Below are 57671 nucleotides of genomic sequence, written 5' to 3'. Positions count from 1 at the left end.
GCAACCTGTTTCTCGGCATTCAGTAGCACATCCAGTTGAAGATTAGATAATTCATTCTTCCTATTCTCTCTCTTCACTGGTTCACCTCTTGGGTGGCTGCCAAATACTCGCTTGTTAAAAGAAGCCAGGCAATTATGATAAAAAGAAAATAAAGACATACAGATAAATCACCTATCATTTAAAACATAAAACAAAAACAGTAGAAATAAAATAAAATCACTTAAACCCATAAATGATAATACCGAAAATTATAACACAGACCAATGTGTCAGTGTAGATCTACACTGATGGCGCGTCCTATTGGATAAGTAATGACATTCAACTTGATAAAATCATTACCAATCCCACCAAGAAAACTGAGGCTGTAACTCGCTATTATCACAGAGAATTTCTATTGAACAATGGGAGCGAGAATGAAGACGTCACTCATGATTTGTCTGTCTGCAGTATTACTATTAAATGCTGTCACCAGCTATGCTGAACAACCTATTAATAAACAGAATGTTAATAAAGAAAGCATTGATAAAAATCCAGCTAATAAAGACATTCAAAAGCCCTCTGGCGAGACCTGCAAACGACCTCCGGAGCCACCAAAAGATAAAAACGGCCGCCCCTTGCCGTCGCCAAAAGAGCATAAAGAGGATCATCCACCAAAGGGGGAGCCTCCTCATGACGGTAAACACCGCTGCCCACCCCCTGCCGATAAAAAATATTAATAGTGAAATAATTTATTTATCAGCATAGATAATTGATTTATAAACGCAGATAGATTTAGCCAAGAATGGTTTTATTTATCTGCTTTTTATTATCAAAGTAATAATGATGTAATTTAGTGAGTGATAATTAAATAGGGTCATTAGTAAACCACTCTAATTAGTTAGCCTTAAATAACAGAATCAACTTCCATTTCTTATGATAAAAAACAGACACATAATCATTACAAACTAAAGAATGGTAATAAACCTCATTTAGTTCACCCAATTAATTTTCCATTCCATCTGGCAAGATATGATTTTATAACCCATGCTAAATAAGGAAATAATCTTCTGCTGACACATCAACTTTATCCGACTCAAGGTAATAGACAAATAAGGATATAATTATGCTTTATAAATCACTAGCTAATATTATGATTGCCACAGCCTTACTCACCACAATGAGTCCTGTATTTGCCGCACCCTCTCCTACAACGCCGAAGGATATGACTTGTAAAGAGTTTCTTGATCTTAATCCCAAAAGCATGACGCCCGTTGCTTTCTGGATTCTCAATGAGGATACCCAGTATAAGAAAGGGGATAATGTTGATTTTCAGGAAATAGATACCGTGTATACGCCCAAAATAATTGATATCTGTAAGAAGTCACCGGATAAAAAATTATCAGAGATAAAAAAGACGTTGTAACGGCGGCTAAATGGCCTCTGTAATATAATTATTGGCCTCATCTTAGTTAGATGAGGCTATTATTATTTCTTAGCTATTATTTTTAGGGATAAGTATGTTAAAGAAAATTATGTTGGCATCACTGCTGATACTCCCTGTCAGCCAGGCTTTAGCGGTTGACTGTAAAAATGCAGTCACTCAACTGGACATGAACCAGTGTGCAAATTCCGACTATAAAAAGGCTGATGCTGAACTCAATCGTACTTATAAAGAGGTTCTTGCCAAAACATCGGTAGCTCAGCGGGCATTACTGAAAAGTGCGCAACTGACCTGGATAAAATACCGAGATGCCGACTGTACCTTCCAGGCATCAGCCACCGAAGGGGGCTCAGTCCATCCTATGATTATTTCGGCTTGTTTGACCCACAAAACAGAAGAGCGCACCGCACAGCTGAAATCCTATCTTAATTGCCCTGAAGGCGATTTAAGCTGCCCGCTCTAGTCTTGGTGGCGACATTCGCATCGGCAGAGGCTCCTGCTAGAGTTGCCTTTGCCGCATTAGAGACGGGGTTAGGCCATAAGCCGCTTTAAAACAGTTGCTAAAATGACTGGCCGAGCTAAAACCACACTCCAATGCAATATGAATAAGCGGCATCATACTGTGCCTTAATAATTGCTCAGCACGCGCCAAACGTATCTTTAGCACAAATTGATGTGGCGCCTGCCCGGTACTTTGTTTAAACATCCGGGCGAAATGGAACTCACTCAAGCCGGCCTGCCCGGCCAGATCTGATAATAACAGCGGCTGAGACAAGTGAGCGTCGATATATTCTTTGACCCGTTTTAATACCACTGGCGCTAAACCACCGCGAATGGTGGGTATTGCCCACTGCAACTGAGTGTAGTTTTTCAGCAGATGGGTCATCAGCAAAGTCGCTGCACTGCTGAGTGCCAAATGGTTTGCCTGTTCTTGCCAGTGATAATTCAATAAAAACTGGCGATACAGCAAAGTTATGTGGGGATCTTCGGCGAAAGTACGTTCATCCACCTGAATCGATTGAGGGCTTCGCTCCCAAATTTGCTCCGCTAATTGGCGCAAATGCTCATCGGTGCAATACAGATGTACAAAGGATAAGTCATCGCGCACATCCCAACTGGATAAACTGCCCTTTGGCATAATGCAAAAATGGTCCGGCCCACCGCCGTTTTTCCACCCCGCCTGCGTTTTGTGGTAACACTCATAGCCATCCGCAACATACAGGCTCAGCGTGTGATGGTCTGGGCTTTCTTGAGTAACGCAATCATCGCGATTAGACCAAGCCGCCAATTGAATACCCGAGCCGAGCTGCACACAATCATGCAAACGAGCTTTATGTTCTCTTAGGGTTTCAAAGGCTTGATACCGTTCCAACATCGCACTGACTTCCTGTGGTAAAGCGGATGAAACCAGTTTAATGACTTGCTGTGCGACAGACCATATTTTCCCGTTATTTATCGCAAAAATGCGCAAGATTTTGCAATTTTTAGCAAACCACTGAAAGCGCCCCTCGCCCACATCTCTGATACTGAGGTTTTCCAGAAGTCGTGAGAAATACTATGAACGCGCTGCTTTATTTTTTAGTTGTATTGATTTGGGGAACAACATGGATTGCCATCACCCTACAGCAACAAGGGGATGTCGCCATTACGGTATCAATATTCTACCGGTTTGCTTTGGCAGCCGGCGTCATGATGTTGGTGTTATTACTCGCTCGCCGCTTGCGCCCTCTCGCAATGCGCGACCATCTTTTTTGCGTAGCACAGGGCTTCTGTGTTTTCGCTTTTAACTTTTACTGTTTTTATCATGCGGCGGCTTATATCAGCAGTGGTTTGGAGTCGGTTATTTTCTCGATGGCGGTTCTGTTTAATGCCATCAATGGCATGATTTTCTTCCGCCAGCGCCTCAGCCCGAATCTACTGCCCGCCAGTATTCTTGGGATGATTGGTATTGTTGCTTTGTTTTGGCAAGATTTAACCGCAGCACAGATCGCACCAGAGCTGCTGAAAGGTATTGGTCTAAGCCTGTTGGGTACCTACGGTTTTTCTCTGGGGAATATGATTAGCAGCCGTCATCAACGTCGTGGATTAGATATTCTGTCAACCAACGCCTATGCGATGACTTATGGCGCAATACTAATGGGGGTTTTCAGCCTGATTCAGCATCAACCTTTCACTATTGAACTTACCTCACGTTACCTTGGCTCATTATTGTATCTGGCAATTTTCGGCTCAGTCATTGCCTTTGCCGCCTACTTCAGCTTAATTGGTCGCATCGGAGCCAGTGGCGCAGCTTACAGTACATTATTATTCCCTTTGGTGGCACTGAGCATTTCCACCCTCTATGAAGACTATCACTGGCATCTGAATGCCATTATCGGTTTACTCCTTATTCTATTGGGCAACTTGGTGATGTTCTCTCGACCGGGCATGGTGCAATCTTGGTTTAAGCGGCCATCACTGGGATAATGCCGCAACTCGCAATCACCTGTGTCTGTAGGTGTAATTTGTTCTGAAGGTATTTATTATTTTAATAGATACCTTTCAGTGATTTTTTTGAAAATAGCGCAGCCGCTCGAAATTATCATGACACACTGAATAGTTATCATTTTATTCATATTTAAATTTATCTAATGAAATGTCATTCTAGGTATAACTTGTCATTTATTGTAAATAAAAGCCTACTATTTACAGAGTAAACCCCGCAATAACCCGCCCCGATGTTAATTTAATGATAACACTTTCCTAATAAGTGAATAATTTAATGATTTAGTTTGTTATAGATGTCAGACCATTAACTCAATTGATTGTAATATAAGGATAAATAAATAATAAAAATAAAGAATATTCCTACAAAATTTACTCCACGCTCTTATTTCAATTCATCCCCCATCTGTTATTGTCCACAATAAGTATTATTTACAACACCATTTTTTATTCATTAAAAATATTAACCGAATATTAATCGGACAATTAACCCTCATCTGCCACCCTTTTAGGCATGTGCTAGCACATGAATTGATAATTACTTAAGATTTGTTTAATAAGGTATCGTAAGATAATGATTCATAAAAAAACACTCACACTCAGCATATATTTAGTTCTGGCGGGCACCGTAAGTGCTGCGCCAGCCACCACAACTGTAAAAGATATTAATACATTAACAATTAATGGCGGTGCTGTTAACGTTAATAATCAGTTTGGTATTGCAGCACTTGACGAAAATGCTTTTACATATATGGGAGATATCAGTGTAATTCAAAATCTTACTGCACCATTCTCTAATAACCCGGTGGCTATTAGCGTTTTTAACAGTATTGCAAACTTTGGCAAAACTGATGTTGTTGTCAATATTGATAACGGCGTCACGGGCAGCTATGTTACTGGACTACGGCTAAAAAATGGCAGCGCTGCAACGCCAGAGTTGGCTGCAACAATTACCGCAGAGCTCGGTGCCAATTCAACAATTACACTTAATGGTAATGATGCCATTACATTATATGGCGTTAATCTTGAGGGCGGGCCATATACCAATGCTCTATTAATTCCTGATATGAGAGCTTATCTCAACGAAGATACCACTATCACGTTGAATAATGCCGGGAATAGCTCCGCAGGTATCCATGCTTATATCGCGGGCACGCAGGTTAATACTAAAGACGGATTAACTGTCAATGTGAATACCGGGAGTAATGCGACAATTTATGGTGTTCGTGCTGAAGGTGGAACCGCGTCGGCCCCGTTAGGAGGAACTGTAGCACTTAACGGAACGTCGGTTATCAATTTGGTTAATGGGGGTTCAGGTTCAACCGGGATTCTGGCGAATACATCAGGTTCTACCGTCACGAGTTTAGAAGAAGTTACCGTCAATAACACCAGCTCTAATAGTGCAGCAACCCTCTATGGAGCCTGGGCTAACGGCGGCAACATTAATTTTCAAGGCCCGACTAACGTAACACTGGCGGGAGGTAATGCCACATCTTCAGCTATCTTGGCATCCCGAGAAGGGGAATTAACCCTCACTGGCGGCACGATTAATGCGCTAGATGCCAGGGCATTTTATGTCACCGGGCAAAACAGCAGCATCACCGGTAATGCCGCCCAATATGATATTACCGGGTCACTGTTATCCGCTTCTGGCGGGGTTTTGAATTTATCAATGACGGATGGCTCAAGATTTACTGGAATATCAGAGCTTGGTGCCGTACCAGGAACAACTAACCTGAATATCTCTGGGGTAAATAGCCGGTGGAATATGACGGGCGACTCTACCGTAACCTCATTAAATTTGTCGGATGGGGCAACTGTTAACTATTTGAATAACGGTGCGATGTTTAAAAATCTTACTGTTACTGGCGATTATCATGGCGATGGCGGTTATCTCTCTTTAAATACTGTTCTGGGAGATGATTCCTCCCCGACGGATAAACTGATTATTGAAGGTAATACTTCAGGTAATACCCTTGTGAAAGTCAATAATGCCGGTGGTAGTGGCGCACAAACTCTCAATGGGATTGAGCTCATTACAGTGGCGGGCCTATCAGGGGGCGAATTTACTCAGGACGGGCGTATTGTCGCTGGAGCCTACGACTATTATCTGAACCGGGGAGAAGGTAGTCAGTCTGGCAATTGGTATTTGAATAGTTGGTATCTCCCGCTATCCGCTAGCCCAGACTTACCGGATACGGCCACCTCCGCGCCGATGCCTGGCATCATGGTCGAACGTCCAGAGGCCAGCGGATATAGTGCTAACTTGGCAGCAGCCAACAACATGTTCGTCACTCGTTTACATGACCGCCTGGGGGAAACGCAGTATATCGACGCACTGACCGGAGAGCAGAAAGTCACTAGCTTGTGGTTACGTAACGAAGGTGGTCATAACCGTTCTCGCGATACGCAAGACCAACTGAGCACACAAAGCAATCGTTACGTCGTGCAGTTAGGTGGGGACATTGCGCAGTGGAGCAATAATGGATTGGATCGTTTCCATTTGGGCGTGATGGCGGGTTACGGTAATAGCAAAAGTAGAACAGAGTCGCAATTATCCGGTTATAGCGCCCGGGCATCGGTGGACGGTTATAGCACCGGGATATATGGCACCTGGTATGCTAATGACGCAGACAAAACCGGCCTGTATGTGGATAGCTGGGCACAATATAGCTGGTTTAATAACACCGTAAATGGCCAAGGTTTGGTCACGGAAGAGTACAAATCCAAGGGCGTAACGGCATCAGTAGAAAGCGGCTATACCTTTAAAGTCGGCGAAAATACGGCAAAAAATGCCTCTTACTTTATTCAGCCAAAAGCGCAGGTCACTTGGATGGGCGTCAAGGCAGACCAGCATACCGAAGCGAATGGGACGAAAGTATCAGGTGAAGGTGAGGGTAATATCCAGACCCGTCTGGGGGTAAAAGCCTTTATGAACGGATATGCCGATCAGGATAAAGACAAGGATCGTATGTTCCAGCCTTTTGTTGAGACCAACTGGATCCACAATACTAAAGACTTTGGCACCACCATGAATGGCATCAGTGTGAAACAAGACGGTGCCGTAAATATTGCCGAATTGAAGCTCGGCGTAGAAGGCCAGTTAAGTAAGAAAGTGAATGTGTGGGGCAATGTGGGCCAGCAAGTAGGCAATAAAGGTTATAGTGACACAGCGGTGATGTTCGGAGTGAAATACAACTTCTGATTATTTAACCGCATCGCAATAAGGCCACTGGGTTAATCATGCCCAGTGGCTATTTTTTTCAATGCGATTTTTTTTTAACGCTATTTTTCAACAAATGAATATATAAACCCTTATCTCTCACTCAACGATCATTCAAGAGATTGAGAAATTGCCGGGTACGGGCATGGCGCGGGGTAACCAAAATATCCTGTGACACACCGTCATCCACTATTTTGCCTTGCTCCATAAAAATCACCCTGTCCGCGACATCCCGGGCAAAATTCATTTCATGGGTCACTAATAGCATGGTCATCTGTTGCTCATGGGCAATGTGGCGGATAACCCCTAAAACCTCACTGACCAACTCCGGATCCAGCGCGGAGGTTACCTCGTCAAATAACATCACTTTGGGGCGCATTGCCAGGGCGCGAGCTATCGCGACCCGCTGCTGTTGCCCTCCCGATAAGGTGGCTGGCCATACATTAGCTTTATGAGACAGCCCCACTAATTGCAAATAATGATGAGCACGCGCCCGTGCTTCTTCAACACTCACTTTCAACACTCGCAGTGGAGCTTCGGTAATATTTTGCTCAACAGTCAGATGAGGGAATAAATTAAAATGCTGAAATACCATGCCGACCACATGGCTGGTGGCGGGACGACGACGGAACAGTGAACCCGCGCTACCATTGGCATTAACTGCTTGCCCTGCAATACTAATCTGCCCAGAGCTAAAAGTTTCCAGCCCTTTTATCAGCCGCAATATGGTTGATTTTCCTGAACCACTGGGGCCAATTAACGCCACTTTTTGCCCAGCAGGGATCGATAAATCAAGGTGGTCTAACACCCGGGTGTCACCATAGTTTTTCACCACCTGCGACAGAGTAATCTGCACCGGTTGCGGGGAAGTAACAGAGGAATCAAGCATGTGCACGCCGCCTTTCCAAATAGCTGAACAGTAATGATGTCGGCAAACTAATAAGCAGAAACAGTAATGCCATTAAGGTGTATGGCTCGTTATAACGATATGTCAGGCCCGCAATCTGTTTTGCTGCCTGAAACAGCTCGGGGATGGTAATCACCGCCAATAAAGGCGTTTCTTTAAACATCCCAATCAGATAATTCCCCAGCACCGGTAACATCGGCTTCAATGCTTGGGGTAGAATGATGCGCGTCCACTGCGTTAAGGGAGAGAAATCTAGCGCACGCGCGGCTTCCCACTGCCCTTGCGGCACTCCATTGATAGCTCCGCGGAATGCTTCCGCAATATAGGCACCGTAATACAACCCCATACCCAGCACACCGGTGACCATCGCGGGCAATGTTAATCCACTGAGTGGTAAGGCAAAAAACAAAAAATAGAGTTGCACCAGTAGCGGTGTATTACGAAAGAAAGCGACATATGCCTGGCACAACTTGGTCATGAGCCGCGAGGGCAATTGCAGTAAGACTGCGACCACCATTCCCAACAAGGTTGCCAGCACGAACCCCGCCACCACGACTTCGAAAGTCACCAGCAAACCGGGTAATAAATCCGGCAATATTGACCAGGCAAACGCGAAATCAAAATCCATAGCTTTTCCCCACAAAACGCATCACCAGCCCTAATAACATTAACGATTCCCAACCTGACGATAGCGGGTATGATGCCGCTCGTAATAGGCCACCAGACTGGTCAGTGGCCACGCCATCGCAAAATAGCACAGCAGCACGATGCTCCAGATTAGCGTCTGATCGCCCAGCGTCGTAATCAGTGAGGCTCCGGCGAACGTCAGGTCACTCAGTGTAATTAAGGAAACCAGCGAGGTAGATTTCAGCAGTTCCACCAGCAGGTTACCCAACGGCGGCAGCATAAAAGGCAGTGCCTGCGGCAGAATAATGCGGCGAAATGCCGTCAGTGGCGGGAAGTCTAGCGCCTGCAAAGCATCGCGCTGCCCCTGACTGACATTGACGATGGCACTGCGCACAATTTCGGCACCAAAAGATGAAAAATTAAGCCCGAGACCAATCACCGCCGTGGTCATCGGGCTAATACTGATGCCAAACAGGGGCAAAATAAAAAACAGATAAAACAGTTGTACCAGTGCCGAAGTACCACGTAAAAACTCAATGCAAGCTCCGCTAATCACTCTCACCGGTCGCAAGGGTGACAAGCGCAATAGAGCAAAAACAAACGACAACACCAAAGCCAATGCAGCCGATAGTAAGGTTATTTGCACGGTGACCCATGCGCCATGGGCCAGCTCACCGGCAACAAACGGCAGATTACTCAATTCCATAATGTTAACTCAATGTGCAGATAGCCTATTGCTGTCGCCCGGAAGGTGTCGGGGCCAGACTTATCAACCATTCGCCCTGATTGACGATGTTATGATTCACTAGCATCAATATCAGGCCAGAAAAAGGCGCTATCACATCGGCTACCCATTCACCGTACAAATTCTTAATCACGCCAAGACATTGCCCCCGGCTCACCTGCTCTCCGGCGACAATCTCCAGATACCAGCGGCCACTAAAAGGCGCTTCAACTTTGGCAAAGTTATCGACCACAATATTGCGCCGCGTCTGCGTCACACTAGGGTCCGATGTTAACCCCAACTGACGGGCAATATTAGCGACCCCATTAAAATGGAATTGCGTATTTTCCTCATCAAGAATGCCATTCGCCCCACCCTCTGACATCACGGCATGACGGCCTAGCCATGGCAGTTCATTGGTTGCCCGCCCCCGATTATTGGTTTGATCAACCGCAAACTCCACAATGGCATCAGCATCAAATTGATGAGCCAATAAGCTGGTAATATTGTCGAACTCTTCATCACCCACCCACTGGCACATAACAAATTTGGCGACATCTTCGCGCAAATCACCGCCATGCAGATCAATAAACACCGCCGCCTCTTGCGCCCAGCTATTAAGTACTGCATCAATCAATACTTCGCTGAAACTCCCTTGCGGGGAGCCGGGAGAAAGGAAGTTAATGTTTTTATTGTCTTCCGGACAGACGAATTCAGAATGCAAATATAAGCCGGGCATATTAAGCACCGGCAGAATGCTGACCGAGCCGCTCACCAGATGCTCAGCAAAATAATCTTTTAAGCGCAGAGCCGCTTCCATGGCTGAAACTTCATTCGGATGCATACCGGCAATAATGGCAAGTGCAGGCCCCGCTTGAGGAGCCTTAATATCAAAATAGGGTAACTCAAGCCCGGCCAGAGTTGGGTGGGTGAAAGATAACACTCCCCAACTCAGTTGCCCGCTCTGCCCTATGGCGTGTTTTGAATATGATGAACTGACTGAATTTTTTGACATAAATAACCTATCAATCGCAGCAAAACCATTTACGAAAACTATGCCTGTGGCTCGCATATCTGGCTGGCCTTAACCTCTACTGGCGGCAGCTCATTCTCGGTATAACCATATTTTTGCAGGATTTTCAGTAACTCACCGGAGGCGCGTAATTTTGCTAACTCAGCATTAAATGCTTGGGTAAATGCCGGATCATTGTGCGGTAAGCCAAAAGCATGGAAGTTGTAGCTAGGGTTGCCGTGTGCATCAGCAATTTGCTGGAAAGGCAGAGCACGCTCGACTGCCGGGTCATTTGATTTTTTCAATAAACTGATGATTTCAGCGTCAGGAAAATAAACCGCATCAACGCGATTAGCTTTCAGCGCAGCCAATGCTTCAGTGTCTTTATCAAACAGCACCACATTGCCTGCTGCAATTCCGCTATCTTTGGCTTCGGTTATCTGATTAGTGCCATTCTGGGTGCCAAGGCGAGCTTTATTATTGGCGGCAACATCTTTCAGACTGTGCAAATTCAGTGGATTGCCTTTCTTCACAATAAAAGCACCGCCGGAACGGGTGACTGGATTAGAGAAACCGATCACTTTGCAGCGCGCTGGATTAATAAACAGCCCCGCACCAATGACATCAAAACGCTTGGCCGCCAAACCGGGGACTAAGGCACCAAAATCAACTATCGGGGTTTCTATCCGAGTTATTCCTAATGGCTTCAACACCGCGCGTAAAACTTCTACATTAGCCCCGGTCACTTTACCGTCGGTGCCGATATAGCCATAAGGCTGTTCATTGGCAATACCTGCAATCAATACCTCATTATTCTTGGCTTTATCCAATAAACTTGCGGCAGCCGCATTAAATGACAGGGCCGCATTTAACAATAACGATGCACTCAATATCCCGCTCAGGGATAAAGTTTTTGTCAGTTTCATTTGTCTTTACCTGGTAATTAATAAATTAGAATTTTCAATCAGAAGATTATCTGTCTTATTAGTGATATTTTTTAAATGCTATTTTTCTATAACTAACTTTTTAATAATGAATAAATTCAATGCCATATAGTCCACCAATGGCGTTTATTGTTTCCAATAGATGCGCGCCGTCAGCATGCAATAATGCTGTGTCAGCCTCTGCGATAGGGGCTGATTGCCACAGAGGAAGTCCGGTAAACCATGCCGTAATCTTAGCCATTCTCGCCTCTGCTTATTTATCCAATGCTGAACTGATGAATAAAGAGTAAACGCTGAACTGCGCAATAAATGAAATAAGCATTATTGCTTTTCATATGCGAAATTTAGCTATCTCGACCCAGTCTTGAGATAGAGACAAAAAATTTAGTATTTTTAGGATGCCAGTGGTGGCTCAAGGCGCTATCTTGAAAGCACCCAAATAGACACCCAAAATCATTGGTGTTGCAGGCAGTAAATACGCCTGCGGCGGCGAGGATGAAAGGTGAAACCTTAGAGGAATAACTCATGTTCGTCGTCACCCTAACTTATCATCAGCCTATTGACGTTGTTGAACCCCTCACTGAGAGCCATAAAAAGTGGCTCAAAAAGTATTATGAGCAAGGCGCTTTTATTGCGTCAGGCCGTAAAGTGCCGCGCACCGGTGGCATTATTTTGGCAAAAAGTATTGCGCGTGAGGAGCTGGATAAAATATTGGCAGAAGATCCGTTTAATGCAGTGGCTCATTATGATGTGATCGAGTTTATTCCCTCCATGGCGATTGAGTCAGTTGCCGCATTAAAAACGCTGTAATGCTGTACTTACCAGCAATAATAACGGCCATGGTCGATACCATGGCCCGCCGTTGTCCGGTAAATTATACTTCGGCAGATGGGGTGCCCGCAGAAGATGATGCTAGCCGCTGCTGCCGTTGTTCCATAATGCGATGCAGATTTTCCTCCAGCCACAGCGCTAACCCTTCTACCTGCTCTTGCACTTCTTTCCCCAGTGGCGTCAGCTTATATTCCACATGAGGCGGAACTACCGGGTAAGCAATTCGATCAATAAAACCATCTTCTTCAAGGTGTTGTAGCGTCTGAGCCAGCATTTTTTCACTGACCCCACCAATCTTGCGCCTTAAAGCACTAAAGCGCAGGGTTTCATTGCTCAAAGCAATCAGCACCAACACCCCCCAACGGCTGGTGACACGCTTAAGTACCTCTCTTGAAGGACAATCGACATTAAGCAGTTCACCGCGCCGGACCTGTTCAGGAAACGAGATATTGCCCGTCAAATTTTGCGACTTCATTATTTTCATACTAACCTTTTGGTACGTACTTACTTAAAGTTAGTATATTGCATATGATGATCATAAGGGCAGCTTTTTTGACGAATAATCGGATGTTAATTCTTAAAAACAGCGCGCCACCTTTCCCATAATATAAAGTTTGGAGCCTTACTATGATCGCAGTAACCGGAGCCACAGGCCAACTGGGCCGTCTTGTTATCAATGCATTGCTTAAAAAAGTCCCTGCCAGTGAAATCATTGCCGCCGTGCGTCATCCTGAGAAAGCCAGTGATTTGGCCGCATTAGGGCTTCAGGTACGTAAAGCCGATTATAGCCAACCCACCACATTAGATGCCGCCTTCCAAGGGGTGGACAAATTGCTGTTAATCTCATCAAGTGAAGTGGGACAGCGGGTCGCCCAACATACCGCGGTGATCAATGCCGCCAAGCACGCCGGAGTCAAACTGCTGGCCTATACCAGCTTATTGCATGCCGATAAAAGTATTCTGGGATTAGGCGAAGAGCATCGCGCCACCGAAGCATTGCTACGTGAATCTGGCTTGCCGGTGGTGTTGCTGCGTAATGGCTGGTACACCGAGAACTATGCCGCCAGTATCGCCCCGGCGCTGGCTCATGGTGCCTTTATTGGTGCGGTGGGGAATGGGCGTATCGCCTCTGCCGCGCGTGAAGATTATGCCCAAGCCGCCGCCGCAGTGCTGACCCAAGAAGGTCAGGCTGGCAAGGTGTATGAATTAGCGGGTGATGATAGCTACACACTGGCTGAGTTCTCGGCTGAAATTGCCCGTCAATCAGGTAAGCCGGTGGTATACCAAGATTTATCGGAGGCGGACTTCAAACAAGCACTGATCAGCGCCGGTTTACCCGAAGGTTTCGCTAGCATGCTGGCAGATTCTGATGCGGGTGCGGCTCAAGGTGGGCTATTTGATGACAGCCATACATTGAGCAAACTTATTGGTCGCCCAACCACACCTTATGCCAAGGTGATTGCCGCGACTCTTGCGACACTTTAACACTCGGGCTGCACTCTAAATATTGTCTCTATCCTGATGACCGGTAACCCTCGGCTACCGGTCACTCTTAGCTGTGATATTAACGTTTTGCCGCATCCAGTGCTTGAGCAAGGTCATTGAGAATGTCGTCGATATGCTCAATACCAATTGATAACCGCACCATATCCCGTGGCACGCCCGCCTTGACCAGTTCTTCATCATTAAGCTGGCGGTGTGTAGTGGACGCCGGATGGCAAGCCAGTGATTTGGCATCACCAATATTCACCAGCCGCACCACCAAATTCAGCGCGTCAATAAAACGCCCCCCCGCTTCCTGACCACCATGAATACCAAATGACAGTATCGCCGCAGGTTTGCCGCCAAAATAGCGCTGAGCCAATTCATGTTCTGGATGGTCTGGTAGACCGGCATATTTAACCCAACTGACTTGCGGATGATTTTTTAAGTAATGGGCAACTTTCAGCGCGTTTTCAGTATGGCGCTCCATGCGCAACGCCAAGGTCTCCAGCCCCTGTAAAATCAAAAATGCATTAAACGGCGATAGCGCCGCGCCAGTATTACGCAGTGGCACAACCCGGCAGCGACCAATATAAGCGGCGGCACCGAATTGCTCGGTATAAGTCACGCCATGGTATGACGGATCCGGAGTGTTGAGCTGTGCAAAGCGCTCAGGATATTGTGCCCAAGGGAATTTTCCGGAATCCACCACGATACCGCCAATGCTCGAACCATGGCCGCCGATGTATTTAGTCAATGAATGAACCACAATATCGGCACCATGCTCAAATGGCCGACAAAGAATCGGCGTCGCGACGGTATTATCGACAATCAGCGGTACACCGTGGCGATGAGCAGCATCAGCCAATTTCTTCAAATCAACAATATTGCCCGCTGGGTTACCGATAGATTCACAGAAAACTGCCTTGGTCCGGTCATCAATTAACGCTTCCAATGCTTCAATGTCATCATGGTCGGCAAAACGGGTCTCTACGCCATAACGCGGTAAAGTGTGGGCCAGTAAGTTGTAAGTTCCGCCGTATAACTTGGCTACCGAGACAATGTTATCCCCAGCTTCAGCAATGGTTTGGATAGCATAGGTAATGGCCGCCATTCCTGATGCCACTGCCAGCGCCGCAACCCCACCCTCCAGTGCTGCAACGCGTTGTTCTAAAACATCATTGGTTGGGTTCATGATGCGAGAGTAAATATTGCCCGCCACTTTTAAATCAAATAAATCAGCCCCATGCTGGGTATCATCAAAAGCAAAAGAAGAAGTTTGATAAATAGGCACCGCAACAGCTTTGGTGGTTGGATCTGGCGAATAACCTGCATGAATAGATAATGTTTCTAATTTCATTCTTTATCCTTTGTATAGATGACAATACCGAGAGTTATGGCGTGATAAACCCTGCTGCGGCCCCCTGATTAGCCAGAGAATTGACTGGTAACAGAGGTATTAGACCCAGTTTCAATAGTGCGATTAACAATAGTGGAATTAATGAACGACACCTACCGCCAAAAAGAAATTATTTAGCTATTAATTATAATTAAATGTTATCGACATCATGCTCGGACGAAAGAGTGAGTCACTCAGACTGTGATCCTCGTGCGCGATCAAGCAAAATTACCTGCAACTGAACACCAAACTGCCATCTTTCAAGCCGAGTGAGAAAAGGCGGTGGTGAATCTTCTGCCCCACGAACCTCATCATTGATAGCGCAATTAGATGGCACCGGCTGGTGTCACGGTGTAGCCTCTGGTGAATGAAAAACGTCAAAACTCACATCGAAGCTCGGTTTAACGGGGGCATAGAAAAGGAATATTATGAGTGAATTTACCGGTTTTACTCAGGATGGTCTGACATTCTTACAACAAATTAGTCAGAACAATAACAAGGAGTGGTTCGAAGAGCACCGCGCTATTTATGATAGTCACCTGCTGCAACCGATGCGAAAACTGGTGACTGACTTAAGCTCTGATATGCTGATGATTGATGAATTGTTTGAGACGCGCCCGGCGATTGGCAAGACCATCTCCCGCATGAACCGGGATACTCGTTTTTCTCATGACAAATCTCTTTATCGCAATAACTTGTGGCTGACATTCAAACGCTCGCGTAAAAACTGGACTGATGCGCCAACCTACTTTTTTGAGTTTGGCCCAGATTGGTGGCGCTATGGGCTGGGTTATTACAGTGCCTCGCGTATCACCATGGATCTTTTCCGGCAACAACTGCTCCGCGCCCCGGCTGACTTCCTCAAGATAGCTGAATGTATTCATCCAAACTTCTCTATTGAAGGTGAAAGTTATAAACGGCCACTGATTAAAGACCAGCAGCCAGAGTTGGCGGCCTGGTACAACAAGAAATCCTGGGCACTCATTAGCCAGCATAGAGATATGGATGCATTATTTTCTGCGCAATTAGTTGATATATTGAGCAAAGATTTCAAACGAATTGCACCTATCTATAACTTTCTGATGAAAATCGAGGGAATGAAGAAAAGCCACAATACTTTCGATTTCCAGTAAATTTTTATTCGCTACTTTCTTAATGTTTTAAATTCTCTATCCCTGCAACCGCAGGGATCTCTTTATTCTTAATTAATATTGTTTAGATTAATCTCTGCCAGGGTTGTAACAAATAATTATTATAAAAATCATAATTAACAATCGTAGCGAACCAAACCCTCAATGAACATCATGTTATGTAACTTTTAAGTAAAACTTACCCATGTTTTATCAAAGTTGTAGATAAACAGTTCAGCAAATGAACATCCATTTATAACCCTCATCAGTTTATCATTAAGCCCTTGGGGTGAATATAATGTAATTTATTGTTTTTAAACGATTTAAATTGATTTCATATTATTTAAAACACTAGCACACAGTTAAATATAAATAATAAATTCAACCTATCTAATCATTAAATAATTAAGAAAAATGCTCTAAATAAGTGCAACGAGACTAATATTTAGCACTTTTATGGGGAATTAATAATTTAATAAATAAAAGTATAAAGTTTTATCTAAGGATGCCGATTACCGTCAGTAATTATTGTATCTACCTGTGCTCAGGGAACTCCCCCATTTACTGAGGTTATTATGCGAGTCAACAAGCCTGTCAGTCGGCAGGAGTATCCCATTGGAAGCGATACCACCCTGCAATCAACTACCGATATTCACGGAAATATCGCCTATGCCAATGCCGCCTTTGTGCGCGCCAGTGGTTTTGAATATCAGGACTTGCTGGGGCAACCTCATAATGTGGTGCGACACCCAGAGATGCCACCCGCCGCGTTTGCCGATATGTGGCAAACCTTAAATGACGGGCTTTCTTGGTCATCATTGGTAAAAAACCGCCGCAAAAATGGTGACTATTACTGGGTGCGCGCCAATGCCACCCCACTGCGCCACAATGGCCGATTGACGGGGTATATCTCGGTGCGAATTGCACCAACCCGCGAAGAGGTTAAACAAGCCGAGGCACTGTATGCCGATTTTAACTCTGGCAAGGCAAAGCAGCGCCGTATTGCGCTCTATCGCGGCTTGATTGTCCGCACCGGTTGGCTCTCTTTATTCTCGCTATTTCAAACACTACCACTGCGTTGGCGTTTGCGCGGTGCACTCTTGGCCGCTGCCTTGCTGCCCACTGTCGCCGCAGGCGTAATGGGGATGACGGCCTTGCCGCTGTTGATTATGGGAGGGGTTACCCTTGCCAGCAGCATAATCACCTCATTTTGGCTGGAACGTCAGGTCGCCCGCCCGATCGCGGCTATTTTACAACAGGCGCAAGATGTCTCTTCCGGGCAAGCCGGTGATTATGTTCAGCTAAACCGTGTTGATGAAATTGGCTATTTAATGCGTAGCGTCAATCAGTTAGGTTTGAATCTTCGCTCTTTAACCGATGATGTCAGTGGTCAGGTTGATGGCATTAATACCGCCAGCAGTGAGATTGCCGCCGGAAATCGTGAGTTAAAGGTCCGGACGGAACAGGCTACCGCTAACTTACAACATATTGTCAGTGCGACTGAACAACTGGTCGCCACCGTACAAAACAGCGCCAACACCGCGAACGAGACAACTTCACTGGCAGAGATGAGCAGTCATGCAGCTGAGCAAGGCAGCGAGTTAATGCATCAGGTTATTGAAACCATGGGGACGATTAATGACTCCAGCCATCGTATCGTCGATATTATCAGTGTGATTGAAGGTATTGCCTTCCAGACCAATATTTTGGCGCTCAACGCGGCGGTTGAAGCTGCCAGAGCCGGTGAACAAGGCCGAGGTTTTGCCGTTGTTGCCAGTGAAGTACGCCATTTGGCGCAGCGCTCCTCCACTGCGGCGAAAGAGATTAAACACTTGATCGAAACCAGCGTAGAGCGGGTGCGCGACGGCAGCACGCTGGTGCAAAATGCCGGGGCGACCATGGATAATATCGTCAAGCAGGCGGGTCAGGTTTCTACCCTGATCAGTGAAATTAGCACCTCAACCCATGAACAGACCCAAGCTCTGGGTCAAATTAGCCAATCAATTAGTCAGTTAGATCAAATGACCCATCAGAATGCCGCCATGGTGGAGCAATATGCTGGCGCTGCGGAAGAGTTGGCTCACCGCACCTTGCGCCTGACTGCCGCGGTCCGAATTTATCGGCCAGTGAAGTGAAGAAAATAAAGTGGCGTCATTATTAAATGATATCTAAGTGAGATAACCCAATAAACGTAGGAGACAAACTCAACCACCCGCATATCTGTTATGGTCACTATGGTAGACTATTCATCTGTCATAGCAATAAACAGAAACCCCGCTATAGTGGGTATGTGGTTATTCAATTATTAAATAAGGAGTTTTATGTCATCAATTAACCCAGCATCTGTTCGCGCTCAGCAAGGTGAAACCGATGCAAACTTACCTGGTGAAGATCATTTGATCGCCCATGAAGCTTTGCTTGTCGCATTAATGGTTGAATGTGCTAATGAGTCGGACAACGATCAATTTCTGTTCAGTGTCCGAGAGACCCTTAATGGGATCTTGAACTCCTCACGTTATCTTGACGCCAGCAAGATAGCCAACGGCCTGCTTGATGAGGCTGATGACAAAGCCAACCGTTAGCCCTCAGCCCTCTCCATTGAGGGCTTTTTACTGATCGCGCCCTAATAATTTTGAGCAGTTGATCAACGCCAACAAGCAAACGATAATCAATCAAAGAAAGCGGCAATATAACCATTGAGGAATGTAATGGCTTCGCTGAAAGAAGTGGCACATCTGGCGTCAGTTTCATTAATGACCGTCTCTCGGGCAATCAATAACCCGGAACAACTGCGCCCGGAAACTTATCAGCGAGTGATGCAGGCCATTGAAGCGCTCAATTATGTCCCTGATTTCTCTGCCCGAAAAATGCGCGGCAATACCACCAAAACCTCGACTCTCGCCGTGCTCGCTTGGGATACCGCCACCACCCCTTTTTCAGTTGAGATATTACTCTCCATTGAGTTAACTGCGCGCGAATTTGGCTGGAATAGCTTTCTGGTTAATCTGACGTCACAAGAAGATAGCGAACGCGCAGTTAATCAACTGCTCGCCCAGCGCCCTGATGGCATTATTTTTACGTCGATGGGGCTACGGCAAGTCACCATCCCCGACCGCCTGCGAGATAAAAATATTGTGCTGGCAAATTGCGTCAGTGAAATCCATTCAATCCCTAGCTATATTCCTGATGATTTTGATGGCCAATATCAAGCGATGAAATTAGTGTTGCGCCGAGGATATCAGCGGCCACTGTGTATTTATCTCCCCGAGTGTACTTTGGCAGGTAAGACGCGGCGGGCCGGTGCGGAAAAAGCGTGGCAAGAGTCTGGGTTGCCAATGGCGCAATTACGTCAATGTCATTTAGCGTGGGGGGATGAACATTATCAGGATGTTATTTCCCTGTTAGACCGCCATTGCCCAGAGAATCAACCTGAGTTTGATGTGCTGATATGCGGCAATGATCGCATCGCTTTTTTGGCTTATCAGGTGCTGTTGGCTAAAGGTATTGCCATTCCACAGCAAGTGGCTGTCGTGGGTTATGACAATATGGTCGGTATTGGCGAACTGTTCCTCCCCCCGCTCACGACGGTTCAACTTCCTCATTATGATATTGGCCGAGAAGCCGCCCTTCACTTAATTGAAGGGCGTGAATCGCGCTTAACCCACCGGTTACCTTGCCCACTGCTGGAGCGGGCCTCAATCTGATTTTCCCGGCGATTTAATAGTGAACACCCGTATTTAAGCGCCAAAATTTACCTGCCAGCAATTGCGCCTGACCATTTTCAGCAAACAGCGATAAACAGCGCTCATGCTGTGCGGGGTAGATACGGCTGCTCATGCAAGCCTGTCCACCATTGATAAATACCTCTAGCGAGGAACTATCAATAAATACACGTAAGGATAGTAATCCTGACACCGGTAATGACACACTGCGATACCCCGTCAAGCCATGCTGCGGATAGTATCGTTCCAATATCAGGCGATTGGCCTGATTATCCACATAGACAGCAACTCTGCCGCCGTTTCCTTGATTATCCCCCAGTTGAAAACCATATTTTTCGGCATCGCTAGTGGCACAATCCCATTTCAGTTGCAGCTCCAGGCTGTGGCAGTTTTCAGCCAAAAATTGCCGCTGCTGCAACCTTGCCGGGGCGATTAGCTGCTCAGTTTGTCTTAATGCCGCCACCTCACGCAGCGGTTGCATCAATAGCTGCCCTTGAGGGTCAAGACTTAGCTCCCGTGGCAAACTTAAGCATCCACACCAGTTATCGGCTTTTGTCGGCATCGGGGATTGCCACATATCCAGCCAGCCAATAATTACTCGCCGACCATCAGGAGTGAGCAGAGATTGTGGTGCATAGAAATCATGGCCATGATCGAGCTCAGCAAAAGGTTGAGAGGGCGTAAAATCTGCCCCTGGTTGCCACTTGCCGCGCAGCACCCCACTCTGGAACAGATTACGATGGCGATAACCGGTTGCCACCAAACCCTGCGGCGAAAACATCAAAATCCGTTCATTACCCAATGGGAAGAAATCAGGGCACTCCCACATATACCCCATGCCATCATCTGCTCGGGCTAATACCTGCATAAATTGCCACTGTCGCAATGAACTGGCGCGATATAACAACACCTGCCCGTGATCCTGTGAATCGCGGGCACCGACCACCATCCACCAATAGTCATCCTCGAACCATACTTTGGGATCACGAAAGTGCATGATGCCCTCAGGGGGCGTCAGCACTACACCTTGCTTAGCAAAATGTATCCCATCTTCACTGGTGGCCAGGCACTGTACCTCGCGAATTGCACTGTCATCACCCTCACCTTTTAACCACACATGCCCGGTGTAGATCAGACTTAAAACACCATTATCATCCACGGCACAGCCGGAAAAACAGCCGTCTTTATCCCATGAATCCTCAGGGGCCAGAGCAATGGGCTGATGCTGCCAACTGAGCATATCCTGACTGGTTGCGTGCCCCCAATGCATCGGCCCCCAATTTTCATCATAAGGATGGTGTTGATAAAATGCATGATACAGCCCGTGGTAAAAAATCAGCCCATTTGGGTCATTCATCCATCCCGCCGGAGGGGCCAAATGAAAATGTGGATAGAAGCTCAGCTCCACCTGAGAAGCCAAGGTTAGCAGCGCATCATTTGCCCGCTCAATTAATGAATTCATCGTGACTCACTTAGTGGTTAATTGCAGGGAAGGATCATCGGTACGCGATTCGCCGCGCAGCATAAAACAGGAAATGACTGTTAATCCGAGGACAATCCCCCCCATGATCATGTAGGTATCAGCAAACCCTATCTGGTCATAGCCTTTACCCGCCAACGGCGAAAATACGCTGGCACAGACTTGGGTAATAAACTGGAATCCCACCAAATACAGTGTGGCTGACAGACGCGGATCAAAATTGGCGGCGATATACTTAAACATCGCAATGAGCAAAATAGGCAACTCCACCGCATGTAACAATTTCATCAATGAGATTGTGACTGCGTCTTGTGCCAGCCCGGAACCAAATATACGCATCGCCATAATTAATCCGCTCAGCAGCAAGCCATTTTTCGCGCCAATGCGGTTAACCAGCAAAGGTGCGAGGAACATGCCACCAGCCTCTAGGAATACTTGCAAAGAATTAAGAAACCCGTACATCTCATTACCGTGACGCGGGTCTGCAAATAGTGAAGAGAAATAGACCGGGAATTGCTGGTCATAGACGTTATAAACACTTACACCGGTGACAAACACCACCAGCGCCCAAAAGCGCGGCATGTGAAAGAGTGACAATGTATCGCTCAACGTCAGAGCACTGCTCTTACCGTATTCCAACTGCCCCATAGCTGCCGTTTTAACTTCATGTAAGTGCCATAGCAGCAGTAGGAATATCGCGGCTGATGCTGAAGCCATCCAGAAATTAATATTGGGATTAATATTAAACAGCATGCCAGCAAAGAAGGTGGCCCCCGCCCACCCGAGAGAGCCCCACATCCGGGCTTTGCCAAACTCAAACCCACTAATGCGACTCACTCGTTCGGTATAAGACTCCAGCGCCCCTATACCGGCAAAGAACGTCATCCCCATATATAAGCCGCCCACCACTGCACCAGCCAGCATATTGACGCGCAATAAAGGGGCATAAACATAAATAAAAAAAGGGCCACTGATTAGCAGCAAAATACCAATAGCCCATAAAAGATGTTTTTTTAGCCCTAATTTATCTTGTATCACGCCATATAGCGGCTGAGCGCAAAGTGCAGTTAAGGCAATGGCGGAAAAAGTGGCTCCGGTTTCGGTACCTTTTAATCCTACATATTGATTGAGCCATATGGAGAATAAAGAGAATGCCGATGACCAGGTAAAGAAAAACGTAAACAATAAGCCACTCAAAATCAGATATTGATTACGAACAGAATGTTTCATGGCTGTGTCCTGTTGGAGATTTACACCCATTGTTAACGTTAACTTTTTACTTTGAGAAGATCAGTCGAGCGAGGATTGTGATGTTAATCACTAATGTTAACGTTAACACTTGGTTTATGTGATGAGCGTCACTAGGGACATCAAGATCATTAAGAGGCTAACAAATAACGAGTTGCATAGAGTTAAGCTGCCATCGCGGCAAAAAGTGCATATTTGCTGACTCTAGCCATGAAATTTTCATGTTTTTACGTTATCGTCATTGTACATTGCGTATTAGATGCCATAAGCCAACCGACTCAAGGCTGGCCTAAATATTACAAGGAGGAAAAGTGTTACTGGATAAAATCCTACTGGTTGCCATTATGGTTTTATTGTCACTTTTTGTCTGGATGTTCTGCTCGCCGTATCATATGTATTCAACCGCTTATGAGTTTCTCGAGTTGTTTGGCTTTAAAGAGGGTTATAACAATTTAGGGTTTGGTTTGCCGCCGGAAGCAGCAAACTAGGTGGATAAAAAAACAGGTGCCATCTTGGGCACCTGTTGATTTAACGCTCTCGTTATCCACGATGGGCTTTATTCTGTTTGTCTGGTTTCTCGCTGCTCTTTGGGCGGCAACACCGAATAACTGGCAACAATAGCCGTGAGGATGACAAATAAATGCCCTTCCGACGAGTCCAGTAAGAAGGAGTTGAACAGATGGCAAGCCAGATAACCGCCGAGCAAAGCAACCAGCACATTTCTAATATGGGTAGGTAAACGCCAGGCCGAACGGAAGAAGCACCACATCCATCCTAGGAATAAAGCCAAACCTACTATTCCCGACTGAACAGTTTGCATCAGATATTCATTATGTGGATTGATGCTATAACCAATTTGTGGATTCGGGTACCAAAAACCCCCAGCACCGTGTCCCAAAATTGGCGCTTCTTTTATCAGTTTAGCCGACTCAAGCAGAAAGGCAGTGCGCAGCCCCATCGAAGAGTCACAAGACTGATCTGCATTCCCCTCACTGACAGTCAGGCAAGTTTGAATCTCTGTGACCCCCTGATGCAACCGGTCAACTGCCCGATTTGGCACCATCAGCACAATAACGCCGACGACTAATGCACAAACCACCATCCCCAGACGCTGACGGGTTGATAGCGAGAGTAGTCCCCACACTCCAAAGGTTGCCGCTAATGCAACATAGCCAGTCCTGCCCTGCACCATAAACACAATGTTATAGATAGCCAGACACACTAACAATGCATAGCCCCAGCGCTTAAGCCCATGATTTCTAAATGCCAGAGAAAGCCATATCACTGCCGCCAAGGCCATAAAGAAATTATGGGTAATTTGTAATTTGAACACTGACGGATTGAGCGGGTCAATATGGCCCAATGGCATATGCAAGACACCCACCCACAGACTGGCGGCCAGAATAACGGCATTCGCTAATAAAAAACCTTTGGCAAAATAGCCAGCAAGTGAGCGGGAAAGAACAAAAAACATCGCTAATGGCAAGATATACAATAGCTTAGAATATTTACTGACCATCACTTTGCCGTACAGATTGTGATGCCAGAGCAAGGATATTGCCAACAGCACCACCATCAGTGCTGGCAACCAAATCAGCGGATTCTTGGCCAACTCTTTGACATAGCGGGTATCGCGGCTCAGCAGTAAACAGATAACCGCCAAGACCAGCGACAAGTTCATGATGAAATTAGAAGTGGGTAGACCAATACCTAACAGAAATGCAGTTGCACAAGACAGCGTGCCAACATATCGATGCGCGGGGGGCGAGCCTGGCAAAGAGGCAGGAGAAATCATAAGTCACTCACTTCAGATTAATAACCAGTAACAACTGTTTAACACTCATTCTTCGAGCGTCACAGCCCTATTTACGCCATAGCCAACCATTGGGTAATAGTTGGCTATGTGACTTTTTAACTCTATGTGCCGTTATGCTGCGAGTGATCGGAACAAGTAACGGAACCACCATAATGGTCGCCACCAGATCTTACGTGGCGGCACTGTCGGTGGACGTGAATGCACTTTTTTGATTTCCCAATTAAAGTTAAGGAATATTCTACTGTGGCCATATTCCGCACCAAATCTGGCAATTTCACTTTTCTTCCGATCATCAATCGGCGCGTTATACGTCAGGTCACGATCCAGAGAATGGTAGCTTTTCTTCCTATCAACATTACGTTCGATACATCGGTATTGTTTAGGCAAATAGCGCGGCGTACTGCCGTGGTCTTTGTGGAATTTCACAAAACGGTAATCTTCCGAACCATAATGGCCAGCAAACTCTTCATCATAACCATAAAGTCTGAAGAATCGGGCTCTGGACATGAAGAACAAGTTAGGGTGACCACGATAGGCTTTGCCGGTTTTTTCATCTGTACGGTAGATACGGTACAGTGAACGCCCCGGATTACGGGCATTAACCAGATAGCGCATGGTATCTTCAGGCAGCAGACAATCTAAATCAGTAATGATTATTTTGTCTGATTTGGCATAAGTCACCCCAAGGTTGCGGGAACCCGCCTGATTCCATTGAATATCAGTGGTAATTCGTAACCACGTGAAATTCAAATCATAATCTTTAACTTCATACTCTAGTGGTGAGCAATCATCAACGATGACAAATTCGACTGCATCCTTAATATCGTCAGGATAAGATTCATATTCCTTCAACAAGGACTCAACGGAATCCATATTTCCCTGATTACAGTAAAAATGAGTTACATAAGACAACTTGATGTGCTGCTTATCTAACGGATGCCGTGCTTTAACGATTTCTACATCCTTTGTCACAATATAAGCCTCTGTTTTAAGAGAGAAAATAAAAATAAATTTTTATAATTTCTTGAATACTGACGATTTAATAAACTCAGTAAGAATAAATGGCATTGTTATGCCTAGTAACTTTGCGGTAAAGGATAAAGAGTTACCATAATCAGTCAAATATTTTCTTCACATTAATGTGTCAATGGTGACGGGGCGCGGATAACAAGTGATTGATCATTTTTGTTTTCTTCTGTGAAAGTTGAGCGGTAAGCCCACATCAGTATTGCTAGATTATGTTGCAGCGAGGTTTTGCAGAAGAGTTGGGACGGGCACTAAAAACTCACGGAAGCCGAAGCCCCCGTGAGATATGACATCAACAGCAGAATTACATGTGTTGAATAATGGCGTCGCCGAATTCACTGCATTTCAACAGTTTAGCGCCGTCCATCAGACGTTCGAAATCGTAAGTCACCGTTTTGGCCTGAATTGCGCCTTCTGTGCCTTTGATAATTAAATCAGCCGCTTCGAACCAGCCCATGTGACGTAACATCATTTCTGCGGACAGAATGATAGAGCCTGGGTTGACTTTGTCCTGACCGGCATATTTTGGTGCCGTGCCGTGGGTGGCTTCAAACAGAGCACACTCATCACCAATGTTGGCACCAGGGGCAATACCAATACCGCCAACCTGTGCAGCCAATGCGTCAGAAATGTAATCGCCGTTCAGGTTCATACAGGCAATAACATCATATTCAGCAGGGCGCAGCAGAATTTGCTGCAAGAAGGCATCGGCAATAACATCTTTAACAATGATATCTTTGCCATTGTTTGGGTTCTTGATTTTAACCCAAGGGCCGCCGTCGATCAGCTCACCACCAAATTCCTCACGCGCTAACTGGTAACCCCAGTCTTTAAACGCGCCTTCGGTGAATTTCATAATGTTGCCTTTATGAACCAGAGTTACTGATTCACGATCGTTGGTAATTGCATACTCAATTGCAGCACGAACCAAACGCTTGGTCCCTTCTTCTGAACAAGGTTTTACACCGATACCACATTGTTCAGGGAAACGGATTTTCTTCACCCCCATCTCTTCACGCAGGAACTTGATTACTTTCTCTGCTTCTGGTGAACCGGCTTTCCATTCAATGCCCGCATAGATGTCTTCTGCGTTTTCGCGGAAGATCACCATGTTAGTCAATTCAGGGTGTTTTACCGGGCTTGGAGTACCTTCGTAATAACGTACTGGGCGCAGGCACACATACAAATCGAGTTGTTGGCGCAAAGCAACGTTCAGAGAACGAATACCGCCGCCCACTGGCGTGGTCAACGGGCCTTTAATTGCTACACGGTAATCACGAATCAGATCCAATGTTTCTTCTGGCAGCCAAACATCTTTGCCATAAACATGGGTGGATTTCTCGCCGGTGTAGATTTCCATCCAGGAGATTTTACGCTCACCTTTATAGGCTTTCTTAACCGCGGCATCGACCACGTTAATCATGGCTGGAGTTACATCAACGCCAATGCCGTCACCTTCAATAAATGGAATGATCGGATTATGCGGAACAACCAGTTTACCCTGAGCATCGACAGTAATTTTCTTACCTTCTGCCGGAACAACGACTTTGCTTTCCATCAACCTCTCCTTCAGCGCAATTTTGTTAATGCCTTGTAAGATTCGTGTCAATACTACTTGAATATTCGCTCCGCGCCAATCCGAAACGGATTGAGGTATAATGCGCTAATCATTCGGAATCGCAATAATCATGAATAAATTCTCTGTTAAAAATCACAAAGTTAACCGATTCAGCACCAATGTAGCGGCTAAGCCGGGGAAGCCCGTCTCCCCACGGCGAGTCCTGTTATTCAACAAGCCTTTTGATGTGTTACCTCAATTTACAGATGAGGCTGGGCGCGCCACTTTGAAGGAATTCATCCCTTTTAATGATGTTTATGCCGCAGGACGTCTTGATCGTGATAGTGAAGGTTTGCTGGTATTAACTAATGATGGCAAGTTACAAGCCAAGCTCACACAACCGGCCCAAAAAACTGGCAAGGTCTATTTTGTGCAAGTCGAGGGGGTGCCGGGGAATGACGCACTCATGCAATTAAGGCGAGGTATCAGCTTAAAAGATGGCCCGACTTTGCCCGCTGGAGCCGAGTTGGTTGATGAGCCTGAATGGCTATGGCCTCGAAATCCGCCCATCAGAGAACGTAAAAACATTCCAACCAGTTGGGTGAAAATCACGCTTTTTGAAGGTCGTAACCGGCAAGTTCGCAGAATGACAGCCCATGTTGGCTTCCCTACCCTGCGCCTGATACGTTTTAGTATGGGAAATTTAAGCCTTGGTAACCTACAGCCAGGCGAATGGAAGGAGATAAACCATGTTTAAGCCCCATGTAACCGTCGCTTGCGTTGTTCATGCGCAAGGCAAATTTTTAGTTGTCGAAGAGACAATTAATGGCAAAAAGTTATGGAATCAACCAGCGGGTCATTTGGAAGCAGATGAAACCTTACTGCAAGCTGCAGAAAGAGAATTGTGGGAAGAAACCGGCATTCGTGCTACTCCGCACTCTTTTCTGCGCATGCATCAATGGCTGGCTCCCGATAACACGCCATTCTTACGTTTTGCCTTTGTCATTGAATTACAAGAACAATTACCAACAGAGCCCCATGACAGTGATATTGATTGCTGTTTGTGGCTCACAGCCGATGAAATACTGCAGTCGTCTAATTTGCGCTCCCCTTTGGTTGCGGAAAGTATCCGCTGTTATCAGCAACCAGAGCGTTATTCCCTTGATCTGGTTGGTGCATTTAATTGGCCGCTATAAAAAGCAGATTTGATTTATTCAGGTAATTGCGAATCTACCATGCAGCAACGCAATCAACGTGATAAAATCCGGCGCTTGTTTTTATAATGCCCAACCAGTGTTGGAAAGTTATTCGGGTAATGCAACCCCATAACCTTCATCCAATCGTTTGGTATTTACGTTAGTGAGACTCCCATGTCAGATAACAGCCAGAAAAAAGTAATCGTCGGTATGTCCGGCGGTGTCGATTCTTCCGTTTCCGCTTACCTGCTCCAGCAACAGGGTTACCAAGTTGCCGGTTTGTTCATGAAGAACTGGGAAGAAGATGATGACGAAGAGTATTGCTCAGCAGCGACCGATTTGGCCGATGCTCAAGCAGTATGCGACAAGCTGGGCATGGAGTTGCACACCGTCAATTTTGCCGCAGAGTACTGGGATAACGTGTTTGAATTGTTCCTGGAAGAGTATAAAGCCGGGCGTACACCTAACCCCGATATTCTGTGCAATAAAGAAATCAAATTTAAAGCTTTCCTTGAGTTCGCTGCCGAAGATTTGGGGGCGGACTACATCGCTACCGGCCATTATGTTCGCCGTCAGGATGTTGATGGCAAAAGCCGCTTATTACGCGGTTTGGATGGCAATAAAGACCAAAGCTACTTCCTCTACACCTTAAGTCATGAACAGCTCGCTCAGAGTTTGTTCCCGGTGGGTGAGCTAGAAAAACCCGAAGTTCGTCGCATTGCCGAACAGCTGGAGCTGGTTACCGCGAAGAAAAAAGACTCTACCGGTATCTGCTTTATTGGCGAGCGCAAATTCCGTGACTTCCTCGGGCGCTACCTCCCGGCTCAACCCGGCCCTATTATGACGGTCGATGGTCAGCATATGGGTGAGCATCAGGGTTTGATGTACCACACACTGGGCCAGCGCAAAGGCTTGGGTATCGGTGGCACCAAAGATGGCGGCGATGACCCATGGTATGTTGTGGATAAAGATGTCGCCAATAACATCTTGGTGGTTGCTCAAGGGCATGAACATCCGCGTTTAATGTCTGTTGGCCTGATTGCTCAACAGCTGCACTGGGTTGACAGAGAGCCGGTAACAGAGGCTTTCCGCTGTGTGGTGAAAACCCGTTATCGCCAGCAGGATATTCCTTGCACCGTGACGCCACTGGATGACGAACGTGTCGAAGTTCGCTTTGATGAGCCCGTCGCGGCGGTAACTCCCGGACAGTCTGCGGTCTTCTATCAAGGTGAAGTCTGCCTTGGCGGCGGGATTATTGAAGAGCGCTACCCACTGGCGGATTCAGTAGCAAGCTAAATATGTCATCAACCAAGTCGGCAATCTTACAGGAGTAACCGTGGCGAAAAATTATTACGATATTACGTTGGCATTAGCAGGGATCTGCCAGTCAGCTCGCTTGGTTCAGCAATTGGCCCATGAAGGCCAATGCGATAATGATGCATTGAATACCGTGCTGGGCGGGTTGTTACAAACTAACCCACCCTCAACACTGGCGGTATATGGCGGCAACGAACAATCACTGAAGATGGGGTTGGAAACGTTGCAGAGTGTCTTAAATGCCAATCGTCAGGGGCCAGCCGCTGAATTGACCCGCTATACCCTGAGCCTGATGGTGTTAGAAAGAAAACTTAATGCCAACAAATCAGCCATGAATACCCTAGGCACGCGTATTAGCCAGCTTGACCGCCAACTGGCACATTTCGATCTTGAATCCGAAACCATGATGAGTTCGCTGGCAGCCATTTATACTGATGTTATCAGCCCGCTTGGCCCGCGTATTCAGGTGACAGGTTCACCTGCTATTTTACAAAGCACACTGGTGCAGGCAAAAGTTCGTGCCGCCCTGCTGGCGGGTATCCGCTCAGCCGTGCTTTGGCAACAAGTCGGCGGAAGCCGCTTGCAGTTAATGTTCTCACGAAATCGTCTGTTTAAGCAGGCGCAGAGTATTCTTGCTCATAATTGAAATCCTTCCTCAGGAGTTGCCACCGATGGAATTATCCTCACTGACCGCCGTTTCCCCTATTGATGGACGCTACGGCGACAAAGTCAGCGCACTGCGCCCAATCTTTAGCGAATTCGGTTTGCTGAAATTCCGCGTGCAGGTCGAAGTACGTTGGCTGCAAAAACTGGCCGCCTGTGCAGAAATCAAAGAAGTTCCCGCTTTTGATGCAAACGCAAACGCTTACCTTGATAAGATCGTGCAAGAATTCAATGAGCAAGATGCACAACGCATCAAAACCATTGAACGCATCACTAACCATGATGTGAAAGCGGTTGAATACTTCCTGAAAGAGAAAGTGGAAAGCGTCCCGGCGCTGCATGCGGTATCTGAATTCATCCACTTTGCTTGCACTTCAGAAGATATCAATAACCTGTCCCACGCCTTGATGCTACAAACTGCCCGTCAGGAAGTGGTATTGCCAATGTGGCGTCAGATTATTGATTCAATTAAAGCACTGGCGCACCAATACCGCGACTTGCCACTGTTGTCTCGTACCCACGGCCAGCCGGCGACCCCGTCCACGATCGGTAAAGAATTCGCGAACGTGGCTTACCGCATGGAGCGCCAGTTCCGCCAACTGTCCCAAGTGGAAATTTTAGGGAAAATCAACGGCGCAGTGGGTAACTATAATGCCCACATCGTGGCTTATCCTGAAGTTGACTGGCATCAGTTCAGTGAAAGTTTTGTGACATCGCTTGGGATCAACTGGAACCCATACACTACGCAAATCGAGCCTCACGACTACATTGCCGAATTGTTTGATTGTGTGGCGCGTTTCAATACCATCCTGATCGATTTTGACCGTGATATCTGGGGTTATGTTGCACTGAATCACTTCAAGCAAAAAACCATTGCGGGCGAAATTGGCTCCAGCACCATGCCGCACAAAGTCAATCCGATCGACTTCGAAAACTCCGAGGGTAACCTTGGGCTATCTAACGCTGTACTCGGTCATCTGGCGAGCAAATTGCCGGTTTCACGCTGGCAGCGCGACCTGACAGACTCCACGGTGTTACGTAACTTGGGCGTCGGTTTGGGTTATGCCGTGATTGCCTATCAGGCGACCATGAAAGGCATTAGCAAATTGGAAGTCAACGAAGCGCACCTGTTGGAAGAATTGGACCATAACTGGGAAGTTCTGGCGGAACCTATCCAAACAGTAATGCGCCGCTATGGCATTGAAAAACCGTATGAAAAACTGAAAGAATTGACGCGCGGTAAACGTGTCGATGCGGCGGGTATGCAGGCATTTATCGATAGCCTGGCACTGCCAGAAGAAGAGAAAATCCGCTTAAAAGCCATGACTCCGGCCAATTATATTGGTCGCGCGACAACCATGGTCGATGAATTGAAGTAATATTATAATCTTACATACAGGTGGCGGGTCAATGTCACCTGTATATCCCCTCTCTTTTCTTATTCCCTTGTGCGCGGCCCCTGTTTAGCCCCGGTTTAGTCGTTGTCATTGATAATACTCGCGATGTCAAAAGGACGTTATAACCGCAGGAGCTATTATCATTATGTTAAAGCAAACACTACTCACACTTGCCTTGTTGGGAACCTCTACTGCCACCATGGCGGCTGATTACACCTATGTTGCTGGTGGTTTGCAATACGGTTCCATCAGCAATAATGCACGTTTCGATAAGCAATTTGACCAAAATAATTACAGCCATGTCGGTAACCGAGATATGGGTGGGATTTACCTTAACGGTGGTTATGGCTTTGATAATGACCTGTTTATTGATGGTCGTATAAACAGCATTGCTAATGGTGACCGTGGTTTGGCAGAAGCCGTACTTGGGCTGGGCTACCATTTTGCTTTCTCGCCTAATATTGATTTTTATACCTTAGTTGGTGGCAGTCGCCACGCCATGGTATTTGATGCCAGCAAAAACGGTAAAAAAACCAATACTTATAACAGTGCTACCGGCGAAGTCGGCATCAAAAGCAAGTTGTCCCAAGATATTGGTCTGGACGTTGCTTACCGCATAGCAAACTATGATGGCCGTGCCTTCCATGAAGCGCGGGTCATGACAGATTATGCATTAACACAAAGCCTTGCTGCAGAAGTCGGCTATACCTACCATAACTGGAAAGTCAACGACCAAGCTATGCAGGTAGGTTTACGTTACAACTTCTAAGTAACTGTTTTAATTTTTACTTGTCGGGTAATATTAGATTACCCGGTTAACGAATATCGAGGAATGTGGTATGCGGGTTCTGGTTGTCGAAGATAATGCTTTGTTGCGTCACCACCTCACCGTGCAAATGCGCGAGATGGGCCATCAAGTTGATGCAGCGGAAGATGCCAAAGAGGCAGACTATTTCTTACAGGAACATGCTCCAGATATCGCAATTATCGATCTTGGCTTACCGGGTGAAGATGGATTAAGCCTTATCCGTCGCTGGCGTAGTCATCAGACTAATTTGCCGATTCTGGTGCTGACTGCCCGCGAAAGCTGGCAAGATAAAGTCGCCGTGCTGGAAGCCGGTGCCGATGATTATGTGACCAAGCCTTTTCATCTGGAAGAAGTTATTGCGCGGATACAGGCATTGATGCGACGCAATATCGGCTTGGCATCTCAAGTTATTGATTTTCCGCCATTTCAGATTGATCTCTCGCGACGCGAGCTGTCTGTCAATCAACAACAAATTAAACTGACTGCCTTCGAATACACCATTATCGAAACTCTTATTCGTAATGCTGGCAAAGTGGTGAGTAAAGATACCTTAATGCTGCAACTCTATCCCGATGCAGAACTGCGTGAAAGCCATACTATTGATGTACTTATGGGCCGTTTACGTAAAAAACTGCAAGCGGAACATGAGGGTGAAGTGATTACGACCATCCGTGGTCAGGGATACCGTTTTGACGCCAACTAGACAACATGCTCAGGAAAAATAGTAAACCGTTCTCCCTTCGTGCTCGCTTTCTTATGGCGACAGCAGGTGTCATCTTAGCGCTGTCGCTATCCTATGGTATGGTTGCTGTCGTCGGCTATATTGTCAGCTTTGATAAAAATACCTTCAGCGCACATCGCGGCGAGAGTAATTTATTTTTCAGTCTGGCGCAGTGGCATGACAACAAACTCAGCATCTCGGTGCCTCCCGAACTTGAACTGAATATTCCTACGCTGGTCCTGATTTACGATAAAGATGGCAATATTCTCTGGCGTCAGCGCCATGTCCCTGAACTTGAATCTCATATCGAAAAAAGCTGGCTACAAAAACCGGGCTTCTACGAGCTTGATACCGGGACGCATATCAGTAGCATGATGCTAGGTGATAACCCCAAAGCCCAAGATCAGCTGAAAAAATATGACGATACCGACAGCAGCGCGTTAACACACTCCGTCTCGGTCAATACTTACCCAGCCACCTCCCGCTTGCCACAACTCAGTATTGTTGTCGTCGATACTATCCCACAAGAGTTGCAGCGTTCAGACTTGGTTTGGAATTGGTTCAGCTATGTTTTACTGGCTAACTTACTGTTAGTTGTCCCGTTACTGTGGCTAGCCGCTTATTGGAGCTTAAGGCCAATTAAGGCATTAGTCAGCCAGATAAGTCAGCTAGAGAAAGGCGAGCGCGAGCAATTGGATGAGAATCCCCCGCGTGAATTGCAAAGTTTGGTGCGAAATCTCAATATCTTGTTAACCAATGAGCGCCAGCGCTATACCAAATATCGCACTACGCTGTCGGATCTCACCCATAGTCTCAAAACTCCATTGGCGGTATTACAAACCACGTTGCGCTCTTTGCGTACCGGTAAGCAAACCACCATTGAAGAAGTCGAGCCAATTATGCTGGAGCAGATAAGCCGTATTTCTCAGCAAATTGGCTATTATTTGCACCGCGCCAGTATGCGATCCGAACATAATGTATTAATCCGTGAAATTCACTCGGTCCCTGCCCTGCTCGACAGTCTGTGCAGTGCGCTGAATAAAGTTTATCAGCGCAAAGGTGTGGTACTCACGCTCGATATCTCGCCTGAAGTGACCTTCCTTGGTGAGCGAAACGACTTTATGGAAGTGATGGGCAATGTTCTGGAAAATGCCTGTAAATACTGTCTGGAGTTCGTTGAAATAACCGCCCTGCACTCTGAAAAACAACTGACTATTGTCGTTGACGACGATGGGCCGGGTATCCCTGAAAGTAAGCGGCAGTTAATTTTCCAGCGGGGCCAACGAGTCGATACTTTACGCCCCGGCCAAGGTCTGGGATTATCTGTTGCAGCCGAAATTATTGAACAGTATCAAGGTAAGATAACCATCACTGAAAGCCCCTTGGGGGGAGCAAGAATGATGGTGACCTTTGGCCAGCAACATGATTATCACACTGATTAATAAAATTTGCCGGTTAGTACCTGATACTGTTGGCAGGCATCCGTTATAATCACTGGCAAGTTCACCCCCTTTCCTGGAATAAACATGGATTATCAACTCGATCTCGACTGGCCTGATTTTCTGCAACGTTATTGGCAGAAACGCCCGGTTATCCTCAAACGTGGTTTTAAAAACTTTATTGACCCACTCTCGCCTGATGAGCTTGCTGGCTTGGCGATGGAAAATGAAGTAGACAGCCGTCTGGTAAGTCATGAAGATGGCCGCTGGCAAGTCAGTCACGGCCCATTCGAGAGTTTTGATCATTTAGGTGAAACCAACTGGTCGCTTCTGGTGCAAGCCGTAGACCATTGGCATGAGCCAGCCGCCGCGTTAATGCGCCCATTCCGCCCGCTATCAGATTGGCGTATGGATGATTTAATGATCTCTTTCTCCGTTCCGGGTGGCGGTGTTGGTCCACATTTCGACCAGTATGATGTCTTTATCATTCAAGGGACTGGCCGTCGCCGCTGGCGAGTTGGTGAAAAAACAGAAATGAAGCAACATTGCCCACACCCAGACTTACTGCAAGTGGGGCCTTTCGACGCCATTATTGATGAAGAAATGGAGCCGGGTGATATTCTCTATATTCCGCCGGGCTTTCCTCATGAAGGCTATGCGCTTGAAAATGCATTAAATTACTCGGTTGGTTTCCGCGCACCTAATGCGCGCGAATTGGTCAGCGGCTTTGCTGATTATGTCCTTTCGCGTGAGTTAGGCAGCTACCGCTACAGTGACCCAGACTTACAACTGCGAGAGCATCCGGCAGAAATTAAACCACAAGAAGTCGATAAGCTGCGGGCGATGATGTTGGATTTAGTCCAGCAGCCTGAGGATTTCCAAAACTGGTTTGGCGAATTTATCTCGCAATCCCGTCATGAGCTGGATCTGGCACCACCAGAACCGCCTTATCAGGCTGGGGATGTTTATGAATTGCTCCAGCAAGGTGAAGAATTACAACGTCTTAGTGGCCTGCGCGTGCTTCGCATTGGCCAGCAGTGTTTTGCTAACGGTGAACTGATTGATACGCCGCATTTACAGGCGGCTGATGCATTGTGCCAGCACTACAGCATTGACTCGACAAAACTGGGGGAAGCACTGGAAGATCCGTCGTTCCTGGCGATGTTGACTGCATTAGTGAACAGCGGTTATTGGTATTTTAACGACTAATATCTGCCGCTTAGATACAAACACGCCCCGATAAACGGGGCGTTTTTAATCGGGCTGCCAAACTTAGGCCTCTTTGGCTTGTTTAGCCGTCAGTTCTGCAATCCGCATGATAACCGCAACCGCTTTCTCCATCCCCTCCAGCGTAATAAACTCATGTTTACCATGATAATTATAGCCGCCAGTAAAGATATTTGGGCAAGGTAGTCCCATGAAAGATAGCTGCGCGCCATCAGTGCCACCGCGGATTGGCTTCATAATTGGCGTGATATCACAATCTCGCATTGCCTGCTGTGCCAGTTCGATAATATGCGGATGCTTAATAATATGCTCACGCATATTGTAATAACTGTCATCCATAACGATTTCGATATAACAGTCACGATGCAAACCTTTGCCTATCCGCTTGGCAATATCCACCATGTTCTTCTTGCGTGCTTCAAAACCATCGCGGTTAAAATCTCGCACGATATAGTGCATTTCCGCCCGTTCAACAGTGCCTTTGATGTTTTGTAGGTGGTAAAAACCTTCATAACCTTCAGTACGTTCCGGGGTTTCATCCGCGGGCAATTCCTGATGAAAACGGGTTGCCAGTGATAATGCATTCACCATCACTCCCTTGGCGCTACCGGGGTGCACATTATTACCCACAATCTTAATGGTCACTGACGCCGCATTAAAGTTTTCAAACTCTAACTCGCCGACACCACCACCATCCACGGTATAAGCCCACTGAGCATCAAACTCTGCCACATTAAAGAAGCGCGCACCTTTCCCCACTTCTTCATCCGGCGTAAAAGCAATGCGGATATCCCCATGAGGAACATTGTTATGCTTTAAACGCACCATCGCGGTGATAATTTCTGCAATGCCGGCTTTGTCATCGGCACCCAGTAAGGTTTTTCCGTCGGTGGTAATTAATGTGTGCCCGAGCAACTGATGCAATACCGGGAACATTACCGGAGACAACACTTCGTCCCCCATGCCCAGGGCGATGTCACCACCACGGTAGTTTTCGACAATCTGCGGATTCACATTTTTCCCCGAGAAGTCGGGGGAGGTATCAAGATGGGCAATAAAACCAATGGTGGGGACCGGCCAGGAAACATTTGCTGGCAATGTTGCCATCACGCAGCCATGGTCACTCAAGCTAACCTGAGAAAAGCCCAGCGTCTGTAACTCATGTTGTAACGCCTGAGCAAGCTTGCGCTGCCCTTCAGTGCTCGGCACGGATTTTACATTGGCTTTTGCTTGTGTATCAAAAGAAACATAGTTGAAAAAGCGGTCGAGTAATTTGTCCATGGTTCCCACCCTCATAATAGTGAATATCATTATGGGGAAGTGATCGTGATCAAATATTGCGTCAGGTCAGCTTTAGACAAACTTAAGCCAGAATAATAAGGTGCATCGTGAAAACTGTGCTTGGTGATTTATTCATCAGTCAGCAAGGAGTTTCGCTTATTTATCCGCCAATATCACTTAAAAGATCCACATAATTGAGAGCCGCGAACCACGCCGCGGCCCCAACTAAGAAGAATGTTATCCAAAGTAATTGGTGTTGCAGCTAGGCAGCAAACGAATACATCCCAATGAGTCTATCCAAATAAGGTCAACAACAAGTCAGTGATTTGGGTGACAAATCTGCCGGGAGCAGCTTTGAACGCTGCTTGCAGCGGCCTCGAAGAGGTGAGGCCCATAGATGGGCCGAATAATTGAGAGCCGCGAACCACGCCGCGGCCCCAACTAAGAAGGATGTTATCCAAAGTAATTGGTGTTGCAGCTAGGCAGCAAACGAATACATCCCAATGAGTCTATCCAAATAAGGTCAACGACAAGTCAGTGATTTGGGTGACAAATCTGCCGGGAGCAGATTTGAACGCTGCTTGCAGCGGCCTCGAAGAGGTGAGGCCCATGGATGGGCCGAATAATTGAGAGCCACGAACAACGCTGCGGCTCCAATTAAGAAGGATAAATTAATCGCCCTGACGATTCTCGCCTCGTGTAGTCAAAAACTCACGCACATATTCTGGTACGACTTTGCTAGCCAGACCGTAGTGTTTTTCATCAAACTGACTTTCTACCTGGCTGGGTTCCAGATTTAACTCGACGGTATGAGCCCCGTGCAAGCTTGACTCATGAACAAAACCGGCGGCTGGATAGACATGGCCGGAGGTGCCAATAGAGATAAAGAAGTCAGCTGCGGCCAGTGCTTGATAGATTTCATCCATCCCCATGGGCATCTCGCCAAACCACACAATATGCGGTCGCAATGGCGATGGGAATTGGCAGCAATGACAACGTTCATCAGCGCTGAGGTCACCCGGCCAGTCCAATACTTGGCCCGACTGCGTGCAGCGCACTTTTAGCAGCTCACCATGCATATGGATAACTCGCTTACTGCCAGCTCTCTCATGCAAGTTATCAATATTTTGCGTCACCAGTACAAAGTTATCGCCCAGCACGGCCTCTAAATCAGCGAGTGCGAAATGAGCAGCATTGGGTGCAATTTCTGGCTGCTGTAGCTGGCGGCGGCGCGCATTATAGAAAGCCTGAACTAACTCTGGATCTCGGCGATACCCTTCTGGCGTCGCGACATCCTCTACCTGATGCTCTTCCCACAAACCATCCGCAGCACGGAACGTCCGGATCCCTGATTCAGCCGAGATACCAGCCCCAGTAAGAACCACCACAAACGGCTTCTTCATTTCTGATACTGCCGCACTATCCCGATGAAAAATACGGGAGCGAAAACGTTGATGCCGCAAATGCTTATTCTTGCGAAACCGACATAGCCGATGGCGAATGCGCATAACTTTTTCCTTTTTAATATCCTGTCAATCTAACATTTGGATATTGTCGTTATATTATTCAGATAAATGTAAAAAAGCAGCGCCACGAACGCCGCCCGCATCACCATAACGCGCTTTTTCAATGCGTGGCAATCGGGCCACTCGTAATAAGTGCTGCGGTAAACGTTTTGGCAGTTCCTGATAGATCTGCTCGAAATTAGACAAACCACCGCCAATCACCACTAAATGGGGATCCAGCATCGTCAATAAATTACCCAAACATACCGCCAGCACATCCATAAAGCGTTCAACATGCGCCACAGCTTTAGATTCACCAGCATTATAGTTGGTAATAATATCAATCGCGGACAAGGATTGTTGATAGAAGTGTTGGTACATCCATTCAAAGCCACGCCCAGAAATATAATTCTCGATACAACCATTATGGCCGCAACCACAAGGTACTCGCGGAATATCGGCTCCCAGAATATCCAGCGCATCAACCGGCAAGCGGAAATGACCAAATTCACCGGTAATATGATTGCGACCACCAACGATACTGCCATTGACGATAAGCCCGCCCCCCACACCGGTGCCAAGAATCAAACCCAGAACCGTTGGATAGTGACGAAATTCCGGGTCCCAAGCTTCGGAAAGCGCAAAACAGTTAGCATCATTATCAATTCTAACTTCGCGCTGAATCCGTTGGGAAAGGTCGCCCTGCAATGATTGCCCCATCGCCGCTGGCACGTTAGCAGTAAATACGGTGCCATCGTCAGCATTAGGTAAACCGGGGATACCGATACCCACACTGCCTTTAACGCCACAATAGGCATCGGCTTCCAACGTCAAACTTTGTAATACTTGCAGTAATTGCTGATAGTCTTCGCGCGGTGTAGGGACTCGCTTATGCCAGATTCGCTGTAGGTTGGCATCAAAAACGCCTAACTCTATCTTGGTGCCGCCCATATCAAAACCGTAGTACATAAGCTCGCCCTTATTTATTATTGTACCTTTGAACTTGCCGCCGCAGGAGGATCTCTCCCCACCAGCAACGCCCATTTCTTAGGCTAATGGATACATGCTACTGCCCACTCAATACCCGTGCTGGGTCAATACGGCTGGCTCGACGGGCCGGATACCAACTGGCGATTAAACTCAGCACCAGTGCCGTTGCCAATACGCAGGCCACATCAAACCAATGCAGCTCTGAGGGCAAGAAATCGATAAAGTAGATATCGCCGGACAAAAATTGATGCCCGATCAGCGTTTCCAGCCCACGGATAATGTTGGTCAATTGCAGAGAGACAATCACCCCCACCACCGCCCCGCTGACACTGCCGATAAGCCCCGCCAATAAGCCATACCAGATAAAAATGGCGCGTATCAGGCCATCTTTGGCCCCTAAGGTACGCAGTACCGCAATATCGCTGCTTTTATCTTTAACTGCCATAACCAGCGTGGACACAATATTAAAACTGGCCACGCCGATCACCAGTACCATAGCTAAATACATGATAGTACGGATCATTTGGATATCACGGTACATATAGCCGTAAGTCCCAATCCAACTACTGATATACACATAAGCATTGGTCACTTCACCCGCGCTGCGTACCAGTTTGTTGGCGTTGTAGACGTCATCTACCTTGATGGCGAGACCAGTGACACTGTCACCCATTTCTAAATATTGCTGGGCATCAGCCAAAGGCACCAATGCCAGACTATGATCCAACTGGCCACTAAGCTCAAAAATGCCCGCGACCTGCAAGCGAATACGTTTGGGTTGCAGCAGCTTCATTTCAGGGTCGCTATTGGGGATCATCACCGTCAGCCATGAGCCCTGTTTAACCCCCAAAGCATCTGCCAGCCCCTTACCTAAAATAATCTGCTGCTGACCGGCTTTGAAATTCGCCCAAGCATTGCCAAGCACAAAACTGGGTAAGGCACTAAGATGCTGTTCGGCTTCAGGATCGACCCCTTTAACCGATACCGCGCGCAATTGCGTTGCGTTTTCGATCAAGCCGGTAAAGTTGATATAAGGAGCCGCAGCCACAATACCGGGTACTTTTTCAATACGTTGCAAAGTCTCTGGCCAGCCACTGAACGGCTGATTAACCACTGCAATCTCACCGTGTGGTACTACCGCTAAAATGCGGTTTTTTAGCTCACGTTCGAAACCGTTCATTGCACTTAAGCCGACGATCAACACCGCAACGCCCAAGGCGATACCCAAGGTTGAAATCACCGAGATTAACGACACCATGCCGCCGCGACGACGACCACGGCTAAAACGCAAACCGATTAACAGTGAAAGTGGCGAAACGCCCATTACTCGGCCCCCACCAACGTCAAGTGCTGCTGTAGTTGGCCGTCACGCATCTCCAACTGGCGGCTCATTCGCTTCGCCAATTGCAAATCGTGGGTGACCACTAAAAATGCCGTCCCCTGACGGACATTCAATTCACCCAGCAGATTGAAGATGCTATCGGCATTGCGCTGGTCAAGGTTACCGGTGGGTTCATCCGCCAGCACCAGCGAGGGGTTATTCACTAGCGATCGGGCGATAGCCACTCGTTGACGCTCACCACCAGATAACTCTGATGGCCGATGCTTGCTGCGTTTTTCCAAACCAACCGCCGCTAACATGGCGTGAGCCTTCTCCTGTGCATCACTGGGTTTAGCGCCACCAATTAATAGCGGCATAGCGACGTTTTCTAATGCAGTAAAATCAGGCAGTAAATGGTGGAATTGATAGATAAAACCTAATTCACGGTTGCGCAGCTCCGCTTTTGCCGTGGAGGAGAGTTGATTCAGCGAGCGCCCTTGGTAAATCACTTCACCCGAGGTCGGAGAGTCCAGCCCCCCCAGCAAATGCAATAAGGTACTTTTACCTGAGCCAGAGCTGCCGACAATCGCCATCAACTCGCCCGCTTCAATAGTAAACGACACATTACGCAATACGTCGGTATGCAGTTGACCTTCCTGATAGCGTTTACACAGGTTTAAACACTGTAATAAAGGATGATTACTCATAGCGTAAAGCCTCGGCAGGTTGTGCGGCGGCAGCGCGCCAGGAAGGGTAAAGCGTGGATAGCAAAGCGATTGCCATTGCCACCAGAGCAATCACGGTCACCTGAATGGGGTTAATCTCCACTGGCAAAGAGGCTCCATCAATCAATATGCCAAGAACCGGGATAATGGCATTCAATTGGCTGGCCAGTAAAATGCCAAGCCCAGCGCCAAGCAGTGCACCAATCACCCCTGCAGTGGCCCCTTGTACCATAAACACCAGCATGATTTGGCGGCGGCTTAACCCTTGAGTTTGCAAAATAGCCACCTCTCCCTGTTTTTCCATCACTAACAAGCCCAACGAGGTAATGATATTAAAGGCCGCAACAGCAATAATCAGGCTAAGCAGCAGCCCCATCATATTTTTTTCCATCCGTACTGCTTGGAAAAGTTCGCCTTTGCGGTCACGCCAATCTTTCCAAACCGTGCCTTCTGGTAAGGTTTGTTGGCTCAAGCTATCGACTGCCAGCGGTTGCGACAAGAATAAACGCCACCCGGTAATATTACCTGCGGGGTAGCGCATCAAACGCGATGCATCCTGTTGATTGACCAACATTTGGTAGCCATCAACTTCACTGTCTGCGGCGAATGTGCCGATAATATTAAACAGACGCTGGCTAGGAATACGCCCCATTGGCGTGAACTGGCTGGCACTGGGCACCATCAAACGTAATGTCTCACCCCGTTTAACACCCAATTGACCGGCTAGCTTTTCTCCGAGGATCATATTGTAACTCCCCGGCTGCAAATCCTTTAGTTTCACATTGACCAAGTAATCAGCCAGGGGTTCGCGCTGTTCCGGGTCAATACCCAGCATCACCCCGGCGGCCAGATTCCGTGCACTCTGCAACACCACATCCGCGGTGGTCAAAGGCACAATATCGGTAACGCCCGTCAATGATTTTAAGGCTGAAGCGGGGATTTTATTGGGATCGAGAGAACCTTGCGGCGTGGTGATCAGCGCCTGCGGCATCAGCCCCAAAATGTTATTTTGCAAATCACGCTCAAAACCATTCATTACAGATAAGACCGTAATCAACGCCATCACGCCAAGCGTGATGCCAATGGTAGAAAGCCACGAGACAAACCGACCAAAACGGTCGGATGCACGCCCGCGCATATAACGCAGGCCAATAAATAAGGCGACAGGTTGATACATGAAATCTGTTTAGATCCTGTTGCTAAAGCAAAGTGATCGAGGATAATAAAGGGTACTACCGCTTTATGGAACCATTAACCGCCTATATCTCCGGCTTTTATTCCAAATCAGAGCGCCAATCTGTGGCTATGCCCTCGCACGTGCTAGGATAGCCGCCGAGATAATTTGTTATCTGTTGTGCTGATACTGAAACACGGGTCAATGATACCCTGGTCATTGAAGTTGCGGATAGGCGGCAAGCAAACACCCCTACAGCTTCAAGGATGAAGGGTAAACCACATCTAAGATAAGAGACTGTTTAACTGCTTATGTCCCAACAACATCGTTATGCATTGCCGACGCGACGTGGAGATACCCGTCAATTAGGCCAGTTGACTGGCTCAGCTTGCGCGGTCGAATGCGCAGAAATCATTGAGCGCCATGATGGCCCGGTAATGTTAATTACCCCTGACATGCAAACGGCGCTGCGTCTGCGTGATGAGATACAACAATTCTCTTCCCGTCCGGTGAGCACCCTCTCCGACTGGGAAACACTGCCCTACGACAGTTTCTCGCCTCATCAGGATATTATTTCAGCGCGCCTTTCTTGCTTGTACCACCTTCCAGCGATGGATCGCGGCGTTATTATTCTCCCGATTAATACTTTGATGCAACGGGTATGCCCGCATGAGTTCCTGCACGGTCATGCGCTGGTGATGAAAAAAGGCCAGCACCTGTCGCGGGACAAACTGCGTGCTCAATTAGAGCAAGCAGGATACCGCAGTGTTGATCAAGTGATGGAACACGGCGAGTTTGCCACTCGTGGTGCACTGCTAGACTTGTACCCAATGGGTAGCGAAGAACCCTACCGAATTGATTTCTTTGATGATGATATTGATAGCTTGCGGGTGTTTGATGTTGATACCCAGCGCACACTGTCGGAAGTTGAGCAGATAAACTTACTGCCCGCCCATGAGTTTCCAATCGATAAAACCGCGATTGAGTTGTTCCGCAGCCAGTGGCGCGAACAATTTGAAGTTCGCCGGGATGCTGAACATATTTATCAGCAAGTGAGCAAAGGCATCTGGCCGGCCGGTATTGAATACTGGCAGCCGCTGTTCTTCAGCCAGCCGTTGCCTTCACTCTTTAGCTATTTACCTGAAAATACCTTACTGATTAACACCGGTGACTTGGAGAACTCAGCAGAGCGCTTTTGGCTGGATGTTAACCAGCGCTTTGAGAGCCGCCGTGTTGACCCAATGCGCCCACTACTGGCGCCCGAAACCTTATGGCTGCGGGTTGATTCACTCTTCAACGAGCTAAAAGAGTGGCCGCGCGTTCAGTTTAAAACTGACAAACTGCCGACTAAAACAGCCAACACCAATTTGGATTATCAGGCATTGCCTGATTTGGCGGTTCAGGCGCAGCAAAAAGCCCCACTGGATAATCTGCGGCGCTTTATTGAGTCCTTCAGCGGCAGTGTGGTGTTCTCGGTCGAAAGTGAGGGCCGGCGTGAAACCTTGCAAGATTTGCTGGCGCGCATAAAAATCAGTCCGACCCTGATAACTCAGCTATCTCAAGCCACGGTTCCTGGTCATTATCTGATGATTGGGGCCAGTGAGCGCGGCTTCCTTGATACCGATAAGCAGTTGGCGCTAATCTGTGAAAGCGACCTGCTCGGCGAGCGTGTGAGCCGCCGTCGGCAAGATAATCGCCGGACTATTAATACTGACACTTTAATTCGCAATTTGGCTGAGTTGCGCCCCGGCCAACCGGTAGTTCACTTAGAACATGGTGTCGGTCGCTATCTCGGTTTGACCACCCTTGAAGCTGGCGGCATCAAAGCTGAATACCTGATATTGACCTATGCGGGCGAAGATAAGCTGTATGTGCCGGTATCATCATTACATCTCATCAGCCGCTACTCCGGTGGCGCCGATGAAAATGCACCGCTGCATAAACTGGGTGGCGATGCCTGGAGCCGGGCGCGGCAAAAAGCCGCTGAAAAAGTGCGCGATGTGGCTGCCGAGCTGCTGGATATCTATGCACAGCGCGCGGTTAAATCGGGCTTTAAATTCAAACTCGATCGCGAGCAATACCAGCTATTCTGCCAAAGCTTCCCATTTGAGACCACGCCCGATCAAGAACAGGCAATCAATGCGGTTCTCAGCGACATGTGCCAACCACTGGCGATGGACCGTCTGGTGTGTGGCGATGTTGGCTTCGGTAAAACCGAAGTGGCCATGCGCGCGGCTTTCCTGGCGGTGGCGAATAATAAGCAAGTTGCGGTTTTGGTGCCGACCACCCTGCTCGCCCAACAGCATTTTGATAACTTCCGCGACCGCTTTGCCACTTGGCCAGTGCGGATAGAAATGATGTCGCGCTTCCGTAGCGCCAAAGAGCAGCAAGTGATTCTGGAGCAAGCCGCTGAAGGGAAAGTCGATATTATTATCGGCACCCACAAGTTGCTGCAAAGTGACCTGCGCTGGCAAGACCTTGGCCTGCTGATTGTTGATGAAGAACATCGCTTCGGGGTGCGCCATAAAGAGCGAATCAAAGCGATGCGCGCTGATGTCGATATCCTGACACTAACAGCCACGCCGATCCCACGCACCTTGAATATGGCAATGAGTGGCATGCGCGACTTGTCGATTATTGCCACGCCACCGGCACGTCGTTTAGCGGTAAAAACCTTTGTCCGCGAGTACGACAGCTTGGTGGTGCGGGAAGCGATCTTGCGTGAAATTCTCCGTGGTGGGCAGGTTTACTACCTCTACAACGATGTAGAAAACATCGAAAAAGCCACCCAGCGATTGGCGGAGTTAGTGCCGGAAGCCCGCATTGCCATTGGTCACGGCCAAATGCGAGAGCGGGATCTTGAGCGTGTGATGAATGATTTCCATCATCAACGTTTTAACGTTTTGGTCTGCACGACCATTATCGAAACGGGGATTGATATTCCCAGCGCCAATACCATTATTATTGAGCGGGCCGATCATTTTGGTCTGGCACAGCTGCACCAATTACGAGGCCGAGTCGGGCGTTCTCACCATCAGGCTTATGCTTACCTGCTCACACCGAATCCAAAAGCCATGACCACCGATGCCAAAAAACGGCTCGAGGCCATTGCATCACTGGAAGACCTGGGCGCTGGCTTTGCGTTGGCAACCCATGATCTGGAGATTCGAGGTGCCGGTGAACTGCTCGGCGAGGACCAAAGCGGTCAGATGACTACCATCGGTTTCTCACTGTATATGGAGCTACTGGAAAGCGCGGTAGATGCGCTGAAAGAAGGCAGAGAGCCGTCACTGGAGGATTTGACCAGCAATCAAACCGAAATTGAAATGCGCATGCCGGTGTTACTGCCCGAAGACTTTATTCCAGATGTGAATGTCCGGCTTTCGTTCTATAAGCGTATTGCTAGTGCGCGGAATGAAACCGAACTCGATGAGTTAAAAGTGGAGCTAATCGATCGCTTTGGCAAACTCCCGGATGCCGCCCGTTATCTGTTACATACCGCAGAATTGCGCCAGCAGGCACAGAAGTTAGGTATCAAACGAATTGAAGGTAATGAGCGCGGGGGCTTTATCGAGTTTGGTGAGAAAAACCAAGTTGATCCTGTCTATCTGATTGGTTTGTTGCAACGCCAGCCGCAGATATTCCGGCTGGAAGGGCCAACTAAACTGAAGTTTATGCAGGACTTGAGTGATAGAGCGCAGCGGCTGAAGTTTATCAGTGAGCTGCTGGCGTCATTTGCTCAACATCGAGTGGCTCAATAAGATAACTAGCGCGGGTTTCAGATATGAGAAACCCGCGTAATGCTAATGCCACTCGTTTATTCAGCAAATTAGACGATCAGAATTAGCACTAAACACGGGTTCTTAATGCAAGGTCTTGGACAACAGATTTTCTATTATGCTCGGTTGTTCAGTATCAGTTGACCATTTTTATCGATTGGAATCTGCGTGCCTGGATCACGATCCATGCGAATTTTCCCCTGCTGATCGCCAATTTTGTAGGTTACGTCATATCCCAACATTTTCTGTGACTTATCGTAAACAGTTTGGCAACGTTGTTGGGTTGTGGTGTAAGTATCACTCTCCTGCATATTACTTTGGACGCGATTACCGGCATACCCGCCCGCTAAAGCACCCGCTACAGTGGCAATATCTTTACCTCGACCGCCGCCTACCTGATGGCCCAGAACCCCACCAGCAACAGCACCCAACACTGAACCCGCTATCTGATTCTCGTCCTGCACCGGCTTACGGTGAGTGACGGTCACATTACGACATTCCTGGCGAGGCGTTTTAACCGTCTCTTTAATCGGTGTCGCAGTAAGAACTTGTGCATATTGCGGTGCGCCGGAGAAGACATTCATACTCGCGACAGCGGCAATTCCCAGAGCAGCCGCGATACCGATACCCACACCTGCTAACATTGATTTGTTCACAGGAAATCCTCCTGAAAGTGTTACCACGCATCTTCTGCCGCAGAATTCCAAAATAAAAAACGAAAATCTGTCAGCGCCCGGTATTTGAGGGTTGACCTCTTATTAGCGGAATACGGCGTGCGTGACTCGCCGTCTGTAAACACATGAAGTCTGCACACTGTGCTTTGGCCTAGCAATAAGACAAATGGACTAAACACCCAGATAATAGGTGTGAATGCATATGTTTAGGAGGAATCCGACTGCGGTAATTTGTTACTGCGGAGTTTTATGCTGAAAATTTAGCATTACGTGCGAAAGCCTTTAGCTTTCCGTGCGCCACTAAAAGCAAAAAACCGCCACCATCATCGATGGCAGCGGCCTGTTTAACCAATCATTCTTCAAGCTGCATGTGCGTTGGCTACGCTCATTGCCACATTAGTGGAGTTTTAACCGCGGTCTAATAACTCGGTTAATCCCACCCACCAGCATCATCAGACCGGTCTTGGTATAACCATGCAGTGCCACCTGATGCATACGATACAGTGAGATATACACCACGCGGGCCACACGGCCTTCCACCATCATCGAACCGCGCATCAGGTTACCCATCAGGCTACCGACAGTACTGAATTTCGACAGGGAAACCAGCGAGCCGTGGTCTTTATAGATATAAGGTTTCAGCGGCTGCTCATTTAGCAAGGCCAGAATATTGCTGTAGCAGCGGCTGGCCATCTGATGCGCAGACTGGGCGCGTGGAGGCACGAAACCGCCGTTGGGTTGTGGGCAAGAAGCACAGTCACCAATCGCAAAAATATTCGGATCACGGGTGGTTTGCAGCGTTGGCTCAACCACCAATTGATTAATACGGTTGGTTTCCAGCCCGGCGATATCTTTCATAAAGTCCGGTGCTTTGATACCCGCAGCCCATACCATCAGGTCCGCATTGATGAACTCGCCATCTTTGGTATTCAGCCCCTTTTCGTCAGCGCTGGTGACCATAGTTTTGGTCAATACGCGAACACCCAGCTTAATCAATTCCTGATGAGCCGCAGCGGAAATACGTGGCGGCAATGCCGGTAGAATGCGCTCACCGGCCTCAACCAGCGTGACATTCAGCGCCTGATTATCCAAGCCCTCAAAACCGTAGCTATGCAGCTGTTTCACCGCATTGTGCAGCTCAGCAGAGAGTTCAACGCCGGTGGCACCACCACCGACGATGGCGATATTAACTTTGCCCTTTTCACCCGGTTGTGCTGAATATTTCAGGAACAGGTTGAGCATTTCATTATGGAAGCGGTGCGCCTGATGCGGGTTATCCAGGAAGATACAGTTTTCTTTCACCCCCGGCGTACCAAAGTCATTTGAGGTGCTGCCCAGCGCCATCACCAAAATGTCATAGCTCAATTCGCGCTGAGTGACCAACACATCACCGTGTTCGTCGCAAATCTCAGCCAGACTGAGGGTTTTGGTTTCACGATTAATGTTGGTTAAAGAACCCAACTGGAAATTAAAATAGTGGTTACGAGCATGAGCAAGGTAGCTCAGTGCATCAACACCATCATCCAGAGAACCGGTAGCCACTTCATGTAACAGCGGCTTCCACAAATGACTGTGGTTACGATCAACCAAGACGATCTCAGCTTTTTTGCTGCGACCCAGCTTATGACCCAGACTGGTTGCCAGCTCAAGACCGCCGGCACCACCACCAATAATAACGATTTTTTTCTTCGGCGTTGTCAAAATGACCCCCTAAATGTGAACCAATTGTTAGCTAAGGGTAAAAGAATAATATCCTTAGATAACATAGGGTTCAATGATGCTAATTCAATAATCTGTAGTCAGAATATCACGCAGGGTTATTTGGTCATACCAAAATTGATATATATCAACTTTTTTTGATTAAACTGGCAGCAGAGCAAATTTTTCTGGAAGAAGATTCAAATAGTTAGCGTTTAGTCACAGTTTACGATTTTTCTATCTGATGGGAGATAAAGATCTATTCTAGGAATTTATGTCATAAAAATGGCCTGAAAAAAGTATATTGCCTCCTTTTTCCAAGCCAGATAATAAAGCGTAAACAGCACTGTAGTTAACCAACCATTAACAAAAAACCATTTTAATTGCTGGTTATTCACTCACTCGCTGTTGCCTAGCCGAGGGTCTTAAAGGCCTTGATCCGCTGAAGATGAGGGGAAAGATCCTTAAATTTATGAGTCTGTTTATCATCCCAGACAATTTCATAATAATGATGCAAATCACCGGCAGTTTGCTGGCTATCAAGCATTTCATCATGACGCGACAATACTACCAGACAGCGGTCACGGTTCTTCTCGCGGAAGTCATTAACACACTTACTGGCAATATCAATGTACTCTTCCGGGCGATCGATTTTTCCGCTCATGTTGTTTTGCGGATAAAGATTTGGATTGAAGGCAACTTGGCGGATCCCACACAGGAAACCAATACGTTCTGCCCAGAATCCGCCTAAACCCACACCACAAATCAGTGACTTGGCATCACCACCTTGTTGAATGGCTTTATCGACTTCTTTCAGTAAATGCTGCATATCATGGCGCGGATGCAAGGTGCTGTAACTGATAAAGCGTACATCCGGATCGATGAATTGCAGTTGCAGGACTTTCTCGTGATTACCCGGGCTGTTGGAATCAAAACCATGTAAATAGACGATCATATTTATCCTCGCTACGACATTTGTTTATGTGCATCCCAACGCTCACTGAGTGCTGTTAATGCCTTATTCGCCTGCTGCCAACGTGATGATGCCATCAACGCCTGGCGGCTGAACTGCCCAGAATGATACAAGCGCGCCACTTGGTCTGCTTTGACCGGAGACAGGTTATCTAACACACTTACCGCGCCCTGACGGTTATTGCAGACCAGAATCATGTCGCAGCCAGCATCCAAAGAGGCCTGCCCGCGCTCAGCATAACTGCCCATGACTGCGGCACCTTCCATGGATAAATCATCAGAGAAGATGATGCCATCAAAGCCAAGCTCTTGGCGCAGTATGGTTTGCAGCCAGTAAGCTGAGCCACTTGCCGGGCGCGCATCTGCTTCAGTATAAATCACATGGGCGGGCATGATGGCATCCAGTAATCCCCGGGCGATCAGTTCGCGAAATATAACCATATCATGAGTACGGATTTCTGCCAGCGGTCGATTATCCCGTGGCGTCTCTTTATGTGAGTCTGCCGTTACTGCGCCATGGCCGGGGAAGTGTTTACCGGTAGTTTTCATACCCGCGCTATGCATCCCACGAATAAAGCACTCGGCCATATTCATCGCTTGTTGCGGGGCGCTGTGGAAGGAACGCTCGCCAATCGCGGCACTGACATGACCAATATCCAATACCGGTGCAAAACTGATATCAATATCCATTGCGATCATTTCAGCAGCCATCAACCAGCCCGCTTCTTGCGCCAGTTGAGCGGCAGTGGCCGCATCATTAATGGCGGCAAACGACTGAGCCGCTGGCAGGCGGGTAAAACCCTCACGAAAACGTTGAACCCTGCCGCCTTCCTGATCAACCGCCACCACTAGGCGCTCATGGGATACCGCCCTAATTTGACGCACTAACTCACGCAACTGTTCGGCATCATGAAAATTACGGCTGAATAGAATCAAGCCCCCCACCAGCGGGTGCTTTAAAATCTCACGTTCTTCCGCATCCAGCTCATAGCTGGCAACATCTAGCATCACTGGACCCACGACAACTCCATAAATTTTATATTTAACATCAAAAAGAGAGATTGAATCGCTGACGTAGCGGCGCAGCCCATTGTAAAAATTCACTGTTCCCAGTCTGTTGCCAGCGCACCTCAAACCACATCAACATCAGGTAGTCAATCCACGGCAACCAGCGCGGTATCTGACGGGATAAACGTGCAATGTCATGATAACCCTGCTCACTATGGCAATAGTGCTGTAAAAAAGCCTGCTGTTGCGCCACTGACCATTGGTTACTGCCAAACAGCGCGGCGATATCGAGTGCAATATCGCCATCCGCAGCATATTCCCAGTCAATTAATTTTAGCCCAGTCGGAGTCATTAAAAGATTGCCGGGGTGAATATCCATATGCAGAGGGGCCAGCTTCACCGGTTGCGGCAATGGTTGGCGGATAAAATCATGCTGGAGCCGCAGCCAGCCAGGTGAACGGCGCTTGGGATCAATCAGACGCCCATAGCGGATGAGCTGACCACGTAAATCCAGCCGATAGCCACTGGCAGGCAAATGATGCAGGCGGGTCATCAGACGTGCCAACTGACCATTATCTGATAATTCAATGAATTGCTCATTAGTGACAACGTCACCTTTAAGCCAATTAACCACTAACCAGCGCTGATTGGCAGCAATAACCACCGGGGATAAATCGCTACCCGCCACATGCCGCAGCAGTTTACGCTCCTGCCGCCGGTTAACCCCCAACTGGGCTTTTTGCGCCGATTGTTCGCGTGCCAGCCAGTCAATATTCGGGGCGGTGTTTGACCGTTGGGAAATGCGCCAACTTTCGCCGGTTAGGCCTGACACCGGGCTAATATGACAATCGGCGGTTTTCACCGCCGGATTGATGCTGGCAATAAGCGCATAAAGAGAGGGATCAGCGCTTGACCGGGCCATTGCCTGACCAGATGATTTCGCCGGTTTGCGCCTGCATCAATTGCATTTCAATAGTTGGTGATTTCACATCGCCACTGACATCACTGTACAGCACATATTGGGCGCTGACATAACGGGCCAGACCAATCGCTTTGCTACGTGAACCCAGGCTATCTTCTTCTGATAACCCCAGTGTTTGCTTGGCAACAGCCAGTTGCTGCGGCGAGATCAACACAAACTTTTTATTGGATGTCAGCACCTGATGCAGTGCCGAGGTCGCTTTAGCGGTTTGTAATGCCCCGTTGGTATTATTTTTGACGCTATCGAGCAGCAATATGCTGCCATTGGCGACATCGTTACTATTAACCATTTGTGCAACCAACGGCTCGACACTGCCAGCCCAGTCAATCGACTGCTGCATTTTTGGTGGCTGCGGCACTGTGTCTACCGGTGGAGGAGTTTCAATTACGGGTGGTGTGACCGGCTCAATGGTGACGGGTGGCGTGGTGGTTGGCTCAGTAGGTGCCCGAGTCATACAACCTGTCAGCACCAGTGCCGCCAAAGCCACAGATAAATACCTTTTCATTGTCCCACTCCAATAGCGCGATGATATCCCCTTGGTTCTTGAAATTGCACAGGATTTCGCTTGCTACCTCTCTGCAACGCCAAGTTCTTTGGGCATAACAATCTGACTGTTATAAAAATATATGAACACGCGCACTGCGCGCATTAAAGTTATTATTAACTGATTGAATGTCCACATCATCGTCTGGCGCCACAATAATGGAGCGCGGCGCTTCCTGCGGTGGCACATCCAAGCCTTGCGCATCATACCAATAAAAACGGTAGTTTATTTTCATCGGTTTATTTTGGCTATTGGTAATCACCGAGCGCGCCGTATTATTACCAGAAGAAGTTGAGACTGTGGGTTGAGAAGCCAAAATGCCCGCCGTCAGTACCGACGAATCCATTACCACGGTTTGCTGCTTATTAACCGCAATCCCTTTCGGGCTGCTGCACCCCAGCAATGTCGCCATACTTGCCAACGCAATCACCGGTAATAAAAACGCCTTCGTACGGCGCATAGGCTTACCTCAGTTAGATGTCGTTATTTATGAGATAACAAGGAACCCAGATCACGGCCACCGACCAAGTGCATATGGATATGATAAACCACCTGCCCTGCATGGCGGTTGCAGTTGATAATGAGGCGATAACCATCTTCATCAATGCCTTCCTGCTTAGCAAGTTTAGCAGCCACGGTGATCATTCGGCCTAATGTTGCTTCGTGTTCTGCGGTGACGTCATTCACAGTTGGAATAAGAATATTGGGAATGATTAAGATATGAGTTGGTGCCTGTGGGGCGATATCACGAAACGCGGTGACCAGTTCATCCTGGTAAACCACGTCGGCAGGAATTTCACGGCGGATAATTTTGCTGAAAATCGTTTCTTCGGCCATAACGCATTTCCTTGATCATTATAAAAATGGAGAATGCGTAGTATGAGCGACTATTTCTATTGATTTCAACCTCAATCATCAACCACGGGCATAAGCCGCTGCTTTTTCAAACAAAGCCTGATCCGGACGAATGCCGGTATACAGCACAAATTGCTCAACTGCCTGAATAGCAAAGACTTCAGCCCCGGTAATGACGGTTTTCTCTTGTGCTTTGGCATAACGTATCAGCGGAGTAATAGCAGGCAGTGCCACCACCTCAAAAATAACCTCGGCGTGATTCACCTCAGCTTCAGTAAATGACATGTTATCCGCATCCTTACCCCCCGCCATCCCCACCGGCGTGGCATTGATCAGCATATCGGCCTGAACGCCCCGCATATCGGATTGATAAGTGTAGCCAGATTGCTCCGCTAACTGTTTACCCGTCTTTTCATTGGTTGCGATAATAAAACCCTGCTTAAAACCGGCATTTTTTAGCGCAAACGCCACGGCTTTGGCCATCCCACCACTGCCGCGCAAAGCAAAAACCTGCTCAGACGAGACTTGATAAGTCTGCAGTAATTGCGCGATAGCAATATAGTCGGTGTTGTACGCTTTCAGATATCCATCAGTATTTACCAAAGTATTAACTGAATTTATTGCAGCGGCGGATGGGTCCATCTCATCCACCATAGGGATTACTGCCTCTTTGAATGGCATTGAAATAGCACAACCACGAAAACCTAGCGCTCGCACCCCGCCAATTGCCGCCGCCAAGTCTGTGGTGGTAAAGGCTTTATACAGATAGTCGAGATCCAGAGCATCATACAAAAAGTTATGAAAACGAGTGCCAAAATTGCTGGGTCTGGCCGCCAGAGAGATACACACTTTGGTGTCTTTGTTTAAATAACGGGTCACCATTTCACCTTAAATAATTATACTTGCTGTGGTGAAAATTATCGGCTAAAAAGATGATATTAAAAACTGCTGACTTTTCATTAATTGAGTTCCTCTTTTATGACCAGCCGACGTCTTGAACAACAATATTTACGATTATTAAATCTGGTTGGTGTGCACGCGATTGACATTACGCTGCAAGAGCTGGCAGATAAACTCAGCTGTACTAAGCGCCATATGCGAACATTGTTGGTTCAGATGCAACAAGCGGGCTGGCTAATCTGGCAGGCAGAGGCAGGCCGTGGTCGTCGGTCACATTTGCAACTATTGCGGAACACTCATCAGTTATTGCTAGAAAAAGCGGAACAGTTACTGGATTCAGGTGATTTCAATGAAGCCATTGCGCTGCTCGGGCAGGATAAACAGCTTATCACCCCACTGCTGCGGGCCAAATTGGGATACCGGGTACGGGATGATTATCAAGCGCTACGCATCCCCTACTACCGTACTATGCCAAACCTTTACCCCGGCACAGCACTGCGCCGTTCTGAGCTGCACCTCGTGCGGCAAATTTTTAACGGACTGACACGGATAAATGAAGAGACTGGCGGGGTAACACCAGATTTAGCACACCGCTGGCGGATGCTGGACCCGCTGCACTGGCGCTTTTATTTACGCCCAGCAGTGCAATTTCATGATGGTCGCGAGCTTTCCAGCCGTGATGTTGTCAGCTCTTTAACCCGCTGTGCCAAGCTGCCGCTGTTCTCGCACATTCAGCATGTCAGCCAGCACGGGTTGCTCGGTATCGTTATCGAACTTAACCAGCCCGATCCTCACCTTCCCTTGCTACTGGCCCACCACAGCGCGCTGATTTTGCCAGCAGATCATGCTGCACAACCCGATTTTGCCTCACACCCGGTCGGAACCGGCTCTTATCGGGTGGCAGAAAATGATGACTGGCATTTGCAGATAAAGTCTTTTGACCACTATTTTGGCTTTCGTGGCTTGCTGGATGAAGTAGAGGTGCTGATCTTCCCTGATCTGGCACGCCCACAAGAGCGACCAACCTCGGATGCCCCAGTGGTGCTATCGGAGCAACTGAGCCTCGCAAACATCCAAAGTGCCACCTGGTTGAGTTCCAGTATCAGTGATATTGACTATGTTTCTGGCTTCGCTGCCGGTCTGACGGGGAAACCGTCAGATTCAACTCAAGAGATGTTCTTGGAACGAGGCGGATATTTTTTGCTGTGTGATAGCCGCTCACCACACTGGCACAGTATTGAACAGCGCCGCTGGCTGCGAGAAGCGCTCAATCCTTATAATCTCATCCAACGCCTGATTGAACCCATTCGCCCTTTCTGGGTTCCAGCGAGTAGTGTATTACCCACATGGTTTCACGGCATTGATTCAGGGGAGAAATGCTCTCCTTTCCCTACTTGTACTGAACACCTGCCAGTGCTTACACTGGCTTATCATGCCCAACATCCTGAATATTCGATGTTAGTTACCGAGATGAGCCATATTCTGGCGGCACAGGGCATTCGACTGGAAGCATCCGAGCTTGATTACGCCACCTGGGCTGAAGGTGATGCCAATGTCGATTTGTGGTTGGGAACAGTGAATTTTGCCGTTCCTGAAGAGTGGAATGTCGCAGCATGGTTATTGGGCTCTCCACTGTTGCGCCAATCCATCACTGGCGGTGATGAGGCTCGTTTACAAACCTACCTCCATGATTGGCGTAACCAATCCCTCAATGCCGAGCAATTGATCAGAGATGTTATCGCCACCGGCTGGTTGCAGCCTCTATTCCACCACTGGATGCGGCTAAAAGCCCCCAAGCAAGCCCAAGGTGTCCACCTCAATAATCTCGGCTGGTTTGATTTCCAAACCACCTGGCTAGAGCCAGAATAACAATGGCTGATATTAACAAGGTAGAATCAATTAAGAATAAAAATTAATATTGCAGAAGATAGCGAGTAATTTTATATAAATATTTAATTTAAGTTTCATTTAAAAACACCATTTAAACTAACGCTTAAAATTAACTTTATGATTTAACAACGACCTTTAGCAATAGTCGTTAATTAGGGTAAAAAATCATTATTATTTCTTGACGATGAACAGAGTTAAATGGTACTTATTCTTTAAGGGAAGTAAGAGCATGAGTTATTAAATTCAATTACAATATTAAATATGTATAATTAAAATAAATTCATAATTTAAAATAAATAATACTTTCCTTAATGGACTAAACCAAGAAATCATTTCTTGGTACACGTAATCAATGGATGAGTACACTATGTCTCGTTTAAAAAAAGAGATCACTGAAACCAAAACTGCAATTGGCAGTAATAAAGCTAAAAAAATCAACCTCAACATCTCGCTGATGATCTCCTTGATCAGATCGCTGGTGGTTGGGTAAATGCTTTCTTAAACTGGCCTAGAAGCTTTTAGATTTAAATGCTAAACGGCGGGACTACCAATTGGCAGTCCCTATTTAACTTGCTTTACAGTCCAGAGTTTCAATCCCTGATGGGAGTGTAGAGTTATGGATAATCTATTAAAATAAGGATTAAACATTTTGAAATAATCTTAAAAATAAGTGACCGCTGTAATATAAATTATGATTATTGCTATGTATTTAACAAAGGAAACTCAGATACTGATAACAATCCAGCTAGAATTTCTAATAAAAAATTAGTCATCTAGCCAATTTTTTACAACGAGCCTGTTTTGAGTATGAGATTGATACTTTACAAATTGATTTTCATGGCGGAGAACCACTACTCATGAAAAAAGAACACTTCGCCAAAATATGTAGCCTATTAATTTCAGGCAACTACAGTGGTTCAAATATCAGTCTCGCATTGCAAACCAATGGCACACTGATTGACGATGAATGGATATCACTGTTCGAAAAATATTTAGTGAATGTCAGTATCTCAATTGACGGCCCTAAACATATTAATGATCGTCATCGCCCACCGCCCAACAATGATTGCTATGGCGGATAGGGTATTTGATCTCAGCAAAAACGCTGAAATGGAAAAGGACAATCCTCATGCATTTTTTATCCAATAAATATATTAGAACGATGATAATTACCCTCTTATTCTCAGTATTCTCACTGGCGGCTTCCGCAGCTCCCACTCCCGTCGCGGTCATGCATATGCCTTTTGAGTGGGATGACACTTCAGTACCGGTGGTCAATGTTGAAATCAACGGCATGCGACAAACTTTTATGATCGATACTGGGGCCACCATTGCCCTACATTTATTCAAAGATGTCATGGCGCAACTTCCCGGCTTAATACCAGAACCCGGTAAACAGCGCACGACTGACTTGACAGGGAAAATATATTTAAACGATAAATTCCATATTCCACAACTTTCGATTAATGGCATGATATTTAAGGATGTGAAAGGAATATCATTAACTATCCCTCGAGGAATGCCTCTGACATCAGATAGCATCATTCCCCATACCATGATGATTGGGCTGGA

56 protein-coding genes and 1 pseudogene (2 of these 57 running past the window's edge) are annotated in these 57671 nt (G+C 47.2%); 27 read left to right on the top strand and 30 right to left on the bottom strand.

Annotated features, from left to right (window positions below):
- On the bottom strand, positions 1–158 hold the beginning of the coding sequence (locus N0H69_RS12195) for a sensor domain-containing diguanylate cyclase (protein ID WP_050135427.1). 1246 nt of this gene lie to the left of the window's left edge; only the first 158 of its 1404 coding nucleotides appear in the window; it begins with the start codon at positions 156–158; its stop codon lies beyond the left edge, outside the window.
- A 255-nt stretch (positions 159–413) separates the two neighbouring features.
- Here N0H69_RS12195 and N0H69_RS12190 point away from each other — a divergent pair, with 255 nt between their 5' ends.
- The 3 genes from N0H69_RS12190 to N0H69_RS12180 all read left to right on the top strand — a co-directional run bounded on the left by N0H69_RS12190 (position 414) and on the right by N0H69_RS12180 (position 1883).
- Positions 414–716 (top strand): hypothetical protein, encoded by a 303-nt coding sequence (locus N0H69_RS12190; protein WP_050109108.1) that lies wholly within the window; start codon positions 414–416, stop codon positions 714–716.
- Between the two features lie 386 nt (positions 717–1102).
- Positions 1103–1402, top strand: coding sequence for an acid-activated periplasmic chaperone HdeB (gene hdeB, locus N0H69_RS12185; protein WP_050152233.1), 300 nt, complete (start codon positions 1103–1105; stop codon positions 1400–1402).
- Between the two features lie 94 nt (positions 1403–1496).
- Positions 1497–1883, top strand: coding sequence for a lysozyme inhibitor LprI family protein (locus tag N0H69_RS12180; protein WP_050109106.1), 387 nt, complete (start codon positions 1497–1499; stop codon positions 1881–1883).
- 36 nt (positions 1884–1919) lie between these two features.
- Here N0H69_RS12180 and N0H69_RS12175 read toward each other — a convergent pair whose 3' ends face one another.
- Complete coding sequence (locus tag N0H69_RS12175; protein WP_050152251.1) at positions 1920–2795, bottom strand: helix-turn-helix domain-containing protein; 876 nt, start codon at positions 2793–2795, stop codon at positions 1920–1922.
- A gap of 182 nt (positions 2796–2977) precedes the next feature.
- On the opposite strand from N0H69_RS12175, the gene N0H69_RS12170 reads away from it, so the two are divergent.
- On the top strand, positions 2978–3886 hold the full coding sequence (locus tag N0H69_RS12170; RefSeq protein ID WP_050152234.1) for a DMT family transporter: 909 nt from the start codon (positions 2978–2980) through the stop codon (positions 3884–3886).
- Positions 3887–4478: 592 nt separating this feature from the next.
- Positions 4479–7109, top strand: coding sequence for an autotransporter outer membrane beta-barrel domain-containing protein (locus N0H69_RS12165; protein WP_072077696.1), 2631 nt, complete (start codon positions 4479–4481; stop codon positions 7107–7109).
- Positions 7110–7230: 121 nt separating this feature from the next.
- On the opposite strand, the gene N0H69_RS12160 is transcribed toward N0H69_RS12165, so the two are convergent.
- The 6 genes from N0H69_RS12160 to N0H69_RS12135 all read right to left on the bottom strand — a co-directional run bounded on the left by N0H69_RS12160 (position 7231) and on the right by N0H69_RS12135 (position 11582).
- On the bottom strand, positions 7231–8016 hold the full coding sequence (locus N0H69_RS12160) for an amino acid ABC transporter ATP-binding protein (protein ID WP_050152235.1): 786 nt from the start codon (positions 8014–8016) through the stop codon (positions 7231–7233).
- Positions 8009–8662 (bottom strand): ectoine/hydroxyectoine ABC transporter permease subunit EhuD, encoded by a 654-nt coding sequence (ehuD, locus tag N0H69_RS12155; RefSeq protein ID WP_050109103.1) that lies wholly within the window; start codon positions 8660–8662, stop codon positions 8009–8011. Before ehuD ends, N0H69_RS12160 begins: the two co-directional genes overlap by 8 nt.
- A 39-nt stretch (positions 8663–8701) precedes the next feature.
- Positions 8702–9367: an ectoine/hydroxyectoine ABC transporter permease subunit EhuC gene (gene ehuC, locus N0H69_RS12150; protein ID WP_050152236.1), complete on the bottom strand. Its 666-nt coding sequence runs from the start codon at positions 9365–9367 to the stop codon at positions 8702–8704.
- Positions 9368–9392: 25 nt separating this feature from the next.
- The gene (locus N0H69_RS12145; protein ID WP_080994263.1) at positions 9393–10400 is read right to left on the bottom strand and encodes a succinylglutamate desuccinylase/aspartoacylase family protein; all 1008 of its coding nucleotides are present in this window, start codon (positions 10398–10400) and stop codon (positions 9393–9395) included.
- A 38-nt stretch (positions 10401–10438) separates the two neighbouring features.
- A complete protein-coding gene (ehuB, locus tag N0H69_RS12140) occupies positions 10439–11323 on the bottom strand; it encodes an ectoine/hydroxyectoine ABC transporter substrate-binding protein EhuB (RefSeq protein ID WP_050109101.1) in 885 nt (294 codons plus the stop codon).
- 100 nt (positions 11324–11423) lie between these two features.
- Positions 11424–11582, bottom strand: a complete 159-nt coding sequence (locus N0H69_RS12135; protein WP_172665474.1) for a hypothetical protein — start codon at positions 11580–11582, stop codon at positions 11424–11426.
- A 284-nt stretch (positions 11583–11866) separates the two neighbouring features.
- Between N0H69_RS12135 and N0H69_RS12130 the strand changes: the two genes are divergently transcribed.
- A complete protein-coding gene (locus N0H69_RS12130) occupies positions 11867–12151 on the top strand; it encodes a YciI family protein (RefSeq protein WP_050152237.1) in 285 nt (94 codons plus the stop codon).
- Positions 12152–12215: 64 nt separating this feature from the next.
- On the opposite strand, the gene N0H69_RS12125 is transcribed toward N0H69_RS12130, so the two are convergent.
- The gene (locus N0H69_RS12125; RefSeq protein WP_050121105.1) at positions 12216–12656 is read right to left on the bottom strand and encodes a winged helix-turn-helix transcriptional regulator; all 441 of its coding nucleotides are present in this window, start codon (positions 12654–12656) and stop codon (positions 12216–12218) included.
- 143 nt (positions 12657–12799) lie between these two features.
- On the opposite strand from N0H69_RS12125, the gene N0H69_RS12120 reads away from it, so the two are divergent.
- On the top strand, positions 12800–13657 hold the full coding sequence (locus N0H69_RS12120; RefSeq protein WP_050152238.1) for an SDR family oxidoreductase: 858 nt from the start codon (positions 12800–12802) through the stop codon (positions 13655–13657).
- 79 nt (positions 13658–13736) lie between these two features.
- Here the strand turns inward: N0H69_RS12120 and N0H69_RS12115 are convergent, their stop codons facing one another.
- Positions 13737–15014: a bifunctional O-acetylhomoserine aminocarboxypropyltransferase/cysteine synthase gene (locus N0H69_RS12115; RefSeq protein WP_050109097.1), complete on the bottom strand. Its 1278-nt coding sequence runs from the start codon at positions 15012–15014 to the stop codon at positions 13737–13739.
- A 464-nt stretch (positions 15015–15478) separates the two neighbouring features.
- Here N0H69_RS12115 and N0H69_RS12110 point away from each other — a divergent pair, with 464 nt between their 5' ends.
- The 4 genes from N0H69_RS12110 to N0H69_RS12095 all read left to right on the top strand — a co-directional run bounded on the left by N0H69_RS12110 (position 15479) and on the right by N0H69_RS12095 (position 19887).
- On the top strand, positions 15479–16186 hold the full coding sequence (locus N0H69_RS12110) for a DUF2461 domain-containing protein (RefSeq protein ID WP_050109096.1): 708 nt from the start codon (positions 15479–15481) through the stop codon (positions 16184–16186).
- Positions 16187–16758: 572 nt separating this feature from the next.
- Positions 16759–18318: a methyl-accepting chemotaxis protein gene (locus N0H69_RS12105; RefSeq protein WP_050109095.1), complete on the top strand. Its 1560-nt coding sequence runs from the start codon at positions 16759–16761 to the stop codon at positions 18316–18318.
- 186 nt (positions 18319–18504) lie between these two features.
- Positions 18505–18765 carry a hypothetical protein gene (locus N0H69_RS12100; protein ID WP_050109094.1) on the top strand — a complete coding sequence of 87 codons (261 nt, stop codon included), beginning with the start codon at positions 18505–18507 and terminating at the stop codon, positions 18763–18765.
- Between the two features lie 126 nt (positions 18766–18891).
- Positions 18892–19887, top strand: a complete 996-nt coding sequence (locus tag N0H69_RS12095) for a LacI family DNA-binding transcriptional regulator (protein ID WP_050152239.1) — start codon at positions 18892–18894, stop codon at positions 19885–19887.
- A 13-nt stretch (positions 19888–19900) separates the two neighbouring features.
- On the opposite strand, the gene N0H69_RS12090 is transcribed toward N0H69_RS12095, so the two are convergent.
- Positions 19901–21367: a glycoside hydrolase family 32 protein gene (locus N0H69_RS12090; RefSeq protein ID WP_050152240.1), complete on the bottom strand. Its 1467-nt coding sequence runs from the start codon at positions 21365–21367 to the stop codon at positions 19901–19903.
- A 6-nt stretch (positions 21368–21373) separates the two neighbouring features.
- A complete protein-coding gene (locus N0H69_RS12085; protein WP_050152241.1) occupies positions 21374–22615 on the bottom strand; it encodes an MFS transporter in 1242 nt (413 codons plus the stop codon).
- Between the two features lie 329 nt (positions 22616–22944).
- On the opposite strand from N0H69_RS12085, the gene N0H69_RS12080 reads away from it, so the two are divergent.
- A complete protein-coding gene (locus N0H69_RS12080; RefSeq protein WP_172665475.1) occupies positions 22945–23121 on the top strand; it encodes a hypothetical protein in 177 nt (58 codons plus the stop codon).
- 68 nt (positions 23122–23189) lie between these two features.
- Here N0H69_RS12080 and N0H69_RS12075 read toward each other — a convergent pair whose 3' ends face one another.
- From N0H69_RS12075 to icd, 3 genes are all read right to left on the bottom strand, one after another.
- The gene (locus N0H69_RS12075) at positions 23190–24410 is read right to left on the bottom strand and encodes an O-antigen ligase family protein (protein ID WP_072077705.1); all 1221 of its coding nucleotides are present in this window, start codon (positions 24408–24410) and stop codon (positions 23190–23192) included.
- Positions 24411–24560: 150 nt separating this feature from the next.
- Complete coding sequence (locus N0H69_RS12070; RefSeq protein ID WP_050109089.1) at positions 24561–25421, bottom strand: glycosyltransferase family A protein; 861 nt, start codon at positions 25419–25421, stop codon at positions 24561–24563.
- Between the two features lie 358 nt (positions 25422–25779).
- Positions 25780–27033: an NADP-dependent isocitrate dehydrogenase gene (gene icd / locus N0H69_RS12065; protein ID WP_019209643.1), complete on the bottom strand. Its 1254-nt coding sequence runs from the start codon at positions 27031–27033 to the stop codon at positions 25780–25782.
- Positions 27034–27163: 130 nt separating this feature from the next.
- Here icd and rluE point away from each other — a divergent pair, with 130 nt between their 5' ends.
- The 9 genes from rluE (at position 27164) to N0H69_RS12020 (ending at position 35783) form a co-directional block, all read left to right on the top strand.
- On the top strand, positions 27164–27790 hold the full coding sequence (rluE, locus tag N0H69_RS12060) for a 23S rRNA pseudouridine(2457) synthase RluE (RefSeq protein ID WP_050152243.1): 627 nt from the start codon (positions 27164–27166) through the stop codon (positions 27788–27790).
- Complete coding sequence (locus N0H69_RS12055; RefSeq protein WP_050152244.1) at positions 27783–28229, top strand: NUDIX hydrolase; 447 nt, start codon at positions 27783–27785, stop codon at positions 28227–28229. The genes rluE and N0H69_RS12055 overlap by 8 nt, the downstream gene beginning before the upstream one ends.
- Before the next feature lie 174 nt (positions 28230–28403).
- Positions 28404–29525, top strand: coding sequence for a tRNA 2-thiouridine(34) synthase MnmA (gene mnmA, locus N0H69_RS12050; protein ID WP_050152245.1), 1122 nt, complete (start codon positions 28404–28406; stop codon positions 29523–29525).
- A 40-nt stretch (positions 29526–29565) separates the two neighbouring features.
- The gene (hflD, locus tag N0H69_RS12045) at positions 29566–30192 is read left to right on the top strand and encodes a high frequency lysogenization protein HflD (protein WP_050109084.1); all 627 of its coding nucleotides are present in this window, start codon (positions 29566–29568) and stop codon (positions 30190–30192) included.
- Between the two features lie 25 nt (positions 30193–30217).
- Entirely contained in the window at positions 30218–31588 is a 1371-nt protein-coding gene (gene purB / locus N0H69_RS12040; RefSeq protein ID WP_050152246.1) for an adenylosuccinate lyase, read from the top strand.
- Between the two features lie 163 nt (positions 31589–31751).
- Entirely contained in the window at positions 31752–32375 is a 624-nt protein-coding gene (locus N0H69_RS12035) for a YPO1635 family putative outer membrane beta-barrel protein (protein WP_050109082.1), read from the top strand.
- Between the two features lie 70 nt (positions 32376–32445).
- Positions 32446–33117: a two-component system response regulator PhoP gene (phoP, locus tag N0H69_RS12030; RefSeq protein ID WP_004709580.1), complete on the top strand. Its 672-nt coding sequence runs from the start codon at positions 32446–32448 to the stop codon at positions 33115–33117.
- 5 nt (positions 33118–33122) lie between these two features.
- On the top strand, positions 33123–34577 hold the full coding sequence (phoQ, locus tag N0H69_RS12025) for a two-component system sensor histidine kinase PhoQ (protein WP_050109081.1): 1455 nt from the start codon (positions 33123–33125) through the stop codon (positions 34575–34577).
- Between the two features lie 84 nt (positions 34578–34661).
- On the top strand, positions 34662–35783 hold the full coding sequence (locus N0H69_RS12020; RefSeq protein WP_050135450.1) for a ribosomal protein uL16 3-hydroxylase: 1122 nt from the start codon (positions 34662–34664) through the stop codon (positions 35781–35783).
- 63 nt (positions 35784–35846) lie between these two features.
- Here the strand turns inward: N0H69_RS12020 and pepT are convergent, their stop codons facing one another.
- The 6 genes from pepT to lolC all read right to left on the bottom strand — a co-directional run bounded on the left by pepT (position 35847) and on the right by lolC (position 42800).
- Entirely contained in the window at positions 35847–37082 is a 1236-nt protein-coding gene (pepT, locus tag N0H69_RS12015; protein ID WP_050109079.1) for a peptidase T, read from the bottom strand.
- Positions 37083–37753: 671 nt separating this feature from the next.
- On the bottom strand, positions 37754–38590 hold the full coding sequence (gene cobB / locus N0H69_RS12010) for a Sir2 family NAD+-dependent deacetylase (RefSeq protein ID WP_050109078.1): 837 nt from the start codon (positions 38588–38590) through the stop codon (positions 37754–37756).
- 54 nt (positions 38591–38644) lie between these two features.
- A complete protein-coding gene (gene nagK, locus N0H69_RS12005; protein ID WP_050135452.1) occupies positions 38645–39556 on the bottom strand; it encodes an N-acetylglucosamine kinase in 912 nt (303 codons plus the stop codon).
- A gap of 97 nt (positions 39557–39653) precedes the next feature.
- Positions 39654–40901 (bottom strand): lipoprotein-releasing ABC transporter permease subunit LolE, encoded by a 1248-nt coding sequence (gene lolE / locus N0H69_RS12000; RefSeq protein ID WP_050151094.1) that lies wholly within the window; start codon positions 40899–40901, stop codon positions 39654–39656.
- Positions 40901–41605 carry a lipoprotein-releasing ABC transporter ATP-binding protein LolD gene (gene lolD / locus N0H69_RS11995; RefSeq protein WP_050109075.1) on the bottom strand — a complete coding sequence of 235 codons (705 nt, stop codon included), beginning with the start codon at positions 41603–41605 and terminating at the stop codon, positions 40901–40903. Before lolD ends, lolE begins: the two co-directional genes overlap by 1 nt.
- Positions 41598–42800, bottom strand: coding sequence for a lipoprotein-releasing ABC transporter permease subunit LolC (gene lolC / locus N0H69_RS11990; RefSeq protein ID WP_050147205.1), 1203 nt, complete (start codon positions 42798–42800; stop codon positions 41598–41600). Before lolC ends, lolD begins: the two co-directional genes overlap by 8 nt.
- A gap of 308 nt (positions 42801–43108) precedes the next feature.
- On the opposite strand from lolC, the gene mfd reads away from it, so the two are divergent.
- Positions 43109–46558 carry a transcription-repair coupling factor gene (mfd, locus tag N0H69_RS11985; protein WP_050109073.1) on the top strand — a complete coding sequence of 1150 codons (3450 nt, stop codon included), beginning with the start codon at positions 43109–43111 and terminating at the stop codon, positions 46556–46558.
- A gap of 134 nt (positions 46559–46692) precedes the next feature.
- On the opposite strand, the gene N0H69_RS11980 is transcribed toward mfd, so the two are convergent.
- The 9 genes from N0H69_RS11980 to N0H69_RS11940 all read right to left on the bottom strand — a co-directional run bounded on the left by N0H69_RS11980 (position 46693) and on the right by N0H69_RS11940 (position 54188).
- Complete coding sequence (locus N0H69_RS11980) at positions 46693–47232, bottom strand: glycine zipper 2TM domain-containing protein (protein WP_050109072.1); 540 nt, start codon at positions 47230–47232, stop codon at positions 46693–46695.
- A gap of 414 nt (positions 47233–47646) precedes the next feature.
- Positions 47647–48951 (bottom strand): NAD(P)/FAD-dependent oxidoreductase, encoded by a 1305-nt coding sequence (locus N0H69_RS11975; protein ID WP_050109071.1) that lies wholly within the window; start codon positions 48949–48951, stop codon positions 47647–47649.
- Positions 48952–49360: 409 nt separating this feature from the next.
- Positions 49361–49903, bottom strand: coding sequence for an alpha/beta hydrolase YcfP (ycfP, locus tag N0H69_RS11970; protein WP_050109070.1), 543 nt, complete (start codon positions 49901–49903; stop codon positions 49361–49363).
- An 11-nt stretch (positions 49904–49914) separates the two neighbouring features.
- Entirely contained in the window at positions 49915–50940 is a 1026-nt protein-coding gene (gene nagZ / locus N0H69_RS11965; protein WP_050151093.1) for a beta-N-acetylhexosaminidase, read from the bottom strand.
- Positions 50941–50968: 28 nt separating this feature from the next.
- On the bottom strand, positions 50969–51850 hold the full coding sequence (gene thiK / locus N0H69_RS11960; protein ID WP_050121074.1) for a thiamine kinase: 882 nt from the start codon (positions 51848–51850) through the stop codon (positions 50969–50971).
- A complete protein-coding gene (gene lpoB / locus N0H69_RS11955) occupies positions 51831–52415 on the bottom strand; it encodes a penicillin-binding protein activator LpoB (protein ID WP_050109067.1) in 585 nt (194 codons plus the stop codon). Before lpoB ends, thiK begins: the two co-directional genes overlap by 20 nt.
- Positions 52416–52524: 109 nt before the next feature.
- The gene (locus tag N0H69_RS11950; RefSeq protein WP_050109066.1) at positions 52525–52914 is read right to left on the bottom strand and encodes a YcfL family putative periplasmic lipoprotein; all 390 of its coding nucleotides are present in this window, start codon (positions 52912–52914) and stop codon (positions 52525–52527) included.
- A 23-nt stretch (positions 52915–52937) separates the two neighbouring features.
- Complete coding sequence (gene hinT, locus N0H69_RS11945; RefSeq protein ID WP_050109065.1) at positions 52938–53291, bottom strand: purine nucleoside phosphoramidase; 354 nt, start codon at positions 53289–53291, stop codon at positions 52938–52940.
- A 78-nt stretch (positions 53292–53369) separates the two neighbouring features.
- The gene (locus N0H69_RS11940) at positions 53370–54188 is read right to left on the bottom strand and encodes a shikimate 5-dehydrogenase (protein ID WP_050151107.1); all 819 of its coding nucleotides are present in this window, start codon (positions 54186–54188) and stop codon (positions 53370–53372) included.
- A gap of 99 nt (positions 54189–54287) precedes the next feature.
- Here N0H69_RS11940 and N0H69_RS11935 point away from each other — a divergent pair, with 99 nt between their 5' ends.
- From N0H69_RS11935 to N0H69_RS11920, 5 genes and pseudogenes are all read left to right on the top strand, one after another.
- Positions 54288–56078 (top strand): SgrR family transcriptional regulator, encoded by a 1791-nt coding sequence (locus N0H69_RS11935; protein WP_050151092.1) that lies wholly within the window; start codon positions 54288–54290, stop codon positions 56076–56078.
- A gap of 388 nt (positions 56079–56466) precedes the next feature.
- On the top strand, positions 56467–56589 hold the full coding sequence (locus N0H69_RS11930) for a hypothetical protein (protein WP_259705554.1): 123 nt from the start codon (positions 56467–56469) through the stop codon (positions 56587–56589).
- Positions 56571–56621 (top strand): hypothetical protein, encoded by a 51-nt coding sequence (locus tag N0H69_RS22175; RefSeq protein ID WP_235895917.1) that lies wholly within the window; start codon positions 56571–56573, stop codon positions 56619–56621. The genes N0H69_RS11930 and N0H69_RS22175 overlap by 19 nt, the downstream gene beginning before the upstream one ends.
- Positions 56622–56726: 105 nt before the next feature.
- A pseudogene (locus N0H69_RS11925) lies at positions 56727–57148 on the top strand (radical SAM protein); the annotation flags it as partial.
- An 80-nt stretch (positions 57149–57228) separates the two neighbouring features.
- Positions 57229–57671: the beginning of an aspartyl protease family protein gene (locus N0H69_RS11920; protein WP_050151091.1), read on the top strand. Its footprint extends 475 nt past the window's final position; the window shows 443 of its 918 coding nt (coding positions 1–443); it begins with the start codon at positions 57229–57231; the stop codon falls past the right edge of the window.

This window comes from Yersinia alsatica, from assembly GCF_025133195.1.
Taxonomy (GTDB): Bacteria; Pseudomonadota; Gammaproteobacteria; order Enterobacterales; family Enterobacteriaceae; genus Yersinia; species Yersinia alsatica.
Note: the sequence above shows the minus strand (reverse complement) of the source record. Positions and strands in the feature narration are given on the sequence as shown.

Coding starts and splice junctions, on each gene's coding strand:
- N0H69_RS12190 (WP_050109108.1), top strand. CDS start 414: ATGAAGACGTCACTCATGATTTGTCTGTCTGCAGTATTACTATTAAAT.
- hdeB (WP_050152233.1), top strand. CDS start 1,103: ATGCTTTATAAATCACTAGCTAATATTATGATTGCCACAGCCTTACTC.
- N0H69_RS12180 (WP_050109106.1), top strand. CDS start 1,497: ATGTTAAAGAAAATTATGTTGGCATCACTGCTGATACTCCCTGTCAGC.
- N0H69_RS12175 (WP_050152251.1), bottom strand. CDS start 2,795: ATGTTGGAACGGTATCAAGCCTTTGAAACCCTAAGAGAACATAAAGCT.
- N0H69_RS12170 (WP_050152234.1), top strand. CDS start 2,978: ATGAACGCGCTGCTTTATTTTTTAGTTGTATTGATTTGGGGAACAACA.
- N0H69_RS12165 (WP_072077696.1), top strand. CDS start 4,479: ATGATTCATAAAAAAACACTCACACTCAGCATATATTTAGTTCTGGCG.
- N0H69_RS12160 (WP_050152235.1), bottom strand. CDS start 8,016: ATGCTTGATTCCTCTGTTACTTCCCCGCAACCGGTGCAGATTACTCTG.
- ehuD (WP_050109103.1), bottom strand. CDS start 8,662: ATGGATTTTGATTTCGCGTTTGCCTGGTCAATATTGCCGGATTTATTA.
- ehuC (WP_050152236.1), bottom strand. CDS start 9,367: ATGGAATTGAGTAATCTGCCGTTTGTTGCCGGTGAGCTGGCCCATGGC.
- N0H69_RS12145 (WP_080994263.1), bottom strand. CDS start 10,400: ATGTCAAAAAATTCAGTCAGTTCATCATATTCAAAACACGCCATAGGG.
- ehuB (WP_050109101.1), bottom strand. CDS start 11,323: ATGAAACTGACAAAAACTTTATCCCTGAGCGGGATATTGAGTGCATCG.
- N0H69_RS12135 (WP_172665474.1), bottom strand. CDS start 11,582: ATGGCTAAGATTACGGCATGGTTTACCGGACTTCCTCTGTGGCAATCA.
- N0H69_RS12130 (WP_050152237.1), top strand. CDS start 11,867: ATGTTCGTCGTCACCCTAACTTATCATCAGCCTATTGACGTTGTTGAA.
- N0H69_RS12125 (WP_050121105.1), bottom strand. CDS start 12,656: ATGAAAATAATGAAGTCGCAAAATTTGACGGGCAATATCTCGTTTCCT.
- N0H69_RS12120 (WP_050152238.1), top strand. CDS start 12,800: ATGATCGCAGTAACCGGAGCCACAGGCCAACTGGGCCGTCTTGTTATC.
- N0H69_RS12115 (WP_050109097.1), bottom strand. CDS start 15,014: ATGAAATTAGAAACATTATCTATTCATGCAGGTTATTCGCCAGATCCA.
- N0H69_RS12105 (WP_050109095.1), top strand. CDS start 16,759: ATGCGAGTCAACAAGCCTGTCAGTCGGCAGGAGTATCCCATTGGAAGC.
- N0H69_RS12100 (WP_050109094.1), top strand. CDS start 18,505: ATGTCATCAATTAACCCAGCATCTGTTCGCGCTCAGCAAGGTGAAACC.
- N0H69_RS12095 (WP_050152239.1), top strand. CDS start 18,892: ATGGCTTCGCTGAAAGAAGTGGCACATCTGGCGTCAGTTTCATTAATG.
- N0H69_RS12090 (WP_050152240.1), bottom strand. CDS start 21,367: ATGAATTCATTAATTGAGCGGGCAAATGATGCGCTGCTAACCTTGGCT.
- N0H69_RS12085 (WP_050152241.1), bottom strand. CDS start 22,615: ATGAAACATTCTGTTCGTAATCAATATCTGATTTTGAGTGGCTTATTG.
- icd (WP_019209643.1), bottom strand. CDS start 27,033: ATGGAAAGCAAAGTCGTTGTTCCGGCAGAAGGTAAGAAAATTACTGTC.
- rluE (WP_050152243.1), top strand. CDS start 27,164: ATGAATAAATTCTCTGTTAAAAATCACAAAGTTAACCGATTCAGCACC.
- N0H69_RS12055 (WP_050152244.1), top strand. CDS start 27,783: ATGTTTAAGCCCCATGTAACCGTCGCTTGCGTTGTTCATGCGCAAGGC.
- mnmA (WP_050152245.1), top strand. CDS start 28,404: ATGTCAGATAACAGCCAGAAAAAAGTAATCGTCGGTATGTCCGGCGGT.
- purB (WP_050152246.1), top strand. CDS start 30,218: ATGGAATTATCCTCACTGACCGCCGTTTCCCCTATTGATGGACGCTAC.
- N0H69_RS12035 (WP_050109082.1), top strand. CDS start 31,752: ATGTTAAAGCAAACACTACTCACACTTGCCTTGTTGGGAACCTCTACT.
- phoP (WP_004709580.1), top strand. CDS start 32,446: ATGCGGGTTCTGGTTGTCGAAGATAATGCTTTGTTGCGTCACCACCTC.
- phoQ (WP_050109081.1), top strand. CDS start 33,123: ATGCTCAGGAAAAATAGTAAACCGTTCTCCCTTCGTGCTCGCTTTCTT.
- N0H69_RS12020 (WP_050135450.1), top strand. CDS start 34,662: ATGGATTATCAACTCGATCTCGACTGGCCTGATTTTCTGCAACGTTAT.
- pepT (WP_050109079.1), bottom strand. CDS start 37,082: ATGGACAAATTACTCGACCGCTTTTTCAACTATGTTTCTTTTGATACA.
- cobB (WP_050109078.1), bottom strand. CDS start 38,590: ATGCGCATTCGCCATCGGCTATGTCGGTTTCGCAAGAATAAGCATTTG.
- nagK (WP_050135452.1), bottom strand. CDS start 39,556: ATGTACTACGGTTTTGATATGGGCGGCACCAAGATAGAGTTAGGCGTT.
- lolE (WP_050151094.1), bottom strand. CDS start 40,901: ATGGGCGTTTCGCCACTTTCACTGTTAATCGGTTTGCGTTTTAGCCGT.
- lolD (WP_050109075.1), bottom strand. CDS start 41,605: ATGAGTAATCATCCTTTATTACAGTGTTTAAACCTGTGTAAACGCTAT.
- lolC (WP_050147205.1), bottom strand. CDS start 42,800: ATGTATCAACCTGTCGCCTTATTTATTGGCCTGCGTTATATGCGCGGG.
- mfd (WP_050109073.1), top strand. CDS start 43,109: ATGTCCCAACAACATCGTTATGCATTGCCGACGCGACGTGGAGATACC.
- ycfP (WP_050109070.1), bottom strand. CDS start 49,903: ATGATCGTCTATTTACATGGTTTTGATTCCAACAGCCCGGGTAATCAC.
- thiK (WP_050121074.1), bottom strand. CDS start 51,850: ATGGCCCGGTCAAGCGCTGATCCCTCTCTTTATGCGCTTATTGCCAGC.
- lpoB (WP_050109067.1), bottom strand. CDS start 52,415: ATGAAAAGGTATTTATCTGTGGCTTTGGCGGCACTGGTGCTGACAGGT.
- N0H69_RS11950 (WP_050109066.1), bottom strand. CDS start 52,914: ATGCGCCGTACGAAGGCGTTTTTATTACCGGTGATTGCGTTGGCAAGT.
- hinT (WP_050109065.1), bottom strand. CDS start 53,291: ATGGCCGAAGAAACGATTTTCAGCAAAATTATCCGCCGTGAAATTCCT.
- N0H69_RS11935 (WP_050151092.1), top strand. CDS start 54,288: ATGACCAGCCGACGTCTTGAACAACAATATTTACGATTATTAAATCTG.
- N0H69_RS11930 (WP_259705554.1), top strand. CDS start 56,467: ATGTCTCGTTTAAAAAAAGAGATCACTGAAACCAAAACTGCAATTGGC.